56 protein-coding genes (2 of these 56 only partly in view) are annotated in these 55717 nt (G+C 68.3%); 28 read left to right on the top strand and 28 right to left on the bottom strand.

What is annotated here, in order from left to right:
• The 3 genes in view from SY26_RS05340 to SY26_RS05330 are tightly spaced (at most 45 nt apart) and all read left to right on the top strand, a layout consistent with a single transcriptional unit that may run on beyond the window.
• Window positions 1-356, top strand: the end of a protein-coding gene (locus SY26_RS05340; protein WP_157020402.1) for a thioredoxin family protein. It extends 622 nt beyond the left edge of the window; 356 of the gene's 978 nt are visible here — the last part of the coding sequence; its start codon lies off the left edge, out of view; it ends in the stop codon at window positions 354-356.
• Between the two features lie 45 nt (window positions 357-401).
• A complete protein-coding gene (locus SY26_RS05335) occupies window positions 402-1301 on the top strand; it encodes a DMT family transporter (protein ID WP_045999525.1) in 900 nt (299 codons plus the stop codon).
• 26 nt (window positions 1302-1327) lie between these two features.
• Window positions 1328-1933: an inner membrane-spanning protein YciB gene (locus SY26_RS05330; protein ID WP_045999524.1), complete on the top strand. Its 606-nt coding sequence runs from the start codon at window positions 1328-1330 to the stop codon at window positions 1931-1933.
• Here the strand turns inward: SY26_RS05330 and SY26_RS05325 are convergent.
• Entirely contained in the window at window positions 1930-2814 is an 885-nt protein-coding gene (locus SY26_RS05325; RefSeq protein WP_045999523.1) for an alpha/beta fold hydrolase, read from the bottom strand. The two genes, SY26_RS05330 and SY26_RS05325, sit on opposite strands and share 4 nt — an antisense overlap.
• 532 nt (window positions 2815-3346) lie before the next feature.
• Between SY26_RS05325 and SY26_RS05320 the strand changes: the two genes are divergently transcribed.
• From SY26_RS05320 to recN, 15 genes are all read left to right on the top strand, one after another.
• A complete protein-coding gene (locus tag SY26_RS05320) occupies window positions 3347-5743 on the top strand; it encodes a ribonuclease E/G (protein ID WP_045999522.1) in 2397 nt (798 codons plus the stop codon).
• Window positions 5744-5857: 114 nt separating this feature from the next.
• Window positions 5858-6601, top strand: a complete 744-nt coding sequence (locus SY26_RS05315; RefSeq protein WP_045999521.1) for a cytochrome c biogenesis CcdA family protein — start codon at window positions 5858-5860, stop codon at window positions 6599-6601.
• Between the two features lie 206 nt (window positions 6602-6807).
• Window positions 6808-7971, top strand: a complete 1164-nt coding sequence (gene ftsW / locus SY26_RS05310) for a putative lipid II flippase FtsW (RefSeq protein ID WP_045981139.1) — start codon at window positions 6808-6810, stop codon at window positions 7969-7971.
• Window positions 7971-9056, top strand: coding sequence for a glycosyltransferase (locus tag SY26_RS05305; RefSeq protein WP_045999520.1), 1086 nt, complete (start codon window positions 7971-7973; stop codon window positions 9054-9056). Before ftsW ends, SY26_RS05305 begins: the two co-directional genes overlap by 1 nt.
• Entirely contained in the window at window positions 9053-10474 is a 1422-nt protein-coding gene (gene murC, locus SY26_RS05300; protein WP_045999519.1) for a UDP-N-acetylmuramate--L-alanine ligase, read from the top strand. The genes SY26_RS05305 and murC overlap by 4 nt, the downstream gene beginning before the upstream one ends.
• Window positions 10471-10773: a DUF2484 family protein gene (locus SY26_RS05295; RefSeq protein WP_064503538.1), complete on the top strand. Its 303-nt coding sequence runs from the start codon at window positions 10471-10473 to the stop codon at window positions 10771-10773. The genes murC and SY26_RS05295 overlap by 4 nt, the downstream gene beginning before the upstream one ends.
• Window positions 10770-11117, top strand: a complete 348-nt coding sequence (locus SY26_RS05290) for a hypothetical protein (RefSeq protein ID WP_045999518.1) — start codon at window positions 10770-10772, stop codon at window positions 11115-11117. The genes SY26_RS05295 and SY26_RS05290 overlap by 4 nt, the downstream gene beginning before the upstream one ends.
• Before the next feature lie 45 nt (window positions 11118-11162).
• Window positions 11163-12098 carry a UDP-N-acetylmuramate dehydrogenase gene (murB, locus tag SY26_RS05285; RefSeq protein WP_045999517.1) on the top strand — a complete coding sequence of 312 codons (936 nt, stop codon included), beginning with the start codon at window positions 11163-11165 and terminating at the stop codon, window positions 12096-12098.
• A 147-nt stretch (window positions 12099-12245) separates the two neighbouring features.
• Window positions 12246-13181 (top strand): D-alanine--D-alanine ligase, encoded by a 936-nt coding sequence (locus SY26_RS05280; RefSeq protein WP_194885292.1) that lies wholly within the window; start codon window positions 12246-12248, stop codon window positions 13179-13181.
• Window positions 13169-14119, top strand: coding sequence for a cell division protein FtsQ/DivIB (locus SY26_RS05275; protein WP_045981145.1), 951 nt, complete (start codon window positions 13169-13171; stop codon window positions 14117-14119). The genes SY26_RS05280 and SY26_RS05275 overlap by 13 nt, the downstream gene beginning before the upstream one ends.
• 3 nt (window positions 14120-14122) lie before the next feature.
• Window positions 14123-15457 carry a cell division protein FtsA gene (ftsA, locus tag SY26_RS05270; protein ID WP_045981146.1) on the top strand — a complete coding sequence of 445 codons (1335 nt, stop codon included), beginning with the start codon at window positions 14123-14125 and terminating at the stop codon, window positions 15455-15457.
• A gap of 221 nt (window positions 15458-15678) precedes the next feature.
• Window positions 15679-17274: a cell division protein FtsZ gene (gene ftsZ, locus SY26_RS05265; protein WP_045999515.1), complete on the top strand. Its 1596-nt coding sequence runs from the start codon at window positions 15679-15681 to the stop codon at window positions 17272-17274.
• Window positions 17275-17501: 227 nt separating this feature from the next.
• Window positions 17502-18437, top strand: coding sequence for a UDP-3-O-acyl-N-acetylglucosamine deacetylase (gene lpxC / locus SY26_RS05260; protein ID WP_045999514.1), 936 nt, complete (start codon window positions 17502-17504; stop codon window positions 18435-18437).
• 135 nt (window positions 18438-18572) lie between these two features.
• A complete protein-coding gene (locus SY26_RS05255) occupies window positions 18573-19421 on the top strand; it encodes an outer membrane protein assembly factor BamD (RefSeq protein WP_045999513.1) in 849 nt (282 codons plus the stop codon).
• Window positions 19422-19449: 28 nt separating this feature from the next.
• Window positions 19450-21096, top strand: coding sequence for a DNA repair protein RecN (gene recN, locus SY26_RS05250; RefSeq protein ID WP_045981150.1), 1647 nt, complete (start codon window positions 19450-19452; stop codon window positions 21094-21096).
• Here recN and SY26_RS19805 read toward each other — a convergent pair.
• The 7 genes from SY26_RS19805 to SY26_RS05215 all read right to left on the bottom strand — a co-directional run bounded on the left by SY26_RS19805 (window position 21093) and on the right by SY26_RS05215 (window position 27714).
• On the bottom strand, window positions 21093-21428 hold the full coding sequence (locus SY26_RS19805; RefSeq protein WP_052715131.1) for a hypothetical protein: 336 nt from the start codon (window positions 21426-21428) through the stop codon (window positions 21093-21095). The genes recN and SY26_RS19805 overlap by 4 nt on opposite strands.
• A 95-nt stretch (window positions 21429-21523) precedes the next feature.
• A complete protein-coding gene (locus SY26_RS05240) occupies window positions 21524-21775 on the bottom strand; it encodes a hypothetical protein (protein WP_127898166.1) in 252 nt (83 codons plus the stop codon).
• 81 nt (window positions 21776-21856) lie between these two features.
• Window positions 21857-22726 carry a 3-hydroxyisobutyrate dehydrogenase gene (mmsB, locus tag SY26_RS05235; protein WP_045999511.1) on the bottom strand — a complete coding sequence of 290 codons (870 nt, stop codon included), beginning with the start codon at window positions 22724-22726 and terminating at the stop codon, window positions 21857-21859.
• Complete coding sequence (locus SY26_RS05230) at window positions 22723-23730, bottom strand: enoyl-CoA hydratase/isomerase family protein (protein WP_045999510.1); 1008 nt, start codon at window positions 23728-23730, stop codon at window positions 22723-22725. The genes mmsB and SY26_RS05230 overlap by 4 nt, the downstream gene beginning before the upstream one ends.
• 1 nt (window position 23731) lies before the next feature.
• Window positions 23732-24877 (bottom strand): acyl-CoA dehydrogenase family protein, encoded by a 1146-nt coding sequence (locus SY26_RS05225; RefSeq protein ID WP_045999509.1) that lies wholly within the window; start codon window positions 24875-24877, stop codon window positions 23732-23734.
• A 75-nt stretch (window positions 24878-24952) separates the two neighbouring features.
• The gene (locus SY26_RS05220) at window positions 24953-26095 is read right to left on the bottom strand and encodes a carboxylate-amine ligase (protein ID WP_045999508.1); all 1143 of its coding nucleotides are present in this window, start codon (window positions 26093-26095) and stop codon (window positions 24953-24955) included.
• Between the two features lie 119 nt (window positions 26096-26214).
• On the bottom strand, window positions 26215-27714 hold the full coding sequence (locus SY26_RS05215) for a CoA-acylating methylmalonate-semialdehyde dehydrogenase (protein WP_045999507.1): 1500 nt from the start codon (window positions 27712-27714) through the stop codon (window positions 26215-26217).
• Between the two features lie 100 nt (window positions 27715-27814).
• Here SY26_RS05215 and SY26_RS05210 point away from each other — a divergent pair, with 100 nt between their 5' ends.
• From SY26_RS05210 to coaD, 3 genes are all read left to right on the top strand, one after another.
• Window positions 27815-28726: a LysR family transcriptional regulator gene (locus SY26_RS05210; RefSeq protein ID WP_045999506.1), complete on the top strand. Its 912-nt coding sequence runs from the start codon at window positions 27815-27817 to the stop codon at window positions 28724-28726.
• Between the two features lie 55 nt (window positions 28727-28781).
• Window positions 28782-29243: a CBS domain-containing protein gene (locus tag SY26_RS05205; protein WP_045981159.1), complete on the top strand. Its 462-nt coding sequence runs from the start codon at window positions 28782-28784 to the stop codon at window positions 29241-29243.
• A gap of 91 nt (window positions 29244-29334) precedes the next feature.
• Entirely contained in the window at window positions 29335-29826 is a 492-nt protein-coding gene (gene coaD / locus SY26_RS05200) for a pantetheine-phosphate adenylyltransferase (RefSeq protein WP_045999505.1), read from the top strand.
• Here the strand turns inward: coaD and SY26_RS05195 are convergent.
• The 9 genes from SY26_RS05195 to pyrC all read right to left on the bottom strand — a co-directional run bounded on the left by SY26_RS05195 (window position 29823) and on the right by pyrC (window position 39134).
• Window positions 29823-30539 carry an SDR family oxidoreductase gene (locus SY26_RS05195; RefSeq protein ID WP_045999504.1) on the bottom strand — a complete coding sequence of 239 codons (717 nt, stop codon included), beginning with the start codon at window positions 30537-30539 and terminating at the stop codon, window positions 29823-29825. The genes coaD and SY26_RS05195 overlap by 4 nt on opposite strands.
• 162 nt (window positions 30540-30701) lie before the next feature.
• On the bottom strand, window positions 30702-31184 hold the full coding sequence (locus SY26_RS05190; RefSeq protein WP_045999503.1) for a polymer-forming cytoskeletal protein: 483 nt from the start codon (window positions 31182-31184) through the stop codon (window positions 30702-30704).
• Window positions 31174-32454, bottom strand: a complete 1281-nt coding sequence (locus tag SY26_RS05185; protein ID WP_045981163.1) for a DUF5930 domain-containing protein — start codon at window positions 32452-32454, stop codon at window positions 31174-31176. Before SY26_RS05185 ends, SY26_RS05190 begins: the two co-directional genes overlap by 11 nt.
• Window positions 32455-32648: 194 nt before the next feature.
• A complete protein-coding gene (locus SY26_RS05180; RefSeq protein WP_045999502.1) occupies window positions 32649-34046 on the bottom strand; it encodes a short-chain fatty acyl-CoA regulator family protein in 1398 nt (465 codons plus the stop codon).
• A gap of 60 nt (window positions 34047-34106) precedes the next feature.
• The gene (locus SY26_RS05175) at window positions 34107-35294 is read right to left on the bottom strand and encodes a multidrug effflux MFS transporter (RefSeq protein WP_045999501.1); all 1188 of its coding nucleotides are present in this window, start codon (window positions 35292-35294) and stop codon (window positions 34107-34109) included.
• A 174-nt stretch (window positions 35295-35468) separates the two neighbouring features.
• Window positions 35469-35819 (bottom strand): DMT family protein, encoded by a 351-nt coding sequence (locus SY26_RS05170; RefSeq protein ID WP_045981166.1) that lies wholly within the window; start codon window positions 35817-35819, stop codon window positions 35469-35471.
• A 4-nt stretch (window positions 35820-35823) separates the two neighbouring features.
• On the bottom strand, window positions 35824-37326 hold the full coding sequence (locus SY26_RS05165) for a replicative DNA helicase (RefSeq protein WP_084693681.1): 1503 nt from the start codon (window positions 37324-37326) through the stop codon (window positions 35824-35826).
• A 96-nt stretch (window positions 37327-37422) separates the two neighbouring features.
• Entirely contained in the window at window positions 37423-38094 is a 672-nt protein-coding gene (locus SY26_RS05160) for an orotate phosphoribosyltransferase (RefSeq protein WP_045981167.1), read from the bottom strand.
• Entirely contained in the window at window positions 38091-39134 is a 1044-nt protein-coding gene (pyrC, locus tag SY26_RS05155; protein ID WP_045999500.1) for a dihydroorotase, read from the bottom strand. The genes SY26_RS05160 and pyrC overlap by 4 nt, the downstream gene beginning before the upstream one ends.
• A gap of 157 nt (window positions 39135-39291) precedes the next feature.
• Here pyrC and SY26_RS05150 point away from each other — a divergent pair, with 157 nt between their 5' ends.
• Window positions 39292-39609, top strand: coding sequence for an antibiotic ABC transporter (locus tag SY26_RS05150; RefSeq protein ID WP_232303263.1), 318 nt, complete (start codon window positions 39292-39294; stop codon window positions 39607-39609).
• A 63-nt stretch (window positions 39610-39672) separates the two neighbouring features.
• Entirely contained in the window at window positions 39673-40425 is a 753-nt protein-coding gene (locus SY26_RS05145; protein ID WP_045999499.1) for an SDR family oxidoreductase, read from the top strand.
• Window positions 40426-40490: 65 nt separating this feature from the next.
• Here SY26_RS05145 and gap read toward each other — a convergent pair whose 3' ends face one another.
• From gap to purB, 4 genes are all read right to left on the bottom strand, one after another.
• The gene (gap, locus tag SY26_RS05140) at window positions 40491-41492 is read right to left on the bottom strand and encodes a type I glyceraldehyde-3-phosphate dehydrogenase (protein WP_045999498.1); all 1002 of its coding nucleotides are present in this window, start codon (window positions 41490-41492) and stop codon (window positions 40491-40493) included.
• A gap of 91 nt (window positions 41493-41583) precedes the next feature.
• On the bottom strand, window positions 41584-41727 hold the full coding sequence (locus SY26_RS21515) for a hypothetical protein (RefSeq protein WP_045981171.1): 144 nt from the start codon (window positions 41725-41727) through the stop codon (window positions 41584-41586).
• A gap of 53 nt (window positions 41728-41780) precedes the next feature.
• Window positions 41781-42791, bottom strand: a complete 1011-nt coding sequence (locus SY26_RS05130; protein WP_127898176.1) for a FliG C-terminal domain-containing protein — start codon at window positions 42789-42791, stop codon at window positions 41781-41783.
• Window positions 42792-42864: 73 nt separating this feature from the next.
• On the bottom strand, window positions 42865-44178 hold the full coding sequence (gene purB / locus SY26_RS05125) for an adenylosuccinate lyase (RefSeq protein ID WP_045999497.1): 1314 nt from the start codon (window positions 44176-44178) through the stop codon (window positions 42865-42867).
• A 144-nt stretch (window positions 44179-44322) separates the two neighbouring features.
• Between purB and SY26_RS05120 the strand changes: the two genes are divergently transcribed.
• The 3 genes from SY26_RS05120 to SY26_RS05110 are packed head-to-tail and all read left to right on the top strand — an operon-like array spanning window position 44323 to window position 46319.
• Window positions 44323-44958 carry a hypothetical protein gene (locus SY26_RS05120; protein WP_045999496.1) on the top strand — a complete coding sequence of 212 codons (636 nt, stop codon included), beginning with the start codon at window positions 44323-44325 and terminating at the stop codon, window positions 44956-44958.
• Window positions 44959-44979: 21 nt separating this feature from the next.
• On the top strand, window positions 44980-45984 hold the full coding sequence (locus SY26_RS05115) for a YihY/virulence factor BrkB family protein (protein WP_052715130.1): 1005 nt from the start codon (window positions 44980-44982) through the stop codon (window positions 45982-45984).
• Window positions 45981-46319: an SMR family transporter gene (locus tag SY26_RS05110; protein ID WP_045981174.1), complete on the top strand. Its 339-nt coding sequence runs from the start codon at window positions 45981-45983 to the stop codon at window positions 46317-46319. Before SY26_RS05115 ends, SY26_RS05110 begins: the two co-directional genes overlap by 4 nt.
• Here the strand turns inward: SY26_RS05110 and SY26_RS05105 are convergent.
• The 3 genes from SY26_RS05105 to SY26_RS05095 all read right to left on the bottom strand — a co-directional run bounded on the left by SY26_RS05105 (window position 46316) and on the right by SY26_RS05095 (window position 49925).
• On the bottom strand, window positions 46316-48004 hold the full coding sequence (locus tag SY26_RS05105) for a peptidoglycan -binding protein (protein WP_045999495.1): 1689 nt from the start codon (window positions 48002-48004) through the stop codon (window positions 46316-46318). The two genes, SY26_RS05110 and SY26_RS05105, sit on opposite strands and share 4 nt — an antisense overlap.
• A 4-nt stretch (window positions 48005-48008) precedes the next feature.
• The gene (locus SY26_RS05100; RefSeq protein WP_045999702.1) at window positions 48009-49157 is read right to left on the bottom strand and encodes a hypothetical protein; all 1149 of its coding nucleotides are present in this window, start codon (window positions 49155-49157) and stop codon (window positions 48009-48011) included.
• 222 nt (window positions 49158-49379) lie between these two features.
• Window positions 49380-49925, bottom strand: coding sequence for a gamma-glutamylcyclotransferase (locus tag SY26_RS05095; RefSeq protein ID WP_045999494.1), 546 nt, complete (start codon window positions 49923-49925; stop codon window positions 49380-49382).
• A 62-nt stretch (window positions 49926-49987) separates the two neighbouring features.
• Here SY26_RS05095 and SY26_RS05090 point away from each other — a divergent pair, with 62 nt between their 5' ends.
• Entirely contained in the window at window positions 49988-50995 is a 1008-nt protein-coding gene (locus SY26_RS05090) for a DUF2125 domain-containing protein (RefSeq protein WP_045999493.1), read from the top strand.
• Here the strand turns inward: SY26_RS05090 and SY26_RS05085 are convergent.
• From SY26_RS05085 to SY26_RS05070, 4 genes are all read right to left on the bottom strand, one after another.
• A complete protein-coding gene (locus tag SY26_RS05085; protein ID WP_045999492.1) occupies window positions 50992-51918 on the bottom strand; it encodes a prephenate/arogenate dehydrogenase family protein in 927 nt (308 codons plus the stop codon). The two genes, SY26_RS05090 and SY26_RS05085, sit on opposite strands and share 4 nt — an antisense overlap.
• Window positions 51915-53003, bottom strand: coding sequence for a histidinol-phosphate transaminase (hisC, locus tag SY26_RS05080; RefSeq protein ID WP_045999491.1), 1089 nt, complete (start codon window positions 53001-53003; stop codon window positions 51915-51917). The genes SY26_RS05085 and hisC overlap by 4 nt, the downstream gene beginning before the upstream one ends.
• Before the next feature lie 450 nt (window positions 53004-53453).
• Complete coding sequence (gene rpsD / locus SY26_RS05075) at window positions 53454-54074, bottom strand: 30S ribosomal protein S4 (protein WP_045999490.1); 621 nt, start codon at window positions 54072-54074, stop codon at window positions 53454-53456.
• Window positions 54075-54227: 153 nt separating this feature from the next.
• Window positions 54228-55352, bottom strand: a complete 1125-nt coding sequence (locus SY26_RS05070) for an ROK family transcriptional regulator (protein ID WP_052715129.1) — start codon at window positions 55350-55352, stop codon at window positions 54228-54230.
• A 125-nt stretch (window positions 55353-55477) separates the two neighbouring features.
• On the opposite strand from SY26_RS05070, the gene SY26_RS05065 reads away from it, so the two are divergent.
• On the top strand, window positions 55478-55717 hold the 5' end (the start) of the coding sequence (locus tag SY26_RS05065; protein WP_369799399.1) for a sugar ABC transporter substrate-binding protein. Its footprint extends 783 nt past the window's final position; 240 of the gene's 1023 nt are visible here — the first part of the coding sequence; the start codon lies at window positions 55478-55480; its stop codon lies beyond the right edge, outside the window.

Raw genomic sequence — 55717 nt, 5'->3', positions numbered from 1 at the left:
CCGAGGTCACCATGCAGCGAGAGCGCACCGACGCCGGAGAGACGATCGAGCTGCAGCCCCTGTCCGATCTGGGCGGCAAGGTCGACGTGCTGCTGGTGCGCTATGCCCCGGAACGCCCCGTCGACATGACCGCCGGAGAGAACCGCGGCAAGACCGTCATCTATACCAACGTCGTCCTGGGGATGCAGCATCTGACGCGGTGGGACGGGCTGCAGCCCCTGCGCCTGACGGTGCGCGCGGACCTGGTCGGCGATGCATCCTTTCCCGACGACACGCGCCATGCCCTGCTGGTCCAGCAGATGATGGGCAAGCGTGCCCTGCCGGGACCGATCGTGGCGGCGATCCGGCTGGACTGACCCGACGCGTCTTGCACATCCTGCAAATCGGGGCCATCAGGCGGCATGGGCGATTTCATCAACCAAATCGCCGGGACCGAACAGGGGGCGCGGCTTGCGTCCATCCTGGCGATCACGGCGGCCTTCCTGCACGCGGTCTTCGGCGCGCTGCAGAAGGGGCGGCACGATCCCTGGATCAGCCGCGCCGCGATCGACCTGTCCTATCTGGTGCTGGCCCTGCCGGTCGCGCTGTTCCTGGTGCCGTGGCCCGATCCGCACCTGTGGCCGGTGCTGGCGGGCGCGATGGGCATTCACATTGCCTACAAGATCGCGCAGGCCAAGACCTATCAGCGGGGGGCCTTCACGGTCGTCTATCCCGTGGTGCGCGGTTCCGCGCCGCTGGTCGTCGTCCTGGTCGCGATGATCGTCTTCGACGAACGCTTCAACGCGGTGCAGTGGGTGGGGCTGGGCCTGCTGGTCGGCGGCATCTTCGGGCTGGCGCTGAACAGCCTGCGCAAGCTGAAGGTCGGTCGCGACACGCTGGTCCCGGCGCTTGCCTGGGCGCTGATCACCGGCGTGACGGTCGCGGCCTATACGACCTATGACGCCTGGGGCATCCGGCTGGCGGCGAACCCGTTCACGTTTCTGGCATGGTTCTTCGTGCTGGACGGCCTGTTCATGCCGCTGCTGAGCTGGCGCCGGCTGGCCGCCCTGCCGCGGGTCGAGGTCGCGCCCCTGGCTGCGCGCGGCATGATCGGCGCTGTGGTGGCGTTTGCCAGCTTCGGGTCGGTGATGCTGGCCACGCGCATCGACGACGTGGGTCGCGCCGCGGTGCTGAGAGAGACCTCGACCGTGTTCGCCGCCCTTGTGGGCTGGGTCATCCTGGGCGAAAAGGTGGGGCCGCGGCGCGTCGCGCTGATGGCGCTGATCGCGCTTGGCGCGGTCATCGTGGAATTCGCCGCCTGACGGGCGGCCACAGGAAGGCAGTCGGGATGGAAAACACGAAACCCTGGGTCAAGCCGGCGCTGGAGTTCGGCCCCCTGATCCTGTTCTTTGCGGTGTTCATGCTGTATCGCAACGACACCGTGACCATCGCGGGGGAAAGCTATGGCGGGTTCATCCTGGCTACGCTGGCCTTCATTCCCGCGCTGATGCTGACGACCGCGATCCAGTGGCGCATCACCGGCAAGCTGGCACCGATGCAGGTGGCCACGCTGGTGCTGGTCATCGTCTTTGGCGGGCTGTCGGTCTGGCTGAACGATCCGCGCTTCTTCAAGCTGAAGCCCACGATCATCTACCTGCTGTTCGCGGCCATCCTGGGCGTCGGCCTGATGCTGCGCCGCAACTGGCTGGGCGCCGTCCTGTCCGAGGCGTTGCCGATGGATGCGGAAGGCTGGCGCAAGCTGACGCTGCGCATGGCGCTGTTCTTCGTGGCGCTGGCCATCGCGAACGAACTGGTCTGGCGCAACCTGTCGGACAGCACCTGGGTCTGGTTCAAGACCTTCGGCCTGCCGGTGCTGCTGTTCGCGTTCCTGCTGGGCAATGCGAAACTGTATCGCGATCATGCCTTGCCCACCAAGGACGACGCCCAGCCCTAGGCCCGCATTCCGCCCAGGGACACCGGCCTTGCCCGCAGCCGCGACCAGCGCGGCTGTGGCCGCAGCGGCAGGTGATGGCGCAGCAGCCCCAAGGGCAGGGCCCAGGGGTGGCACAGCGCCGCACGGTAGAAGGCGAACAGTCCCTGGCGCCGATAGGGCGTCCAATGCGACATCAGTCGGGCTCCGCGGGCGGTGGGAAAGCCCAAGGTCTCCAGCGCCTCGAGGGTGGCGGCATCGTCGATCTGCAGGTCGACCCAGTTGGCGCGGGCCTGCGCCAGTCCTGCACCAAGCGCCTGCCTGCGCCCGCGCGACAGCAGTTGTTCCAACGCGAAATCGAACAGGTCGTTTTCGCGGGCGGTGACGTTCAGCACCTCGGCCATGCGGCCCGCCGGACTGTCCAGCGCCGATTGGGCGGCGTCCTGGAATTCGGCGGCGTTCAGCAGAACGATCCGGCCGATGCTGCCGGGCGCGGCATGGGCCAGCGCCTGCAGCGCCACGCGGCCGCCAAGCGAATGCCCGATCAGCCCGATGGGCCGCCCCGCAAGCGTCGCCAGATCGTCGATCATCGCGCCCAGGTCCGCCCCGGCCCCGGCGGCGCGGTCATAGGCATAGCGCAGTCTGCCCCGCGCCTCCCACCCGCAGGCCAGGGCCAGGCCTTCGGACGGATCGCCCTGAAAGCCCAGCTGCTGCGGCCACGAGATGCCGCCGGGACCGGCTTGGGGCGACAGGATGTGTCGGTGCGGGTCATGCGCCGGATGGGCCGGGGAATAGCGATAGCCGTGCAGCATTACCAGGACCGGCGCCCCCGCGGGCAGGCGGCGCGCGGCGTCCCGCAGGGCAGGGGGCACAGGCTGGTCGGCATCCATCCGCATCACGGGCATCGCGGCCTCCGTTCCCGGTCGATCCCGGACTAGGGACAGGCTGCGACGGGCGCGTGAAAAATCTGTTAATGCTGCGTGACGTTGCGCGGCTGCCGCAAATTCGCCCATGCCGGGCCCGGATCGTTTTCGGCATTGAATTTTGATGGGTTCCACCGCTATGTTGGCCCCATGCGCAGGGCTGCCCGCAACCGGGGGTTGCCACGCGCCGAAAGTTTCGCAGCGCGGCACCTCTGATCCCGATACCGGGCAGCCATGTGTCCCGCGGAAAACCAAGCCTCCGTCGCGCCACCGCATTGCGGGGCGGCGCAGGAGGTCAGATGAACAGCGGCCCCGCCTTGCGGCATCGGGCCATCCTAGGGAACAGACGCGATGACGCGCGCTTTGGACGGCAGACTTCGGGACGGGCGGGCAGGATGCCCCGTCCGACCGGACGTCTTCGACGGTGACGCGCCCGTGTCCTCATCACACCGCAGACCGAACCGGGGGATGCCGATGGCGCCGCCCGGTCTTCGGCTGCGCGAAAGACATAACAATGGCAATGAAAATGCTGATCGACGCCACCCATGCCGAGGAAACTCGGGTGGTCGTGGTCGATGGAACCAAAGTCGAGGAATTTGATTTCGAGACGGCCAACCGGCGCCAGATCGCCGGGAACATCTACCTGGCCAAGATCACGCGGGTCGAGCCCTCGCTGCAGGCGGCCTTCGTGGATTACGGCGGGAACCGCCACGGCTTCCTGGCCTTCGCGGAAATCCATCCGGACTATTACCAGATTCCCGCGGCCGACCGCGAGGCGCTGAAGGCCGAGGAACGCGCCGATGCCGAGGCCCAGGAGGCCGAGGAGGAGCGTGGCCGTTCGCGCCGCAAGCCGCGCGCCGAGGCGGTCGATGCCTCGGACGAGACGACGACCGACGACGCGGGCCAGGACGCGACCGACAAGGACGACGAGATCGAATCGGTCGCCGACGAGGACGTGACCGAGGAGGTCCGCGCGCCCCGAAAGCCGCGTGCGCGCCGCTACAAGATCCAGGAGGTCGTCAAGGTCCGCCAGATCATGCTGGTGCAGGTCGTCAAGGAGGAGCGTGGCAACAAGGGTGCCGCGCTGACCACCTATCTGTCGCTGCCGGGCCGCTACTGCGTCCTGATGCCCAACACCGCGCGTGGCGGCGGCATCAGCCGCAAGATCACCAATGCCGCGGATCGCAAGAAACTCAAGGACATCGCGGGCGAACTTGATGTGCCCAAGGGCGCCGGCCTGATCATCCGCACCGCGGGCAGCGAGCGCACCCGGATGGAGATCCGCCGCGATTACGAATACCTGCTGCGCCTGTGGGAGCAGATCCGCGACCTGACCTTCAAGTCGATCGCACCGGCCGCCATCTATGAGGAAGGCGACCTGATCAAGCGCAACATCCGCGACCTGTATTCCAAGGACATCGACGAGGTGCTGGTCGAGGGCGAGCGCGGCTATCAGCAGGCGCGCGATTTCATGCAGATGATCATGCCGACGCATGCCGACAGCGTGAAGCATTACCAGGACCAGATGCCGCTGTTCGCGCGCTTCCAGGTCGAAAGCTATTTGGCGGGCATGTTCAACCCGGTCGTGCAGCTGAAATCGGGCGGCTACATCGTCATCGGCATCACCGAGGCGCTGGTCGCCATCGACGTGAACTCGGGACGGGCCACCAAGGAGGGCTCGATCGAGGAGACCGCGCTCAAGACCAACCTTGAGGCCGCAGACGAGGTCGCCCGCCAGCTGCGCCTGCGCGACCTGGCCGGGCTGATCGTCATCGACTTCATCGACATGGACGAGCGTCGCAACAACGCCGCCGTGGAAAAGCGCATCAAGGACAAGCTGAAATCCGACCGCGCCCGCATCCAGATCGGCCGCATCTCGGGGTTCGGCCTGATGGAGATGTCGCGCCAGCGCCTGCGCCCCGGCATGCTGGAATCGACCACGCAGCCCTGTGCGCATTGCCACGGCACCGGCCTGATCCGCAGCGATGACAGCCTGGCGCTGACCATCCTGCGCGCGATCGAGGACGAGGGCACCCGCAAACGTTCGCGCGAGGTTCTGGTCAAGGCGCCCGTCGCCGTCGCCAACTTCCTGATGAACGCCAAGCGCGAGCATGTCGCGGGCATCGAGGCGCGTTACGGCCTGTCCGTGCGCGTCGAGGCGGACCCAGCACTGGTGTCCCCGGACTTCGCGATCGAGAAGTTCAAGACCGCGACCCGCGTGCTGCCCGAGCCCAGCCACGTTCCCCTGGGCGTCAATGCCGACCTGATGGCCAGCATCGACGAGGAGGAGGACCTGGACGTCGTCGAGCCGCAGGAGGAGCCGGTGGCCGAGGTCGTCGAGGCGTCCGAACCCGCCGCCGAGCCGCGCGCCGAGCGTCCCGCCGATGCGGACGCGGATGGCGAGGGTCGGTCGCGTCGCCGCCGTCGTCGTCGTCGTCGGAAATCCGGCGAGCGTCCCGAGGGCGAGGATCAGCGCGCCGATGACGATCAGGACGACGAGGGCGAGGACCAGTCCGACGAGGACGTAGCAGCCCCCGCCGCCGCCGAACCGGTTGCCGCAGCTGCCCATGATCAGCCCGAGGCCGATGCGCCCCAGGCCGAGGAGGAGGCACCTGCCGGTCGCACCCGGACGCGTTCGCGCGGCCGGTCGCGGTCCAGAAAGCCGGTCAATGCGCAGCCCCTGGCCGAGGTCGTTGATCTGCAGGACAGCCAGGATGCCCGCGCCGATGCGCTGCCCGGCCTGAACGCCGCCCCCGTCGCCGCCGAAGCGGTGGCCGAGGCGCTGGTCGAGACCGCCGCGGCCCCGGTCGATGCGGCACCCGCGGAGCCCGAACCGCAGGCCGAGGCTCAGCCCGAACCCGTCGCCGAGGCCGCGCCCTCCAAGCGGCGCGGATGGTGGTCGGGCCGGTAAGGTTCGCTGAACCAGGGGCGCGGTGGCAACACCGCGCCCCTTTTGCCATCCGGCCCACGCATCCGTGACGCCATGGCCCCTGTCCTTTGCATCCCCACCCGCTAAGGTGTCGCGATGTTGGGAATCGAACTCGCCACCGCCGCCTTCCTGCCTGCCGCCTTCGTGGCGTTGCTGGCGGGTGTCCTGTCCTTCCTGTCGCCCTGCGTGCTGCCGATCGTGCCGCCCTATCTGGCCTACATGACCGGGGTGGGGGTGAACGGGCTGAAGACCCGCGAACGCAGCGCCGTCGTGCCCGCGCTGTTCTTCGTGCTGGGCCTGTCGACGGTCTTTCTGGTGATGGGCTTCGCCGCGTCGGCCTTCGGACGCGCCTTTCTGCAGTATCAGGACATCCTGGCCCGCGTCGCCGGTGTCATGGTGGTGGTGATGGGCCTGCATTTCCTGCACGTCATCCGCATCCCCCTTCTGGACCACGAGGCCCGGCTGCAATCGGGCCAGCAGGGCGGCGGCGCGTTGGGCGCCTATGTGCTGGGGCTGGCCTTCGCCTTTGGCTGGACGCCCTGCATCGGCCCGCAACTGGGCATGATCCTGTCGCTGGCGGCCACCGGGGGCGAACTGTCCCGCGGAACCGCACTGCTGGCGGTCTATGCCCTTGGGCTGGGGATCCCGTTCCTGCTGGCGGCGATCTTCATCAACCGGGCCATCGGCTTGATGAACCGCATCAAGCCGTACCTCAAGACCATCGAACGCGTCATGGGCGCGCTTCTGGTCGTCGTGGGTGTCATGCTGCTGACCGGCGCCTTCTCTGCCTTCAGCTTCTGGCTGCTGGAGACGTTCCCCGCCCTGGCCACCCTGGGCTGAACCGCACGGCCGGCGCAGCCGGCACTGGGCCGGGCGGCAGCGCGCCGGAGGCCGCTTGCGGGCTCCGGCCCCGTTGCGCGATCACGTTGCGGCGCGCGCCCCGCCCCGCGGACAATCTCTGGTAGCGCGCCTGCGACAATCGCGCTATCCTTGTGCCCAGATCCGGGCAAACCGGACAGGACAGAGGCAGTGACGGCGGTATTCCCATGACCGAGATGGTCTTCGGCACGACGCCCGTTCGGGCGGGCGACCCGATTCTTCCACGCTGGTGGCGAACCCTGGACAAATGGTCGTTGACCTGCGTCCTTGGCCTGTTCGCCATCGGTCTTCTGCTGGGGCTGGCCGCATCGGTGCCCCTAGCAGAAAAGAACAACCTGCCGCGGTTCTACTATGTCCAGCGGCAGATGGTGTTTGGGGGAATGGGCCTGTTCGTGATGCTGGTCATCTCGATGCTGACCCCGCGCCAGATCCGCCGCATCGGTGTTCTGGGCTTTGCCGTGTCCTTCATGCTGATCCTGGCCCTGCCGATCATCGGCACCGACTTCGGAAAGGGTGCGACGCGGTGGCTGTCGCTTGGCTTCGTGTCGGTGCAGCCGTCGGAATTCCTCAAGCCGGGCTTCGTGGCGCTTTGCGCTTGGTTCATGGCCTCGGCGCAGGAACCGGGCGGCCCTCCGGGGCGGATCTACTCCTTCGGCGCCGCGATGACGATCGTCATCCTGCTGGCCCTGCAGCCCGACTTCGGCCAGGCATCGCTGGTGCTGTTCTCGTGGCTGGTGATGTATTTCGTCGCCGGATCGCCGGTCATCCTGATCGTCTGCGTCGCGGGACTGGCCGGGATGGGCGGTCTGTTCGCCTATAACGCGTCCGAACACTTTGCCCGCCGGATCAACAGCTTCCTGTCATCGGAAATCGACGCGAACACCCAGATCTACTTTGCCACGAACGCCATCCAGGAGGGCCGCTTCTTCGGCGTCGGCGTGGGCGAGGGGACGGTGAAATGGTCGCTGCCCGATGCGCATACCGACTTCATCATCGCCGTCGCGGCCGAGGAATACGGCTTCATCATGGTCCTGGCGATCATCCTCCTCTACATGACCATCGTCATGCGCTCGCTGCTGCGGCTGGTACGGGAACGCGATCCGTTCGCCCGCATTGCCGGCACGGGCCTGGCCTGCGCCTTCGGCGTGCAGGCGCTGATCAACATGGGCGTCGCGGTGCGCCTGCTGCCCGCCAAGGGCATGACGTTGCCCTTCGTCAGCTATGGCGGCTCGTCCATGATCGCGTCCGGCATCGCGCTTGGCATGCTGCTGGCGCTGACCCGCACCCGTCCGCAGGGCGAGTTCGCCGAAATCCTGCGCCGGTCCCGCTGATGGCCGCCCCTCTTGCCCTGATCGCCGCCGGAGGCACCGGCGGCCACATGTTTCCGGCCCAGGCCCTGGCCGAGCTGCTGCTGGCGCAGGGCTGGCGCGTCAAGCTGTCAACCGATGACCGCGGTGCGCGCTATGCCGGCGGCTTCCCCGAGGCGGTCGAGCGCCAGGTCGTGAAATCCGCGACCACCGCGCGCGGCGGCCTGTCGGGCAAGCTGGCGGCACCGTTCAAGATCGCCGCCGGGGTGCTGGCCGCTCGCCGGGCCTTCCGGCGCGACCGCCCGGCGGTTGTGATCGGGTTCGGCGGCTATCCGACCATCCCGGCGCTGTCGGCGGCGCATCTGATGGGCCTGCCGCGGATGATCCACGAACAGAACGGCGTCATGGGTCGGGTGAACCGGATGTTCGCGGCGCGCGTGCACCGCGTGGCCTGCGGCACCTGGCCCACGATCCTGCCGCAGGGCATTTCGGGTCAGCACGTCGGCAACCCGGTCCGCGGCGCGGTCCTGGACCGGGCCGCCAGCCCCTATGTCGCGCCGGGCGAGGGGGCGCTGAACCTGCTCGTCATCGGCGGCAGCCAAGGGGCGCGCGTCCTGTCGCAGGTCGTGCCCGCCGCCATCGCCGGCCTGCCTGCGGACCTGCGCGCCCGTCTGCAGGTCAGCCACCAGGCCCGCCCCGAGGATGCCGATCAGGTCACGGCCGCTTATGCCGCAGCCGGCATCGCAGCCGAGGTTCAGCCCTTCTTCACCGACGTGCCGGACCGCATCGCGGCCGCGCATCTGGTGATCAGCCGGTCGGGCGCATCGTCGCTGGCCGACATCACCGTGATCGGCCGCCCGGCGATCCTGATCCCCTTTGCCGCCGCCACCGGCGATCACCAGACCGCGAATGCGCAGGCGCTGGCCGATGCGGGCGCGGCGCATGTCCATCCCGAATCCGTGCTTGACGCGGACAGCCTCACGCGCGACATCCGCGCGATCCTGACGGACCCCGCCCAGGCCACGGCCATGGCGCAGGCGGCCCTGACCCTGGCGCGCCCCGACGCGGCGCGCCGCCTGTACGACCTCGTCGAGGAGATCACGCGATGAACGCAGCGACAAAACTGCCCGGAGAGCTGGGCCCCATCCATTTCGTGGGCATCGGCGGCATCGGCATGTCGGGCATCGCCGAGGTGCTGCTGACCCTGGGCTATCGTGTCCAGGGCAGCGATTCCAAGAAATCCAAGATCACCGACCGGCTGGAGACCCTGGGCGCCACCGTCTTCGAGGGCCAGCGCGCCGAGAACGTGGCGGGCGCAGGCGTCATCGTCATCTCGACCGCAATCAAGAAGGGCAACCCCGAGTTGGAGGAGGCCCGCCTGCGCGGCCTGCCCATCGTGCGCCGGGCCGAGATGCTGGCCGAACTGATGCGGCTGAAATCGAACATCGCCATCGCCGGCACGCATGGCAAGACGACGACCACCACGATGGTCGCGACGCTGCTGGATGCGGGCGGGCTGGACCCCACGGTCATCAACGGCGGCGTGATCCACGCCTATGGCTCGAACGCGCGGGCCGGTGCGGGCGAGTGGATGGTGGTCGAGGCCGACGAATCCGACGGCAGCTTCAACCGCCTGCCCGCCGACATCGCGATCGTCACCAATATCGACCCCGAACACATGGAGCATTGGGGCAGCTTCGATGCGCTGCGCCAGGCCTTCACCAACTTCGCGTCATCGGTGCCGTTCTACGGCCTGGCCGTCTGCTGCACCGACCATCCCGAGGTGCAGGCGCTGGTGGGTCGGTTGACCGACCGCCGCGTGGTGACCTTCGGCTTCAACGCGCAGGCCGACGTGCGGGCGATGAACCTGACCTATGACAAGGGCATCGCGCATTTCGACATTGCCCTGCAGGGCGAGGCGACCGACGGTCCGATCCCGATGATCGAGGGCTGCACCCTGCCCATGCCGGGCGACCACAACGTCTCGAACTGCCTGGCGGCCGTGGCCGTCGCACGCCACCTGGGCATCAAGAAATCCGAGATCCGCACCGCGCTGGCGAAGTTCGGCGGCGTCGGCCGCCGCTTTACCCGCGTCGGAGAGATCAACGGCGTGACCATCATCGACGATTACGGCCACCACCCGGTGGAGATCGCCGCCGTCCTTAAGGCCGCGCGCCAGGCCAGCACTGGCCGCGTGATCGCGGTTCACCAGCCGCACCGCTATTCGCGCTTGTCGAACCTGTTCGAGGATTTCTGCACCTGCTTCAACGAGGCCGACGTGGTCGCCATCGCCGACGTCTATTCCGCCGGAGAAGAGCCCATTCCCGGCGCTTCGCGCGACGACCTGGTGGCGGGGCTGATCGCCCACGGCCACCGCCACGCCCGCGCCATCCTGTCCGAGGACGACCTGGAGCGACTGGTCCGCGAACAGGCGCGGCCCGGTGACATGGTTGTCTGCCTGGGGGCGGGCACGATCTCGACCTGGGCCAACGGGCTGCCCGCGCGGTTGCAGGGCCAGGCCGCGTGACGGCCACGCCCGATCTTGCGATCCTGCCGCTGCTGGCGCTGGCGGGGGCGGCGGTCTGGCTGACGCTGGCCTGCCTGACCCCGCGCCTGAACCGCCGCTGGCAGCGACGCGCCAGTTGGGTCCTGGTGCTGGCAGGCGTCCCGGTTCTGGGCTGGCTGACGCTGGAATGGGGACCGGGCCTGGGCGTTCTGGGCTTTGGACTGGGTCTGCTGATGCTGCTGGGCCGTCCGACCGCGCGGCGCCGCGCGGCGCGGCTGCCCACGCCCGCCCCGATGAACACCGCCGAAGGACAGCGATGAACCCCTGGATCATCGCGGGCCTGTGCCTGTCGGGCGCGGGCGTCATCGCCTGGGGCAGCGCGCGGCTGCAGCTGCGCTGGCCGCTGTTGATCCTGGCGGTGCTATTGGCGGCCATCGCGCTGCAGCTGTTTCGGGCGGCGCAGGGGCAGGGGGGCTTTCACGACCTGGCGGCCGTCGTCGCGCAAAGCTTTACCGTCCTGCCCGCACTGCTGGGCATGGTGACCGGGCTGGCACTGGCGCGGATCCGCGGCCACCGCCTGGCGTGGCGCAGCCCCCAGATCGTCCTGACGCTGGCGTCGATGCTGGTCGCGGGTCTGGCCGCCGCGGCGACGCTGGTCCTCTAGTCCCGCGGTTGACGGACGGGGCGCCGCTGGCTACCACCCAAGGCCATGAGCATCGACCTTCCCACCCCCCGCGGCAGCCTGATCCCTGACAGAACCCTTGACGGCCTGACCTGGCTGCGCGTCGGCGGCCCCGCCGACTGGCTCTTCCAGCCCGCGGACGAGGATGACCTGGCCGATTTCCTGGCCGCGCTGGACCCCGGTGTCCCGGTCTTTCCGATGGGCGTGGGCAGCAATCTGATCGTGCGCGACGGCGGCATCCGCGGCGTGGTCATCCGCCTTGGCCGCGCCTTCAACAGCGTCGAGATCGACGGCGACACCGTCACCGCGGGTGCCGCGGCGCTTGACGCACAGGTCGCGCGGCGGGCGGCGGAGGCGGGGCTGGACCTGACCTTCCTGCGCACGATCCCGGGCAGCATCGGCGGCGCGGTGCGGATGAACGCGGGCTGCTATGGCAGCTATGTGGCCGACCACCTGATCGACGCGCAGGCCGTCACGCGGCAGGGCGCACGCGTCACGCTGACGCCCGCCGATCTGCGTTTCGGCTATCGCGAGACGCATCTGCCGACCGATTGGGTGATCACCAGTGCCCGGCTGCGCGCCGCGCTGGGCGACCCCGACCGGCTGCACGCCAAGATGGCCGATCAGCTGGCACGGCGCGATGAAAGCCAGCCCACCCGCGAACGCAGCGCCGGTTCGACCTTTCGCAACCCGGCGGGGTTCAGCTCGACCGGGCAGGCGGATGACGTGCATGACCTGAAGGCATGGTCGCTGATCGACCGGGCGGGGCTGCGCGGGCACAGCTGGGGCGGCGCGCAGATGTCGGAAAAGCATCCGAACTTCCTGCTGAACACCGGCGGCGCGACCGCAGCCGAGCTGGAGGCCCTGGGCGAACTGGTCCGGCGCCGCGTGCTGGAGGAGAGCGGCCACGACCTGCAATGGGAGGTCATCCGCATCGGCGACCCCGGTCCCGACACGGACTGACGCCCGCTGCGCAACATTCTGCGCAGACAGCCGAAATTGAGCTTTTGCGGTTCGCGCTTTGCTTGTAACCTGATGCGACATGACGCCTTCGTTCAAGGGGGCGCGGACCAGATCAAGCCCGGATCAACCGGGCACGAAAGGCGAAAAGTGGCGGGCAGGTCGAGCAGGACAGCCCACTCGGTCGCTGTTCTGATGGGCGGACCCTCGGCTGAACGCCAGGTGTCGTTGTCGTCGGGACGCGAATGCGCAGATGCGCTGCGGGTGGCGGGATATCAGGTAACCGAAATCGATCTTGGCGCCGCGCGCGGGGACGAGATCGTCCGGCGTCTGGCCGATGCCGCACCCGACGTCGTCTTCAACGCCCTGCATGGCCGGTGGGGAGAGGACGGCTGCGTCCAGGGCCTGCTTGACTGGCTGGACCTGCCTTATACCCATTCGGGCGTGCTGGCCTCGGCGCTGGCGATGGACAAGACGCGCGCCAAGCAGGCGTTCCGCGCCGCCGGTCTGCCCGTGGTCGAGAGCGTCATCGCTGACGCCGCCGAGGTGCGCCTGCGCCACGTCATTCCGCCCCCCTATGTGGTCAAGCCCAATGACGAGGGATCGTCCGTCGGCGTCTATATCGTCCATGACGGCGCCAACCAGCCGCCCGCGCTGTCCGCCGATATGCCCGAGCGCGTGATGGTCGAGACCTATGCCCCCGGGCGGGAGCTGACGACCACGGTCATGGGCGACCGCGCGCTGGACGTGACCGAGATCCTGACCAGCGGCTGGTACGATTACGCCGCGAAATACACCGTCGGCGGGTCGCGCCACGTGATCCCCGCGGACATTCCCGACGATATCCGCGCTGCCTGCCTGGAGATGGCCGTGCGCGCGCACAAGGCGCTTGGCTGCACCGGCCTGACGCGCACCGATTTCCGCTGGGACGAGACGCGCGGCGTGGACGGGCTGATCATCCTGGAGCTGAACACCCAGCCCGGCATGACGCCGACCAGTCTTGCCCCCGAACAGGCGGCCCATGCGGGCATCGACTTTCCCGCGCTGATGCGCTGGATGGTGGAGGACGCGCTGTGCCGGTCGTGATCGATCACCGTCCCGGAAAGCAGATCACCCCGCCCGCCGCGCGGCAGCGCCGCGACCCCGCGCCGTCGCGCCTGAAGTACCGCCTGGAGCGGATGTGGCTGACGCCGCTGTACCGCCGGGTGTTGCGCGTGGGCCTTCCGGCCTTTGCCATCGCGATGATCGGGGGGCTGTGGCTGGCCGACGAGGACCGTCGCGCCGCGCTGAACGACACCGTCGCCAGCGTGGTGACCAAGGTCCAGAGCCGCGACGAATTCCAGGTCCGCATCATGACGATCGAGGGGGCGACCCCGGTGGTGGACCGGGCCCTGCGCGCGATGCTGCCGGTGGATCTGCCGGCCTCCAGCTTCGATATCGATCTGGCGGCGCTGCGCCTGCAGGTGCTGCAGCTGGACGCGGTCGAATCCATCGACTTGCGCATCAAGCCGGGCGGTATCCTGTCGGCGGTGGTCAAGGAACGCGAACCCGCGATCCTGTGGCGCCACGCGCGCGGCATCGACATGCTGGACGCCGGCGGCCATCGCGTGGCCAGCCTGACCTCGCGCGAGGTGCGCGCCGACCTGCCGCTGATCACCGGAGAGGGGGCGGATCTGGCCACGACCGAGGCGCTGGCCCTGTTCGACGCCGCGGGTCCGATCCTGCCCCGCGTGCGTGGCCTTGTGCGGCGCGGCGAACGGCGGTGGGACCTGGTGCTGGATCACGGCCAGCGCATCCTGCTGCCCGAGACCGGTGCGGTGATCGCGCTGGAGGCCGCGATCGCAATGGATCGGGCCGAGGACATGCTGGGCCGCGACATCACAATCGTCGATCTGCGCGACCCGACGCGGCCCGTCCTGCGGTTAGGGATCGACGCGCGCAACACGATACGCACCGCACGCGGGCTGCCGCTGCTGGGACCCGATGGCAGCGTGCTGCCCGATGACAAGAAGACGGAGGGCTGAGGAATGGTGGACCTGTATCAGACGCAACGCGCGATGCGTAACATCCGCCGGGCGGCCCTGCAGCGGGGCGTGATCGGCATCCTGGACATCGGCACGTCCAAGATCGCCTGCCTTGTCCTGCGCATCGACGGCAATGGCACCTTCCGGGAAACCGACGGCGTGGGCCCGATGGCGGGGCAGGTCAATTTCCGCGTGATCGGCGCGGCATCGACCCGGTCGCGCGGGATGCGCCGCGGCGAGATCGAGACCATGGCCGAGACCGAGCGCGCGATCCGCACGGTCGTCGCCGCCGCGCAGAAGGTCGCGGGCGTGCGTGTCGATCACGTCATCGCCTGCCTGTCGGGCGGCCGGCCGGCCTCGTATGGCCTGGCCGGAGAGATCGTGCTGGAATCCGGCAAGGTCGGCGAACATGACGTGGCTTCCGTGCTGGCCGCCTGCGACGCGCCCGATTTCGGCCGCGGCCGCGAGGTGCTGCACGCGCAGCCGGTGAATTTCGCGGTCGACAACCGCAGCAACCTGGCCGACCCGCGCGACCATCTGGGCAACAAGCTGTTCTGCGACATGCATGTGCTGACCGTGGACGGCGATTCCATCGGCAACCTGGTCCAGTGCATCCGCCGCTGTGATCTTGAACTGGCGGGGATCGCCTCGGCGCCCTATGCCTCGGCCCGCGCGTCGCTGGTCGAGGATGAGCAGGAGCTGGGCGCGGCCTGCGTCGATTTCGGCGGTGGCGGCACCGGCGTGTCGATCTTCGTCAAGAAGCACATGATCTTTTCCGATCACGTGCCCATCGGCGGCAACCTGATCACCCAGGACATCGCCCAGGGTCTGCGCGTCAGCCTGCCCGTGGCAGAGCGCCTGAAGACGCTGAACGGGGGCGTCGAGGCGACGGGCCGCGACGACCGCGACATGATCGAGGTCGGCGGAGAGACCGGGGACTGGGAGGCGGACCGCCGCCAGGTCAGCCGCGCCGACGTGATCGGCGTGATGCGCCCCCGCGTCGAGGAAATGCTGGAGCATGTCCGCGAGGTGCTGGATGCGGCCGGGTTCGACTGGATGCCCAGCCAGCAGATCGTGCTGACCGGGGGCGGCAGCCAGATCCCAGGCCTGGACGGTCTGGCGACGCGCATCCTGGGTCCGAACGTGCGCTGCGGGCGGCCGCTGCGCATCGACGGTCTGGCCCATCAGCTGACCGATCCCAGCTTTTCCAGCGCCGTCGGCCTGGCGCTGTTCGCAGCACATCCGCAGGATGAATGGTGGGATTTCGAGATGCCGGCCGACCGCTATCCCGCGCGCAGCCTGCGTCGCGCCTATCGCTGGTTCAAGAACAACTGGTGATTGCACCACCTTGGTTCTGGGGGGTGGCAAGGGTTTTCCCACCACATTCGGAAGACATGGCAAGATGCCGCCTATTTCAAGGGTAGCCCCTCCAGATTTTGCGAAACGCCCGGCTTTTTCGGGTGACGGAACTGGTGCCAATTGTTACGGTAACCATTAAGAAACGGGATTCGAGCGGTACACCCGCCTCCCCAATGCAGCAGCGGTAACAGGCGGACACCATGAACCTCAATCTGATGATGAATGACGAAGAAGAGCTGAAGCCGCGCATCACTGTCTTCGGTGTCGGTGGCGCAGGTGGCAACGCCGTCAACAACATGATTCAGAAGCAGCTCGACGGGGTCGAGTTCGTGGTCGCCAACACCGACGCGCAGGCGCTGCAGCAGTCGCGTGCGACCTCGCGCATCCAGATCGGGCCCAAGGTCACCGAGGGTCTGGGCGCGGGCGCCAAGCCCACGATCGGCGCCAAGGCCGCCGAGGAGACGATCGAGGACATCGTCGATCACCTGATGGGCGCGCATATGTGCTTCATCACCGCGGGCATGGGCGGCGGCACCGGCACCGGTGCGGCGCCGATCATCGCGCAGGCCGCGCGCGAGATGGGCATCCTGACCGTCGGCGTGGTGACCAAGCCCTTCCAGTTCGAGGGCACCAAGCGGATGCGCCAGGCCGAGGAGGGTGTCGAGGCCCTGCAGAAGGTCGTGGACACGCTGATCATCATTCCGAACCAGAACCTGTTCCGGCTGGCCAACGAAAAGACCACCTTCACTGACGCCTTCGCGCTGGCCGACGATGTGCTGTACCAAGGCGTCAAGGGCGTGACCGACCTGATGGTCAAGCCGGGCCTGATCAACCTGGACTTTGCCGACGTGCGGTCGGTGATGGACGAGATGGGCAAGGCCATGATGGGCACCGGCGAGGCCTCGGGCGAGAACCGCGCCCAGGAAGCCGCCGAGCGTGCCATCGCCAACCCGCTGCTGGACGAGATCAGCCTGAACGGCGCGCGCGGCGTGCTGATCAACATCACCGGCGGCTATGACATGACCCTGTTCGAACTGGACGAGGCGGCCAACGTCATCCGCGACAAGGTGGATGCCGATGCCAACATCATCGTCGGTTCGACTCTGGACCCCGACATGGACGGCACGATCCGCGTTTCGGTCGTGGCGACCGGCATCGACGCCGCCGTCGCGGTGGCCGAGGTTCCCTCGCCCCGCCGCGGCATGGCCGCGCCGCTGACCCAAAACCCGCAGGTCGGTGCCGCCGCCGAGGAGCAGCCGGCGATCCCGGCGCGCCGCGTGGCGCCCCCGATCGCATCCTCTGCCGAGACGGCCCGTGTCGAGGCCCCGCGCCACGACCCGCGCGCCGAGGACGACATGCCGCAGCCGGCCTATCAGCCGAAGGACAGCGCCCGCCAGAACGCCGTGCGCATCGACGACGACGCGTCGGCCTTTGTCGCGCCCCGTGCGCCGCAGTCCGCGCGTGCCGGCCAGCCCGCACCCGAGGTGATGGACCGCCTGCGCCGCGCCGTGGACAACCACGGCCGGGTCCCCGCACAGCCGCAGCAGCAGCCTGCACAGCCGGCCACCAGCCGGATGAGCGGTCTGGGCCGCATGCTGGAGCGCATGGCAGGCCATGGCAACGACCAGCCGGGCGGCGCCAAGCCGGCCGCATCCTCGATCGCCGAGCGTGTGAACGACCGCGTCGCCGTCCGCGCCCGTCAGCACGACACCGACTTCGACGATCTGGCCAGCCCCGACTCGAACGGCAAGGACAATGTCGAGATCCCGGCTTTCCTGCGCCGTCAGGCCAACTGACGGATCACGAAACCGGCACATCCACTGGTTGCAAGGGCCGCTGCAAGGCGGCCCTTTCCCTTTGCCGTTCAACCGCTTGGGCGAAAACGGCCATTGGGTTGCAGGGCAGGGCAGGGGAATGTTTCACCCCGTTACAAAACGTTAATTGAATGCGTTCACTGCCGGACCTAGCTGGAGTGACAGAAGGGGCAAGTGCGCCCCACGACGAATCCGAAGGCAGGCAGATCATGCAGGCGACGCTGAAAGACACAGTGACATTGCAGGGCGTCGGGCTCCACTCCGGTGCGCCCGCGCGTCTGGTCATGCATCCCGCACGGCCCGGCCACGGGATCGTCTTTCGCCGCACCGACCTGTCGCCTGCGGTCGACATTCCGGCATTGTGGGACCATGTGACGCCGTCCAAGCTGTGCACGCTGCTGGACAATGGCTTGGGTGTGACCCTCTCGACGGTCGAGCACGTGATGGCTGCGCTGGCCGGCACGGGTATCCACAACGCGCTGATCACCGTCGATGGGCCCGAAATTCCGATCCTGGACGGTTCGGCCGCGCCTTTCGTGGACGCGATCCTGGACACCGGCATCGCGCGTCAGGCCGCACCGCTGCGCGCGATCCGCGTCCTGCGCACGGTCGAGGTCCGCGAGGGCGAGGCCTTTGCCCGCCTGTCGCCCGCCGACCACCTGGAGATCGATTTCGAGATCGACTTTACCGACGCCGCGATCGGGCATCAGGAAAAGCGTCTGGACATGGCCAATGGCGCGTTCCTGCGCGAACTGGCCGACAGCCGCACTTTCTGCCGCGCGTCGGATGTCGAGGCGATGCGCCGTAACGGCCTTGCCCTGGGCGGGACCTATCTGAACGCGGTCGTGGTGGATGGCGGGCGCGTCCTGTCGCCGGGCGGTCTGCGTCACGCGGATGAGGCCGTGCGCCACAAGATGCTGGACGCCACCGGCGATCTGGCGCTGGCCGGTGCGCCGCTGCTGGCGCGCTATACCGGCCACCGCGCGGGCCACGCGATGACCAACCGCCTGCTGCGGGCGCTGTTCGCCGACCCCACCGCATGGACCTGGGAGCGGTGCACGCCCGAGCTGGAAGGCCGCCTGCCGGGTGCGGGTGTCGCCGACTATGCACGCCCCGAACTTGCCGCGGCCTTTGCGGCCGAGTGACGGCGCGGGGCGCCGGGACCTTGGCCGAATTCAACGGATTGCCATTTTGCGCCCCCTGATGTTCTGTGCTAGAGGATCCCGGCAGCGCCGCCCGCACGCGGGCAGCGCATCGGCAAATCGTAGGGCAGGATAAAGATGGCGGGCTCGAAAATCTCGGCTTCGGTGGTGGCTGCGGTGCTGGCGGGCGTTGTCCTGACTGGCTGCGGCGGCAACCAAGACGCGGCGCAAAAGCAGAATCTGGACCGCTTTACGGCCGAGGAAATCTACAAGCGGGGCGAGTTCGAGCTGGAGAACAGCGGCGACCCCGAGGATGCCGTCGTCTATTTTAGCGAGATCGAGCGGCTTTATCCCTATTCCGAATGGGCCAAGCGTGCGCTGATCATGCAGGCCTATGGCAACCACAAGGCGGGCAATTACGAAGAGGCCCGCGGCGCGGCGCAGCGGTTCCTGGACACCTATCCGACCGATGAGGATGCCGCCTATGCGCAGTATCTGCTGGCGCTGTCCTATTACGATCAGATCGACGACGTCGGGCGCGATCAGGGCCTGACCTTCCAGGCACTGCAGGGGCTGCGGACGGTGATCGAGCAGTATCCCGACAGCGAATATGCCCGTAGTTCGATCCTGAAGTTCGACTTGGCGTTCGATCATCTGGCCGCCAAGGAAATGGAGATCGGGCGTTATTACCTGAAGCAGGGGCATTACGCGGCGTCGGTGAACCGGTTCCGCGTGGTGGTCGAAGAGTTCCAGACGACCACCCAGACCCCCGAGGCGCTGCTGCGTCTGGTCGAGGCCTATCTGGCCCTTGGACTGCTGGACGAGGCGCAGACGGCGGGCGCCATCCTGGGACACAACTTCCAGTCCTCGCCCTTCTATGACGACGCGTTCCGGCAGCTGCGCGGCCGCGGCCTGTCGGCCGAGGTGCGCGGTGACAGCTGGCTGACCAACGTCTATCGCCAGACCATCCAGGGACGCTGGCTGTAATGCAGGCCGTGCGCAGGGGCCGTGGCCCATGCTGAGATCGCTGGACATCCGCGACATGCTGCTGATCGACCGGCTGGAGCTGTCGTTCGGCCCCGGCCTGAATGTGCTGACCGGAGAGACCGGCGCAGGCAAGTCGATCCTGCTGGATTGCCTGGGGTTCGTCCTGGGCTGGCGCAGCCGCGCCGAGCTGGTCCGCCAGGGGGCGGCGCAGGGCGAGGTTCAGGCGGTGTTCGACCTGCCGGAGGTTCATCCCGCCCGCGCCCTGCTGGCCGAGGCCGGGATCACGATCGATGACGACGAACTGATCCTGCGCCGCGTGAACACGCTGGATGGGCGCAAGACGGGCTGGGTCAATGACCGCCGGGTGTCGGGCGAGGTTCTGCGGCAGCTGTCCGAGGTCCTGGTCGAGCTGCACGGGCAGCATGACGACCGCGGGCTGTTGAATCCGCGCGGGCATCGCACCCTGCTGGACGCGTTCGGCGCGATGGACCTGTCGGCGGTCCGCCGCACCTGGGCCGCACGCCGCGATGCGGACCGGGCGCTGGCAGAGGCCGAGGCCGCGTTGGCCGCCGCCCGGCAGGAAGAAGAGTTTCTGCGCCACGCCGTGGCGGAACTGGACAAGCTGGCCCCCGAACCCGGCGAGGAACAGCGCCTGGATATCGCGCGCCGCGCCATGCAGGGCGCAGAGCGCATCCGGGATGACGTGGCGCGCGCTCTGCAGATGCTGGCGGGAGACGGTGCCGAAGGCGCGATGGTCGACGCCGCGCGCTGGTTGGAGGGCGCATCAGAGCAGGCCGAAGGTCGACTGGACGAGCCCCTGGCCGCCCTGTCACGCGCGCTGATCGAGCTGGGCGAGGCCACCCGCGGGGTCGAGGACACGCTGGCCGCGCTGGATTTCGATCCGCACGCGCTGGAATCGACCGAGGAGCGTCTGTTCGCGCTGCGTGCCTTGGCGCGAAAGCATGACATCCTGCCCGACGATCTGGCCGGGCTGGCGCAGCAGTTGCGCGACCGGCTGGAGCGTCTGGACGCCAGCGAGGCGCGGATGGGCGACTTGCGCCGTGCCGCGCGGGACGCTCAGGCGGACTATGATGCCGCGGCCGATGCGCTGACCGCCGCCCGCACTGAGGCCGCGACCCGGTTGGACCGGGCCGTGACCGCTGAACTGGTGCCGCTGAAGATGGAACGTGCGGTCTTTCGCACCGTCGTATCGCCCGCCGAACCTGGGCCGGACGGGCGCGATACCGTCGCGTTCACGGTGGCGACCAACCCGGGCGCGCCGTCGGGGCCGTTGGACAAGATCGCCTCCGGTGGCGAACTGTCCCGCTTTCTGCTGGCGCTGAAGGTCTGTCTGGCGCGGGGGAATGACGCGCTGGTCATGATCTTTGATGAGATCGATCGCGGGGTCGGCGGGGCCACCGCCGATGCCGTCGGTCGCCGTCTGCAAAATCTTGCGGATGGTGCGCAGGTGCTGGTCATCACCCATTCGCCGCAAGTCGCGGCCTTGGGCGCGGTGCATTTCCGTGTGTCAAAATCGGTGACGGACGGGATGACCACCTCCACCGTCACGCCGCTGCCCCAACCCGAGCGCGTGGCCGAGATCGCGCGCATGCTGTCGGGCGACCGTGTCACCGACGCTGCGACCGAGGCTGCGCGCGCCTTGTTGGACGGTTAGTCCAGGATCCGCGGTGCGGGTCGCAGCACCGACAGGATACGCCCGTCTTCGGCATCGATCCGTACCAGATGGCCACCGACCACGGCATAGGTGTCGCCATCGGGCGCCTGAGACAGGCCATAGCGGCCCGGTGCGCTGACACGATGCAGTTGGTCCTCCTGAACGCTGTCACCGACCATCGGCATGGTCGCATGCCCGCCCAGACATTCCGTCGTACATGCCGGCACAGCCTGCAGGCCGCGGGTCGGCGTGGTGTTGGGGGCGGTCAGGGCGGCGAGGCCGAGCATTGTCCCGGCCGCCACGGCGGCAAGGGGGTGCAGCGGCGTCATCATATCCTCGGATCAGTTACAACCGGTCAACCCGGGATTGCCTGACGGGTTCCGCTGCGACGCCGCATGGCAGGCATGCCGATGCGGAACTGCCACGTTCAGTCGGGCAGGGGCCGCAGGATCGACAGGATCTTGCCGCTGCCGATCTGGATGCGGACCAGATGGCCCGATACGACGGCATAGACGCTGCCCGGCAGCTGCGGCCCAAGGCCCACGGCGCCGGGCTTGTCGATCTGGCGAACCTGCTCGGGCGCCGGCACCTCACCGACAGTGGGGCGCTGCTGGGCAAAGCCGTCCTGAGGGACCAGCGCGCATGCGCCGATCAGCAGGGCGGTGGAGAGACGTCGCAAGATCCGGTCCATGATGGCTGCACCCCGTTCGCAGGCTCGCCACCGCATATCACCACGGCAGGGGTTAACAACCCGTTCCGATCAACCGTTCCGCGCCGTAAATCGGGGCAGCATGGCCGAAAAATCCTGTCCCCGGCCGTCTTCGCGGGTGACGAAGTCGTCATATTGTTGATGCGCCAACGCCCCCATCGGGGTCTGCGCGCCAACCGATTCGGCCGCCTGCTGGGACAGGCCAAGATCCTTGAGCATCAGTTCGGCGGCAAAGCCGGGCTTGTAGCCGTTGTCCGCGGGGCTGACAGGGCCCACGCCCGGCGCCGGGCAATAGGCGTTCATCGACCAGCTATAGCCCGAACTGGTCGACACGACGTCGAACATCTTCTGGCGGTCCAGCCCCAGCTTGTCGGCCAAGGCAAAGGCTTCGCAGGTGGCGATCATGGTGACGCCCAGGATCATGTTGTTGCAGATCTTGGCCGCCTGTCCGGCGCCGCTGTCGCCGCAATGGACGGCCTTCTGGCCCATGACCGCGAACAGCGGCTGGACGGTGGCGAAATCGGCTTCGGCGCCACCCACCATGAAGGTCAGCGTGCCGGCCTGTGCGCCGCCGGTGCCGCCCGAGACGGGCGCGTCCAGCGCCCCCAGCCCCGCCGCGCGGGCCGCCTGCGCCACGGCGCGCGCGCTGTCCACGTCGACGGTGGAGCAGTCGCACAGGACCGCGCCCTGCTGCATGGCGGGGATTATCTGGCCGGCCACGTCGCGCAGGATCTGGCCATTGGGCAGCATGGTGAAGACCACATCCGCGCCCGACACCGCCTCGGTCGCGCTGGCGGCGAGGGTCACGCCCGCAGGGGCGGGGGCTGCGGTGTCGAAACCCGTGACCTGATGGCCCGCGGCGGCCAGGTTGGCGGCCATGGGCGCGCCCATATTGCCCAGTCCGATGAAGCCGATCTTCATTCTGCAGTCTCCCATTGCAGTTCGTCATCCCCGAGCGGGGCCAGCATCGCGCGCAGCGTGTCATCGGACGCGTCCCGGCGCCAGACGGGCTTGCGATCCTTGTCGATGATCTGGGCGCGCACGCCCTCCAGGAAATCGCTTTCGGCCGTGGCGCGGGCGGTAAAGCGGTATTCGCGCGACAGCGACTGCTGCATGCAGTCGTCGCCGCGGGCCGCACGCACCATCGCCAGCCCCGCCGCCATCGACAGCGGCGAATTGCGCCGCAGCGCCTCCAGCGATTCGTCGTCGCCCGCCTCCTGCAACGCGGCGGTGATATCGGCCAGGGTGCGGCCACCAAAGGCGGACAGGTCGCGCCGGTCCAGCGTCGCCGCGGGGGCAGGGTGGCCGCGCAGGCCGGTCACGTCGCCGCTGTCCTCCAGCATGGCGATCAGGCCCGGCCAGTCCGCTTCGGGAATATACATGTCCGCAAAGCCGGCATGGATCGCGTCGCCTGCCGTCATCCGACCCCCGGTCATCGCCAGGTATTCACCGATCCGCCCCGGCGCGCGACCCAGCAGCCAGGTGCCGCCCACGTCGGGGATCAGGCCGATGCCGCTTTCGGGCATCGCGATGCGCGTCGTGTCGCCGACGATCCGGTGGCTGGCATGACCGCCCACCCCCACGCCGCCGCCCATGACGAACCCTTGCATGAAAGCCACGATGGGCTTGGGAAAATCGGCGATGGCCGCATTCATGCGGTATTCGTCGCGAAAGAAGTCGCGCCCGACCTGGTGATCGCCCGCGCGGGCCGCGTGATAGACGGCGGCGATGTCGCCCCCGGCGCAGAAGGCGCGGTCCCCTTCGGCATCGATGATGACCAGCGCGACAGCAGGATCGTCGCGCCAATTGTCCAAGGCGTCGTGGATGGCGCGGGCCATGGCATGGGTCAGGGCGTTCAGCGCCTTGGGCCGGGTGAAGGTGATGCGCCCGGCGCGCCCGGCGGTGTAGATGGTCAGGTCGTCCATGTCAGGCCCTTTCCGCCAAAAGGGCGCGGCTGATGATCAGGCGCATGATCTCGTTCGTGCCCTCCAGGATCTGGTGGACGCGCAGGTCGCGCACGATCTTCTCGATGCCGTAATCGGCCAGATAGCCGTATCCGCCGTGCAGCTGCAGGCATTGGTTGGCGACCTCGAAGGCGCGATCGGTGACGTGCAGCTTGGCCATGGCGCAGAACTTGGTCGCGTCCGGCGCGCCCTGATCCAGCATCCACGCCGCTTGGCGCAGGAAGATGCGGGCCGATTGCAGGGCGGTCTCCATCTCGGCCAGGCGGAACTGCAGGGCCTGGAACTGGTCCAGCGATTTGCCGAAGGCCTTGCGGTCCCCCATATAGGCCAGCGTCCGGTCCAGCGCCGATTGCGCGCCGCCCAGGGCGGCTGCGGCGATGTTCAGGCGCCCGCCGTCCAGCCCGGCCATGGCATAGCTGAAGCCGCGGCCTTCCTCGCCCAGCAGGTTGTCGGCGGGCAGGATGCAGTCATCGAACTGGACCTGGGTCGTGGGCTGGGACCGCCAGCCCATCTTGTCCTCAAGCCCCCCGAAGGAGAGGCCCGGCGTGCCGTTCTCCACGATGACGGTGCTGATGCCCTTGGGGCCGTCGCCGCCGCTGCGGACCATGGCGACATAGACGTCGCTATAGCCGCCGCCGCTGATGAAGGCCTTGGTCCCGTTCAGCCGCCAGCCCTGATCGTCGCGGTCGGCGCGGGTGCGCAGGGCGGCCGCGTCCGACCCGGAACCCGGTTCGGTCAGGCAATAGCTGAAGATGCGGGTCATCGAACACAGGTCGGGCAGCCAGCGGTCGCGGGCCTGATCGCTGCCGAATTTATCGATCATGCCGCCGCACATGTTGTGGATCGACAGGAAGGACGCGACCGAGGGGCAGGCCATCGACAGCGCCTCGAAGACCAGCGTGCCGTCCAGGCGCGACAGCCCCGTGCCGCCGTGATCCTCGGAGACGAAGATGCCGCCCAGGCCCAGGGCCGCCACGTCGGGCCAGAGGTCGCGCGGGATGGTGCCCTGACGTTCCCAGTCCTGCGCGTGGGGCGCGATGCGGTCGGCCCCGAAATCACGGGCCATGTCGAAGATGGCCTGCTGTTCCTCGGTCAGTGCGAAATCCATCGGCAGCCCCTCCCCGGACCGGTCTGAATTGAACATCTGTTTAATTGCCAGATGTTGCGACAGTGTTGCAAGCGGTTACAGGTCGCGGGTGAACTCCTGCACCAGATGGCGGGTGACGGCGCGCAGCGCGTCGTCGGGGTCGGCCCCGGCCTGACGCGCGCGGGCATGGACGGCGCGCTGCGCCTCGGCCGCGGTGCCATGCGCCACCATCTCGCGCAGGCGGGCCACATGGGGCTGACAGTCCAGCGCGTCGGCATCCTGCGCAATCAGGCCCAGCCAGTCGTCGGCGATCTGGTCGAACGGGATGATCCGCCCCGCGCCGAAATCGATCAGACCCTCGGTGGTGCCATAGCGCAGCGCGCGCCAGCGGTTCTCGGCCAGCAGGAAGGGCTCGTATTGCCGCCAGCGCTGATTGGCGCGCGACAGGCGCCACAACATGCGCAAGGTGGTCTGGATCAGGGCAGCCAGGGTCAGCGCATCCTCGATCCGCGGGCAGGCGTCGCAGATGCGGGTCTCCAGCGTGGGGTATTTGCTGCTGGGGCGCAGGTCCCACCAGATCTTGCTGCTGTCCTCGATGATGCCCAGGTCGGTCAGGGCCTGGACCGAGCGTTCGAACTCGTCCCAACTGCCCATCTGCGGCGGCAGGCCGGTGCGGGGCATGTCGCCGAAGACCGTGGTGCGGTACGAGGCAAGGCCCGAATCCTCGCCCATCCAGAAGGGGCTGGAGGCGGAGAGGGCCAGCAGATGCGGCAGGAAATAGGCTAGCTGGTTCATCAGGTCGATGCGCTGCGCGGGGTCGGGGATGCCCACATGGACATGCATGCCGCAGATCAGCATGCGCCGTGCCACGCCGCCCATGTCGCGCGACAGCTGGTTGTAGCGGTCCTTGTCGGTATGATCCTGTTCGCGCCAGTCGGCCTGCGGGTGACAGGATGCCGAGATGGGCGCCAGTCCATGTTCGGCAGCGCGCCGGGCAACGGTGCCGCGCAGATGGCGCAGATGATCGCCCGCGGCGCGGATGTCGGCGCTGACCGGGGTGCCGATCTCGACCTGGCAGCGCAGGAATTCGGGGCTGACCTGCTCGCCCAGATCGGCCTTGAGCGCCTGCATCAGCGCCTCGGGCGCCGCGGCCAGCTGAAGGGTTTCGGCATCGACGAGGAGATATTCCTCCTCGATGCCCAAGGTGAAGTCGGGGGTGAGGTCGCGATCGGTCGTCATGGGTCCGTCCTGGTTGCCATGGACGCGCCGGGCTTGCGTCCCGCGACGTGCCGGGGGGCTGGCTGCCCCCCCGGACCCCCCGCGCAGCGCCCCCCGCATCGGGAGGACTGGCTCCGGCGTCAGTCCATGGCCTTGAAGTTGAACTCTCCGCCTTCCTTGATCCCCGACGGCCAGCGCGCCGTCACGGTCTTGGTCCGCGTATAGAAGCGGAACGCATCGGGGCCGTGCTGGTTCAGGTCGCCGAAGCCCGATTTCTTCCAGCCGCCGAAGGTGTGATAGGCCAGCGGCACCGGGATCGGCACGTTGATGCCCACCATGCCGATGTTGATGCGGTTCGCGAAGTCGCGCGCCGTGTCGCCGTCGCGGGTATAGATCGCGGTGCCGTTGCCGTATTCGTGGTCCAGGGCCAGCTTGATCGCGTCCTCATAGGTTGCGGCGCGGACGGTGGAGAGGACCGGGCCGAAGATCTCGGTCTTGTAGATGTCCATGTCCGGGGTCACGCGGTCGAAGAGGTGGGGTCCGACGAAGAAGCCGTCCTCATAGCCCTGCAGGTTGAAGTCGCGGCCGTCGACGACCAGGTCGGCGCCCTGATCCACGCCCGACTGCACCAGGCGCAGGATGTTCTCCTTGGCGGCCTTGGTCACGACCGGGCCGTAGTCGATGTCGTTGCCGGCGGTCCAGGGACCGACCTTCAGCTTCTCGATCCGGGGGATCAGCTTCTCGATCAGCGCGTCGGCGGTCTTCTCGCCCACCGGCACCGCGACCGAGATCGCCATGCAGCGTTCGCCTGCCGCGCCGTAGCCCGCGCCGACCAGCGCATCCGCGGCCTGGTCCAAGTCGGCGTCGGGCATGATGATCATGTGGTTCTTGGCACCGCCGAAGCACTGCGCGCGCTTGCCGGTCGCGGCGGCGCGTTCATAGATGTACTGCGCGATCGGGGTCGAGCCGACAAAGCCCACGGCCTGGATGACCTCGCTGTCCAGGATCGCGTCGACCGATTCCTTGTCGCCGTTCACCACCTGCAGCACGCCGTCGGGCAGGCCCGCCTCCTGCAGCAGCTTGGCCAGCATCAGCGGCACCGAGGGGTCACGCTCGGAGGGTTTCAGGATCATCGCGTTGCCGGCGGAGAGCGCCGGGCCCATCTTCCACAGCGGGATCATGGCCGGAAAGTTGAAGGGCGTGATGCCCGCGACCACGCCCAGGGGCTGGCGCATGGAATACATGTCGATGCCGGGGCCGGCGCTGTCGGTGAACTCGCCCTTCAGCAGATGCGGCGCGCCGATGCAGAACTCGATCACCTCCAGCCCGCGCTGGATGTCGCCCTTGGCGTCGGGGAAGGTCTTGCCGTGTTCGCTGGACAGGGCCTCGGCCAGCTTGTCCATGTCGCGGTTGATCAGGCCGACAAAGGCCATCATCACGCGGGCGCGGCGCTGCGGATTGGTGGCGCCCCATGCGATCTGGGCCTTGGCGGCGCGGGCGATGGCGTCGTCCATCTCGGCCTTGGTGATCAGCGACAGGCGGGCCTGAACCTCGCCCGTGGCGGGGTTGTAGACGTCGGAAAACCGGCCAGAGGTGCCCTTGTATTCCTTGCCGTCGATCCAGTGATGTATCTCTTTCATCGCGTCCTCCTGCAACTGTTGGGCGCAGCCTAGTCTTGCGGATTTGCGGAAGAAAGGGGAATGCTGGCAAAAGGGTTTTGCGTTTTTGCAAAGGACGGCGATGGATTGGGATGATCTGCGCATCTTTCTGGCCGTCGCGCGGGCCGAGAGCCTGTCGGGCGCCGGGCGCAGGCTGGCGATGGACGCATCGACCGTCGGCCGCCGCATCGCGCGGCTGGAGGCGTCGGTCGGGGCGGCGCTGTTTCTCAAGACGCCCGGCGGCTATCAGCTGACCGCCGAAGGGTCGCGCCTGATGGCCCCGGCCGAGGCCGCCGAACGCGCCGCCACCGCCGCAGCCGAGGCCGTCAGCGGGGATGCGGGCCTGTCGGGACAGTTGCGCATCGGGGCGCCCGACGGCTGCGCGAACTATCTGCTGCCGCAGGTCGCGCGCGACCTGTGCGCCGCCCATCCGGGGCTGGAGATCCAGATCGTGGCCCTGCCGCGCGTCGTGAACCTGACCCGGCGCGAGGCCGACATGGCCATCGCCGTGTCGCCGCCCGACACGGGGCGGCTGATGGTCCAGCGGCTGGTCGACTATCATCTGCACCTGGCGGGGCATGACGACTACCTGTCGCGCCACCCGCCGCTGGACCGGCTGGAGGATCTGCGCGGACATCGGATGATCAGCTATATCCCCGACATGATCTTCGACCGCGAGCTGGACTATCTGTCCGCGACGGGGGTCGAGGCGGCCCAGATCAGCAGCAATTCCGTGGCGGTGCAGATGCAGGCCGTGCGCGCCGGGGCGGGCCTTGGCATCGTGCATGATTTCGCGATCCCCTTTGCCCCGGGGGTGCGCCGCGTGCTGACCGGACGCATCGCGCTGAAACGCAGCTTCTGGCTGATCCGGCATGCCGACGACCGCGCCTCGCGCCGGCTGACCCTGCTGGCCGAGGCGGTGGCCCAAGGCATCCGCACCGAGGTCGCCCGACTGGAGGGGCAGCTTTCCGCGGCCCCCGATGGTCGCACTTGACGCGAACCGATTTGGCGAAAATGATGAAGGGGAACAAGTCCGAGGGAGGCCCGTGATGCTGGTCAAACAGTTGCTGTCGATGAAGTCCGACAATGCCAAGCCGTGGATCGATTCCGCGACGATCGTGACCATCGCGCCGACCACCACCCTGGGCGAGGCCGCGACGCTGCTGGCCGAAAAGCGCATCGGCGCGGTGGTCGTGTCCACCGATGGCCGGAGGCCCGAAGGCATCCTGTCCGAACGCGACATCGTCCGTCAGCTGGGCAAACACGGACCTGACGTGCTGTCCCAACCCGTCAGCGGCGTGATGACCACCCAGGTCCAGACCTGCACCACCGGAGAGGACGCGCTGACCATCCTGGAGCGCATGACCCAGGGGCGGTTCCGCCACATGCCGGTGGTGGACGGTCAGGGCGACATGCTGGGCGTGATCTCGATCGGCGATGCGGTCAGCGGGCGCCTGAAGGAGCTGGCGGCCGAAAAGGAAGCCCTGACCGGGATGATCATGGGCAGCTGACGCATCGTCGCAGCCGTTCACGATCTTGCAATCCGGGGTCAAATGCGGTTTGCCTTGGGGTCAGGACCATGACCCCAAGGACGCGACATCCATGCGCATCGGCCTTTATCCCGGAACCTTCGATCCGATCACGCTTGGACATATCGACATCATCCAGCGGGCGATGGCGCTGGTCGACCGTCTGGTGATCGGCGTCGCGATCAACCGCGACAAGGGCCCGCTGTTCGACCTGGAGGCGCGCGTGGCCATGGTCCAGGCCGAATGCGACGCCATCGTCGCCAAGACCGGCGGAGAGATCGTCGTCCACCCGTTCGAGAACCTGCTGATCGACTGTGCCCGCGACGTGGGTGCCAGCATCATCGTGCGCGGCCTGCGCGCGGTGGCCGATTTCGAATACGAATTCCAGATGGTCGGCATGAACCGTGCCCTGGACAGCAGCATCGAGACCGTCTTCATGATGGCCGACGCCCGGCGCCAGGCCATCGCCTCCAAGCTGGTCAAGGAGATCGCGCGCCTGGGCGGGGACGTGTCGAAATTCGTCACCCCCCCGGTCGCGGACGCGCTGCTGCGCCGCTATGGCTAGCCGCGCCCGATGAAGGGCATGTTGGTCGCCATCAGCGTCATGAACTGAACATTCGCGCCCTGGGGCAGCGTTGCCATGTGCCAGACGGCATCGGCCACGGTGGCGACGTCGATCACCGGTTCGGCATCGGGATCGCGGGCGGCGGCCTCGCGCAGCAACTGCGTCGCGGCATTGCCCACGTCGATCTGGCCGCAGGCGATGTTCACCGCGCGCCCGTCCAGCGACAGGCTGCGCGTCAGGCCGGTCACGGCATGCTTGGACATCGTATAGGCGACCGACCCCGCCCGCGGCGCATGGGCCGCGACCGAGCCGTTGTTGATGATCCGCCCGCCCTGGGGCGACTGCGCCCGCATTGCCGCAAAGGCCGCGCGCGCGCAGAGGAACATGCCCGTCACATTGGTCGCAATCACGTCACGGAAATCGTCCGGCGACAGATGGTCGGGATCGGCCAGCGGGGCGGCGCGTCCGGCATTGTTGAACAGGACATCCAGGCGGCCCCAGCTGCGGACGGCCTGCGCGAATGCCGCCTCGACCGCGGCGTCGTCGGTGATGTCGCAGGGCAGGACCAGCGCGCCGTCATGCCCGTCGGCGGTCTGGTGCAGGGGTTCGGGCCTGCGCCCGACCAGCCCCACGCGCCAGCCGCGGTCCAGGAACAGCCGCGCCGTGGCCTGCCCGATGCCGCTGCCGGCGCCCGTGATCAGAATGCTTCTCATCATTTTCTCCCGTGATCGCCTATCCCGTGACGGGCCCGCCCGCATGGGCACCCGTCGCCGTTCCGCGGTTCGCGCGCATTGGACCCGCATCGCAGGGGGACCGCAATCCATGAAAAAGGCCCGCGAAACGCGGGCCTTGTCGAGACGGGTGGCAGGGGCCGATCACTCGGTCGGCGGGGCCAGCTTCTTGGTGCCGCCGTTGTTCAGCGGGTCTTCCTGGCGCTGGACCGAACCCTCGAAATGGGCGCCCGATTCGATGGCGATGGTCTTGTGGATGATGTCGCCCTCGACCCGCGCGGTGGCGGTCAGGCGGACCTTGAGGCCGCGCACGCGACCGATGACGCGACCGTTGACGATGACGTCGTCGCCGACGATCTCGCCCTTGATGGTGGCGGTTTCGCCGATGGTCAGCTGATGGGCGCGGATGTCGCCTTCGACCGTGCCCTCGATCTGGATGTCGCCCTGCGTCTTGATGTTGCCCGTCACCGTCAGGTCCGCCGACAGGACCGAGGGTGCCACGCGCGCACGGGGTGCGGAGGCCGGTGCCTGCGCCTCGGGGGTGCTGCGCTCGGGCGCGACGGGGGCCGCCTGCGGGGCTGCGTCGGGGGTCGGGCGGGTCTCGGTCACGCGGGTCTTACTGAACATTGTCTGCTGCCTTGATGAAGCTCATCGGGTCCACGGCCCGACCGTTCATGCGCACTTCGTAATGCAGATGCGGCCCGGTCGAGCGTCCGGTATTCCCCATATCACCGATCCGGTCGCCTTGCGACACCCGATCGCCAACTTTTACATGGATGCGGCTCAGGTGGGCATAGCGGGTCTCGGTGCCCAGCTCGTGGCGGATCTTGATCAGGTTGCCATAGGCGCCGCTGCGCCCGGCAAAGGTCACGACCCCGTCGCCCGTGACGTGGATCGGCGTGCCGACGGGACCGGCCATGTCGATGCCCTCGTGCATGCGACCCCACCGGCGGCCGAAGCCCGAGGTATAGCGGAAGTTGTCGGTGACCGGCATGGCCAGCGGCAGCTTCTCGATCGCGATGCGATAGGTGTTCATCTGGTCCAGCGTGACGATGATCTGGCGGGCCTTCAGTTCGGTGTCGGTCAGCGCCGCGTTGCCGCGGGTCGAATAGGACATCGGCGTCAGCGGTCCGCCCTGCCCGGAATAGCCGCTGCGGATGGTGCGCAGAACCTCGTCCGGGTTCATGCCGACATTGCGGAAGACCTCGTCCAGGGGGGCCACGGACACGGTCACGGCGTCCTCCAGCTGAGTCAGGATCTCGTCGTTGCGGGCCAGGATCTGGTCGCGCTCGACGGTCAGTTCCTGTGCGGTCAGCTTGGCGGCCTCGGCCTCCTCGACGGCTTCGGACCGCTGGTCGGCCGAACTGCGCAGCTCTCCCGACAGGATGTCCAGCGCGACCGAGAATTCCTCGGTCCGGTCGGGGGCGGGGGTCGTGCCCGCATCGGCGGCGGCGACGGCGGTGTCGCGATCGGCCAGCGTGTCGCGCAGCGTGGACTGGACGGCAGCCAGGCCGGTCTCCATCTCGCGGCGGCTCTCCTCGGAGGAGAGGAGCTGCGACTGCATCTGCGAGACCTGGTCCAGCGCCACGGCAAAGCGCGATTGCGCGGCCAGCGCCTCGGCGGCGCGGGCGTCGCGTTCGGCCTGCAGCTCGGCCAGGCGTTCCTCGAAGGCGGCCTGGCTGCGCTGGATCTGTTCGCGGGTGTTGCCCGAGCTGACGGCGTCGATGACCAGGAAGGAACTGGCCACCAGCGTCCAGCCGAAGACCAGCGTGATGCCGCTGATGCCGACCATCTGGGTCACGGGGCGCAGTCGGACAAAGCGTGTCGTATCATCCGAGCGGAGGAAAAGGCGTTGCTCCGGCAGCCACTTTTCCAGCGACGCGTTCAGTCGATCCATCACCGTCATTGTCAGATACTGTCCCTCGAAGGCACGCCGTTGTCAGCAGTTCGGCGGGTTGTTCCGTTCGGTCACGGGTAAACAGCAGCTGTGCCTTCTTGGCAACAAGACCCTACGGTCTGGTTCCCCGCATTGGCGGAACCCTGCCTTTATCGGCAAGGATCCGCCAATAGCGCAACCTGGGGGCGAGAAACCTAAGTGATTTCATAGGGCAGGGGGCCATCACGATCCGCGGGGATTCGCAGCGGTCGGTCGATCGGCGGGACCGACCGCTGATGGCAGTCCGGGCGCGGGCAGATCCGGCACGAGATCCCGATGGGCTGATAGGCGCGCGGCTTGGTCAGGTCCAGCCCGTCGGCATAGACCAGCCCGCCCGCATGCGCGACCTCGACCCCCAACCCGATAGCAAATCGGCGGACCGGCGCATTGAAGGCGCCCGCATGCTTCGAGACATCGCGTGCCAGCAGCAGGTAGCGGACCCCGTCCGGCGTCTCTGCCAGCTGGCGCAGGAAGCGGCCGGGCTGCTCGAACGCCTGATGGACGTTCCACAGCGGGCAGGCACCGCCAAAGCGGGCGAATTGCAGGCGGGTCGCGGAATGGCGCTTGGTGATCGTGCCCGCCTGATCGACGCGCACGAAGAAGAACGGCACCCCCTTGGCGCCCGGCCGCTGCAGCGTGGACAGCCGATGCGCGACCTGTTCCAGCGACGCGTCGAACAGGTGCGACAGCCGTTCCAGGTCGTGGCGTTCGGCCTGCGCCGCGGCCATGAACGCGCGATAGGGCATCAGCGCGGCGCCGGCAAAATAGTTGGCCATGCCAAGGCGGGCGATCTGGCGGGCGGTGGGGCTGCGAAAGCGTGCCAGGTCCAGGGTCGCCTCCAGCAGGTCGGACTGGCGTTCCAGGGCCACCAGATGCAGCAGCTGGAACAGGCGGGTCGGCGCCTCGGCCGCGGCATTGACCAGCAGCTGCTCGCCGTCGCGGCGGAAGACCGCGTTGGCAGGCAGCTCGGTCAGCTGGACACGGATGCCCTTGGCGGCCAGGGCTGCAACCGCCATCGCCCATAGGTCGCCCCGCCGCCCGTCGGGGCAGGCAAAGCGTTCGGCCGCACGGTCGACGGCGTCGATGTAGTTGTCGCAATAGTGGAAAAAGTCACGAACTTCTTCCCATGGGGTCGACAGGCTGTTCTGGCTGGCGGCGCCGATCGCCTCGTCCAAGGCGGCCAGGCGTTCCTGGCCTTCGCGATGGGCGCGGTACAGGTCCAGGAAGGCGCGGGCCAGCACCGGGGCATTGGTCGCGGCCAGGCGCAGGTCGGCCAAAGGGGGTGCTGCATCGAACAGCGGGTCGGCCAGGGCCTCCTGCATGTCGATGACCATCCGTTCGGCATCGCCTGCCGCTAGGGTGGTCAGGTCGACGCCGAATTCCTGCGCCAGGCGCAGCAGGACGCCCGCGCTGATGGGGCGGTGGTTGTTCTCCATCTGGGACAGATAGGGCAGGGACACGCCCAGCTTTTCGGCAAAGCGGCGTTGGGTTAGGGCGGCGCGGGCGCGGGTTTCGCGCAGCGCGCTGCCGGCATAGATCTTTTGTGTCGCCACGTCCCGTCCCCCGTTTGCAAAGCCGGTTCTAGCGGTTGCAAAGGCGGTCGGGCAAGGGGTTCAGCCCTGCAGGGCCAGCTGACGTTCGCGGCGCAGCACCCAGGTGATCGCCAGCAGCCCGCCCAGGGCGGAGGCACACATTATCGCCAGCAGGGGCGTGGCGCCGCTGCCCGGTTGCAGCAGCGCGCCCGCCAGCGCCGAAAGCGCTGCGCCGCCGGCCACGGCCAGGGCGCCGCCCAGGCCCGACGCGGTCCCGGCCAGTTCGGGGCGCACGCTCATCATGCCGGCATTGGCGTTGGGCAGGACCATGCCGTTGCCCAGCCCCATCAGCGCGATGGCGCCGAAGAAGACAAGCGGGTGCACCACGCCCGACAGGTCGACCAGCAGCGCGGCCGACAGCGCGACGAGGCAGATGACCGCGCCGATCAGGATCATCCGGTTCAGGCCCATCACCGGAGAGAAGCGCGCCGACAGGAAGTTGCCCAGCAGATACCCGATCGAGGGCGCCGCGAACCAGTAGCCCACCTGGGCGGGGGTCAGGCCGAAGACCTGTTCCCCGACGAAGGGCGCGCCTCCCAGATAGGCGAAGAACGCCCCCGACGACAGGGTCGCGGCCAGGCAATAGCCCCAGAACCGATGCGATCGGGCAAGGATCGGATAGTTGACCATCTGGGCGCGCAGGCTCATCCCGCCGCCGCGGACCGTCTCACCCATGTCGCGATAGGCCAGCGCCAGGACGGCGATGCCCAGAAGGCCCATGACGGCGAAGTTGGCCTGCCAGCCGAACAACTCGTCCAGGACGCCGCCGAAGACGGGGGCCATCATCGGCACGATGGCCATGCCCATCGTGACGTAGCCCAGCATCGAGGCGGCGCGATCGCCGTCATAGAGGTCGCGGATCACGGCGCGGGGGACCAGCATGCAGACGGTGATAACCGACTGCGCCAGCCGGAAGACCAGGAAGGTGGTGGCCGTGGTGGCCAGCAGCGTACCGACGGTGGCCAGCAGGAAGCCGATCAGCCCCCAAATGACCACGGGCCGGCGGCCAAAGCGGTCGCTGAGCGGGCCACCCAGCAGCTGAAGGACCGCGCTGGCCCCGATATAGGCCGAGACCGACAGCTGCATCACGCCGTAATCGACCTGGAAATCGCGCGCCATGCCGGGCAGCGAGGGCAGGAACACGTTCATCGACAGCGCGGACACCCCGGACAGGGCGACAAGGGTCAGAAGATGGGGGGGCGTGCGCATGGTCGGACCTTTCGAGGGGCGGAATGCACGATCTGCAAAACCTCCGCGCGAAATCAATAGCGCGGCTGCGGGGGGATGCGCCAGATGGATTGCGTCCCGCGCAGCGAGCCGGGGGGCCGGCCCCCCGGACCCCCCGCCGGCGGGGGCGGCGCCCCCTCCGGGCCACCCCCGCGATCAGCCGAAGTCGTGGAAGATGAACCAGGCGCCGAGGCAGATCAGGGAGAAGCCCACGCCGTGCTGCCAGCCGATCCGTTCGCCCAGATAGACCCAGGAGAAGATCGCGAAGACCGAGAGGCTGATGACCTCCTGGATGGTCTTGAGCTGAGCGGCGCTGAAATAGCCGTAGCCGATGCGGTTCGCGGGCACCTGCATCAGGTATTCGAAGAAGGCGATGCCCCAGCTGATGAAGATCACCGTCACCAGGGGGGCGGTCTTGAACTTGAGGTGACCGTACCACGCGACGGTCATGAAGATGTTCGAGGCCAGCAGCAGGCCGATCGTGGCGACGGGAACCGGCAGGGTCATCGGATCAGTCCCACTGGCTCTGGCGGTCGCGGGCAAGGTTGCCGAAGCGGGTGAACTGGCCCTCGAAGGCCAGCTCGACCGTGCCGATGGGGCCGTGGCGCTGCTTGCCCAGGATCACCTCGGCCTTGCCATGGACGTTCTCCATCACCTGCTGCCAGCGGGCCATCGCGTCCAGGTCGCTGTCCGAGGGCTTTTCGCGTTCCTTGTAGTATTCCTCGCGGAACACGAACATCACGATGTCGGCGTCCTGCTCGATCGAGCCGGATTCGCGCAGGTCCGACAGCTGCGGGCGCTTGTCCTCGCGGTTCTCGACCTGGCGCGACAGCTGGGACAGGGCGATGACGGGGATGTTCAGCTCCTTGGCCACGGCCTTGAGGCCCTGGGTGATCTCGGACACCTCGTTCACGCGGCTGTCCTTGGCGGTCGCGGCCTTCAAGAGCTGAAGGTAGTCCACGATCAGCACGTCCAGCCCATGCGTGCGCTTCAGCTTGCGGGCGCGGGCGGCCAGCTGGTTGATGGGCAGGGCGGGCGTGTCGTCGATGAACAGCGGGCAGTTCTGCAGCGCATGCGCGGCCTCGACGAAGCGGCGGAATTCACCCTCGTCCATGTTGCCGCTGCGGATGCGTTCGGACGGCACCTCGGCGGCCTCGGACAGGATGCGGGCGGCCAGCTGTTCGGCCGACATCTCGAGGCTGAAGAAGCCGACAACGCCGCCCTCGATCGAGCCCTGGGTGCCGTCAGGCTTTTCGCCCAGCTTGTGCGATTTGGCAATGTTGAAGGCGATGTTGGTCGCCAGCGCGGTCTTGCCCATCGACGGGCGGCCGGCCAGGATGATCAGGTCCGAATTATTCAGACCGCCCATCTTGCCGTCAAGGTCGATCAGCCCGGTGGAAATCCCCGACAGCTTGCCGTCGCGCTGATAGGCGGCGTTGGCCACCTGAACCGCGCCGGTCACGGCCTTGAGGAAGGACTGGAACCCGCGTTCGGCCACCCCGGCCTCGCCCAGCTTGTAGAGCGTCTGTTCCGCGGCCTTGATCTGCTCCTCGGCGTCGTCCCCGACCTCGACGGTGGCGGCGCGAGCGGCGATGTCCTGGCCCAGGGTCATCAACTCGCGCCGCAGGGCGAATTCGCGGATCATCTGGGCATAGTCGCGCGCGGCATAGGCGCTGATCGCCGCCGCTGCCATGCGCGCCAGATAGGCCGGGCCGCCCAGTTCCTTCAGGCCGTCGTCGTTCTCAAGGAAGGCCTTGATCGTGACGGGGCTGGCCAGCGCGTTGCGGCGGATGCGTTCGGCGCAGATGTCGAAGATGCGGGCATGGACCGGGTGATAGAAATGGTCCGACTTGATGATCTGGCTAACCCGGTCGAACACGTCGTTGTTGGTCAGCAGCGCGCCCAGCAACTGCTGCTCCGCCTCCAGCGAAAAGGGGATGGCCTGCTTGTCCTCGGGCCCGTCGGCCTGTCCGGGAACGATGAAATGCGCGCTGGTGACGGTGAGAGTGCTCATGGTCTGCCTGCCCCTTCGTTGGTTGCGGTCCAGATTAAACCGAAGCGGCCGGCCGCGTCATGGGGCCGGCCGCAGTTTGTTGGGGATAACCCCGGATCAGCCGTTTGCCGCCTGCCAGGCGCGGGGGTCGGTCAGGAAGGCCTCGACCTCGGTCAGGGTCGCGTCGTCGAAGGCCCCCTGGGCGCGGGCTTCGGCCAGGACGTCCCACCAGGTGCACAGGTGGTGCAGCGCCACGCCGTGATCGGCCAGCCGCTGCGTGGTCTCCGGAAAGATGCCATAGTAGAAGATCACCGCCGTATGCGCGCAGGTCGCGCCCGTCTCGCGGATCGCGTCGACAAAGGACAGCTTGCTGCCGCCGTCGGTGGTCAGATCCTCGACCAGCAGGACCCGCTGGCCCTCGGTCATCACGCCCTCGATCCGGGCGTTGCGGCCGTAACCTTTCGGTTTCTTGCGCACATAGGTCATCGGCAGGCCCAAGCGTTCGGCGACCAGCGCGCCGAAGGGGATCCCCGCGGTCTCACCGCCCGCGACGTTGTCGAAGGCCTCGAACCCCGCGTCGCGCATGACCGTCGCTGCCATGAAATCCATCAGCGTGGCGCGGACGCGCGGAAAGCTGATGATGCGGCGGCAATCGACATAGGTCGGCCCCTTGAGACCGGACGCATAGGTGAAAGGCTGGGCGGCGTTGAAGTCGACGGCCTTGATTTCCAGCAGCATCCGGGCGGTCAGGCGAGCGATCTCGTCGCGCGCGGGGAAGGTCAGGCTCATTGGTCCTCCAGATGCCAGAACAGCGGGAAACCGGGGTCGAACACGGTGACGGTCTCGTCGCCCGCGGTGATCTGCGCCGGATAGTCGACGGCCGTGTCGCGGCGCGTCAGGGTGATGCGGTCCTCGTTCGGCGCCATGCGATAGAAGGCCGCGCCGTTCAGGCTGGTAAAGGCCTCCAGCCGGTCCAGCGCACCGTCGTCCTGGAACACCTGCGCCAAGATCGACATGGTGTTCGGCGCCGTGAAGCAGCCCGCGCAGCCGCAGGGCTGAAGCTTCGCCGCGTCCGTGTGCGGCGCGCTGTCGGTGCCCAGGAAGAACCGCGCATCTCCGCTGGTCGCGGCCTCGCGCAGCGCCAGGCGGTGGGATTCGCGTTTCGCGACCGGCAGGCAGTAGTAATGCGGCCGGATGCCCCCCGCCAGGATGGCATTGCGGTTGATGACCAGGTGATGCGTGGTGATCGTCGCGCCCAGGTCGTCGCCGCCCGCGCGGGCGTAATCGACGCCCTGCGAGGTCGTGATATGCTCCATCACAACGCGCAGCCCAGGCGTGCGGCGGCGCAGCGGGTCCAGGACCGTGTCGATGAACACGGCCTCTCGGTCGAAGATATCGACGGACGGGTCGGTGACCTCTCCGTGCACGCACAGCGTCACGCCGGCCTCGGCCATCGCCTCCAGCACGGGCTGGACGCGGTCGAAATCGGTCACGCCCGATGCGCTGTTCGTGGTGGCACCCGCCGGATACAGCTTGACCGCGCGGATGATCCCGTCCCGGAACGCGCCCACGACATCGGCCGCGTCCGTCGCGTCGGTCAGGTACAGCACCATCTGCGGGTCCAGCGCGGCACCCTGGGGCAGGGCGGCGCGGATGCGGTCGCGATAGGCGGCGGCCTGGGCGCCGGTCGTGACCGGCGGCACCAGATTGGGCATGATGATCGCGCGGCCGAATTGCGCGGAATGCGGCGCGACCGCGGCCAGCATCGCGCCGTCGCGCAGATGCAGGTGCCAGTCGTCCGGGCGGCGAAGGGTCAGCGTCTGTGTCATGAGGCTGCCTCTAACCACGGCAGCACCGTCTTGCCAAGCAGCCGCGTTCAGATTTCGGGAACCCTGTCCGAAAGTCGCGGTTGAGTGTCTGCGCCATGGGGCGCAATGTGGCTTTGCCGGGCAGTTCCTGTGATGGCAGCCGAAAGGACCCTCGCCGATGAACCCGATGATGCCGATGATTCTTCCCGCAGCTCAGGCCCGGCTTGCGTCCCAGTTCGCGCGGATCGCGATCGAATCGAACATGGTGATCGGGCTGCGCATGGCGGGGATGATGGGCCTGATGGTCCAGGCCCCCGGAGAGCCGTTCCGCATGGTCGCCGAAAAGCAGGCTGCGGTATCGGAATCGCTGTTCGCGATGGCCAGCGCCGGGATGCGTGGGCACAGCGCCGAACGCATGCTGTCGGCCGGCATGCGTCCCTATGCCCGACGGACCCGCGCAAATTCCCGGCGCCTGTCCGCGGTCAAGGCCGGCTGAGGCGGAACAAGCCGTGCATCCGCCCCGTTGGTCCATGACGCAACATCGGGATGGAGCGGGCGGATGAAGACGGCACTGATCACCGGCGGCGCACAGGGCATCGGCAGGGGCATCGTGACCCGCCTGCGGTCAGACGGCTGGCGCGTCGCGGTTTTCGATCTGGATGCAGAGGCGCTGGATGAGATCGGCGCGGCCGATCCCGGCCTGTTGGCCCTGCCCATCGATGTCGGCGACGAACGGCAGGTGGCGCAGGGAATGCTGGCCCTACAGGGCTGGCTGAAGGGGGCAGGTCTGAACCTGGTGGTGTCGAATGCGGGCATCGCCGACCCGGTCAGCGGCCCCATCGAGGATCTGAGCCTTGAGGACTGGCAGCGGTGGCAGGACAGCCACGTGACCGGGGCGTTTCTGGTGATCCGCGCGACGGTGCCCCTGCTGCGTCAGGCGCGGGGCAGCATCGTCACGATGGCATCGACCCGTGCGCTGCAATCGGAACCCGACACCGAGGCCTATGCCGCGGCCAAGGGCGCGCTGGTCGCGATGACCCATGCGCTGGCGGTCAGCCTGGGGCCCAAGGTGCGCGCGAACTGCATCCTGCCCGGCTGGATCGACACAGGGCCGTGGCAGAAGACCGCGAACCGCAGCGATGCGGACCATTCCGACGCCGACCGCAATCAGCATCCCGTGGGCCGCGTCGGCCGGGTCGAAGATATCGCCGGGCTGGTCGCGTGGCTGGCCTCGGACGAGGCCGGGTTCGTGACGGGCCAGCGTTTTGTGGTCGATGGCGGCATGACGGTGCGGATGATTTATGCCGACTGAATGTGGCGTCTTGCCATGAAAAAGGGCCCCGCAACGGGGCCCTTTCCTTTGGTCCGGCGGGGGTGTCAGATCAGCTTGCCCATCGCCACGGCCGTGTCCGACATGCGGTTCGAAAAGCCCCATTCGTTGTCGTACCAGGTCAGGATGCGGACCATGCGGCCCTCCATGACCTTGGTCTGGTCCATGTGGAAGATCGACGAATGCGGGTCGTGGTTGAAGTCGGACGACACCAGCGATTCCTCGGTATAGCCCAGGACGCCCTTCAGCGGGCCGTCGGCGGCCGCCTTGATGGCGCCGTTGATCTCGGCGACCGAGGTGTCGCGGCTGGCCTCGAACACCAGGTCCACGACCGAGACGTTGGGCGTCGGCACGCGGATGGCCACGCCGTCCAGCTTGCCCTTCAGTTCCGGCAGGACCAGCCCCACGGCCTTGGCGGCCCCGGTCGAGGTCGGGATCATCGACAGCGCCGCGGCGCGGGCGCGGTACAGGTCCTTGTGCATCGTGTCCAGCGTCGGCTGATCGCCGGTATAGCTGTGGATCGTGGTCATGAACCCGCGGTCGATGCCGATCGTGTCGTTCAGGACCTTCGCCACCGGCGACAGGCAGTTCGTCGTGCAGCTGGCGTTCGAGACGACCAGGTCGTCCTTGGTCAGCGTGTCGTGGTTCACGCCATAGACGATGGTCTTGTCCGCGTTCTCGCCCGGGGCCGAGATCAGGACGCGCTTGGCACCGGTGGACAGATGCGCCTGCACCTTCTCCTTGGAGGTGAACAGGCCCGTGCATTCCATGATCACGTCGACATCGCCCCAGGGCAGTTCGGCCGGGTTGCGGATCGCGGTGACCTTGATCGGGCCGCGGCCCACGTCGATGCTGTCGTCCGACACCGTGACCTGTGCCGGAAAGCGTCCGTGGACGCTGTCATAGCGCAGCAGGTGGGCGTTGGTCTCGACCGGGCCAAGATCGTTGATGGCGACGACCTCGATATCGGTGCGGCCCGATTCGATGATTGCGCGCAGGACGTTGCGACCGATCCGGCCGAAGCCGTTGATGGCGACCTTGACTGCCATGGGTATCCCTCTCGAGCAGGTGATGGTTGCCCGTGGTGTAGCGTGGCGGCAGGGGCGATGCAAATGCCGAAACGGGCAGCAGCCCCGCCCGTCAGCGCCAGAAGCTGAGATACTCTATCAACCGATCCATTGCTCGCGCGGCCATCAGCGGCAGGTGTCCGTCCAGCCACACATGGTCCACGGCAAAGGCCGCGGCGATCAGCAGCAGCAGGGCAATCGCGATCTGGTTGGTCATCTGCGCCTCCGGTCGCCGGGGTTATCGCGCGGGGGCCTGCCCGCGCCAAGACCCTATTCGTCGTCCTGCGGCATCTTCAGGGTCAGCTGACCCGCCTCCTGCAGACGGCGGATCGCGCTGATGACCTCGGTCATTGCCTCCTCGACATCCTTGGGACGGGGTTTGCCCAAGGCCTCCCGCTCCTCTCGCAGGCCGTCGGACATGCGCTGCGACAGGTTCGACAGGATGAACTCCGCAGCCGCGGCATCGGCCTCGGCCGGTGCGGCCAGGGCGCGGACCAGCGTGGTCTGATCCAGTTCGCGGACGATCTTGGGCACCTCGCGGGGTTCGATCCGGGTGGGGATATGGGCAAAGATGAAGATCGCCTTGCGCACGCCATCCGCGAATTCCATGTCGCGTTCGTCCAGCGCGCCCAGCACGTCGTCACGCAGATCGGCGGTGGCAAAGTTCAGGATCGCGCCCATGCGGTCGCAGGCCGGCGTGGCGATGGCGGGCTTGGGCAGCGCCTCGGCCGCCTGCAGCAGCACCAGCCCGACCCGGCGCAGCGCCGCAGGCGTCACGCCCGAGGTCATCGACATCGCCTGCGCCACCACGCGCGCCCGGTCGCGGGGCAGGGCGATGAAGGTGGCCGAGGCCGCCTCGACCGGCAGCTTGGACAGCATCAGCGCCACCAGTTCGACGGATTCGGCATTCGCCAGCGCGATCAGGGATTCCTTGGGCAGGTTGCACAGGCGCACCCAGGGGTCGGACTGCCCGGTGATCGCCGCGGTGCGCCGCAGGGCGTCAGAACTGTCGTCCGACAGCCGTGCACCCAGCATGGCAAGCGTGCCGTCCAGATCGCCCGGAAAGGTCACGCCGACCGATTCCAGCCGGTCGCAGAATTCAGTGATGACGGCGTCGCGGGTGTTGCGGTCGATCAGCTCCATCCCCGCCATCTCCTGCGCCAGCAGGGTCTGGGCATTGGGGTTCAGGCGGTCCAGTCCCGCGACCTCGTCATCGTCCAGCAGAAGGCGCACGATCACCGCCGCCTTCTGCCGCTGGTTCAGCCCTGTCTGGCCCGTCATCGCCGCCTCCGTCATCGCATCCGACGGCAGATTGCCACGACAGCCTTAACGCAAGGTTGACGGCGACCCGAAATTAAAGCGGGTCGGCGCCGAAGACGCGGGCGAAGATCGTGTCGACATGCTTGGTGTGATAGCCCAGATCGAACTTCTCGTTGATCTCGTCCGGGGTCAGGGCGGCGGTCACCTCGGCATCGGCCAGCAGTTCGGTGCGGAAATCGGCGCCCTTTTCCCAGACCTTCATCGCGTTGCGCTGAACAAGGCGATAGCTGTCCTCGCGCGACACGCCGGCCTGCGTCAGGGCCAGCAGCACCCGTTGGGACATGACCAGACCCTTGAACTGGTTCATGTTGCGCAGCATGTTTTCTGGATAGATCACCAGCTTCTCGACCACGCCCGCCAGGCGGTGCAGCGCGAAATCCAGCGTGATGGTCGTGTCCGGTCCGATCGCGCGCTCGACCGAGGAATGGCTGATGTCGCGCTCGTGCCACAGGGCGACGTTCTCCATCGCGGGGATGACCGACATGCGCACCAGCCGCGCCAGACCGGTCAGGTTCTCGGTCAGGACGGGGTTGCGCTTGTGGGGCATCGCTGACGAGCCCTTCTGACCGGGGCTGAAGAACTCCTCGGCCTCCAGGACCTCGGTGCGCTGCATGTGGCGGATCTCGATGGCGATGTTCTCGATGCTGGAGGCGATCACACCCAGGGTGGCAAAGAACATCGCATGGCGGTCGCGCGGGATGACCTGGGTGCTGATCGGTTCGGGGCGCAGGCCCAGCTTCGCACAGACATGCTCCTCGACGGCGGGGTCGATATTGGCAAAGGTGCCCACCGCGCCGCTGATCGCGCCGGTGGCGATCTCCTCGCGCGCGGCCTGCAGGCGCGCGCGACCGCGGGCCATCTCGGCATAGAAGCGGGCGAAGGTCAGGCCCATTGTGGTCGGTTCGGCGTGGATGCCGTGGCTGCGGCCGATGCGGACGGTGTCCTTGTGTTCATGCGCGCGGGCCTTTAGCGCGGCCAAAACCCGGTCCATGCCCGCCAGCAGCAGGTCGCTGGCACGGACCAGCTGCACGTTCAGCGTGGTGTCCAGCACGTCGCTGCTGGTCATGCCCTGGTGGACGAAACGCGCCTGGTCGGCGCCCACATGCTCGGCCAGATGCGTCAGGAAGGCGATGACGTCATGCTTGGTGACGGCCTCGATCTCGTCGATGCGGGCCACGTCGAACTGGACGTCGCGGGCCTTCCAGACGGCCTCGGCATTCTCGCGCGGGATCACGCCCAGATCGGCCTGCGCGTCGCAGGCATGGGCCTCGATCTCGTACCAGATGCGGAACTTGGTCTCGGGGGACCAGATGGCGACCATTTCGGGGCGGCTGTAACGCGGGATCATGGCGGGCTCCTTTTGCTGGGTCGGGGCATAGCGGGGCAGGGGGGCGGGGGCAAGTTTTCATGCGCCCCGGCTGGCTTTGCGGGAACATTCCCCGCGCAAGGGGGGTTCGGTGGCAACAGACGCGACAACCGACCGGAGATTGCCATGCGCCGCCCCCAGACCCCCTGCCCGCCCCTGACCGAGGCCGACCGCACCAGCCAGACCCGCTTTGGCCCGCGCCCCGTGCCTGCCGGCCATCGTGGCCCGCAGTCGCGCCGCACGGACGACACCTCGACCGTCGCCAAGGCCGTGGTCTGGGCCGGCGTCGCGCTGGGCATGGCAGGGGTAACGGCCGCCGCGGCCATCGCTGCGCGCAAGCTGGCCGGAACGGACGATGCGCCCCGCCCGGCCTATCGCCCGGCAGCCGCCCCCCGGTTCGCCCATCTGGAAGAGGACGAGCGCGAGGCGATGCGCCGCCGCGTCCGTGCCCAGGCCCGCGAGGACAACGCCCATGCCGCCCGTCTGCGCGCCAAGGCGTCGCGCGGCCGCAGCGGCAATTTCGCCAAGGACCTGACGCGCACCGCGACCGACCTGTCGGACGGTCTGAACGGCGTCGCGCAGTCGCTGGCAGGGGCGTTCCAGTCGTTCCGCGGCGTTTCCAGCCAGGCGACGACCATCGTGGGCGATTTCGTGGCTGCGGCCGATCAGCTGCGTGCCATCCTGAATGGTGCGCCCGGTCCCAATCCGGGTCCCGTCCAGCAGCGTGCCCCGCGCCCGCAATCCGACGACACCCGGATCTGATCCGCCCATCAGGGACGACGCATGACCCAAGGGACCGGCAATCGCGACGCCTTGTTCGGCCCGCTGGATGACGACACGAAACGACGTTTCGGCCTGATGGCCGATGACCCCGCCCCGGTGCCCGCCAAGCGGATGCCGGGGCTTCGCGACATGACGCGGGCCGACCTGCTGGCGGTCGCGAAGTCGACGTTTCGCCAGATCGGCGACGATCGCGTCACGTCGGTGTCCGGGGGCGTCACCTTTTTTGGCCTGCTGTCGCTGTTCCCGGCGATCACCGCCTTCGTGTCGCTGTACGGGTTGTGGGCGGACCCCTCGACCATCCAGAGCCATCTGGAACTGATCGAACCGCTGCTGCCCGAAAGCTCGCTGGAGATCATCCGCGCGCAGGTCGTGTCCATTGCCTCGGCCTCGACGGGCGCGCTGTCCCTGGCCGGGGTCGTCGCGCTGCTGGTCGCGTTCTATTCGGCGAATGGCGGGATGAAGGCGCTGCTGTCGGCGCTGAACGTCGCATTCTTTCAGCGCGAGACGCGCGGCATCGTGCGCCTGAACCTGGTGGCGATGTGCTTCACCATCGGCGGGTTGGCGATGATCGCGCTGATGCTGGCGGTGATCGCGGTCGTGCCCATGCTGCTGCGGCTGTTGCCCATCGGCTGGGGGGCCGAGACGATCCTGGCCGTGATCCGGTGGCCGCTGATGCTGGGCCTGCTGATCGCGGCGCTGGCGGCGGTCTATCGCTGGGGGCCCGCGGCGCCCAAGTCACGCTGGCGCTGGATCTCTCCGGGCGCGGTCTTTGCCGGGCTGGCGCTTGTCGCGACCTCTATGCTGTTTTCCTGGTACGCGGTGAATTTCGGCAATTACAACGAGACCTACGGATCGCTGGGTGCGGTGGTCGCACTGATGACTTGGCTGTGGCTGAACGCGACGATCGTGCTGGTCGGGGCCGAGATCAATTCCGAACTGGAACGCCACCTGAAACATATGGCAGGCTTGCCCGACGATCGTCCCCTGAAGCGCGAGGCCCGATGACCCTGTCCCCTTACATCCCCTTGGGGTTCGCCATCGCGCTGGAGGTTCTGGGCACGACGCTGTTGCAGCGCTCGGAACAGTTCACGCGCCTGGCGCCCACGGTGGGGATGGCCGTCTGCTATCTGGCCAGCTTCTACCTGCTGTCGGTCAGTCTCAAGGTGCTGCCCCTCGGCGTGGCCTATGCCATCTGGAGCGCGTTCGGCGTGGCCTTGGTCGCGATGATCGGGCTGGTCGTGTTCGGTCAGCGGCTGGACCTGCCGGCGGTGATCGGGCTGTGCCTGATCGTCGCCGGGGTCGTCGTCATCAACGTGTTCTCCCGTACCGTCGGGCACTAACGCTCGGTCAGCTTCAGTTCGATCCGGCGGTTCAGGGCGCGGGCTTCGGGCGTGTCCTGGGTCGCGATGGGGCGGGTGTCGGCAAAGCCCGTCGGCGCCAGGCGCGCGGCCGGAAAGTCCAGATCGTCTGACAGATAGCGTACCACGGCCAGGGCGCGGGCCTGGCTCAGTTCCCAGTTGTCGGCATAGCGGCCGGTCCCCGACAGGGGCAGGTTGTCGGTATGCCCGTCGACGCGGATGATCCAGTCGATCTCGGGCGGGATCTCGTCGGCGATGTCGCGCAGCAGGGTGGCAAGCCCGGCGACCTGTTCACGGCCAGCCTGGGACAGGGTGGCCTCTCCGGGGGCGAACAGCACCTCGGACTGGAACACGAAGCGGTCGCCCACGACCTGCACGCCCTCGCGCCCCGATAGGATCTGCGACAGCCGGCCAAAGAATTCGGACCGATAGCGGGCCAGGTCCTGGGCCTCGGCCTCGGCCGCAAGGCGGGCCTCCTCTTCCAGCGCCAGGCGGGCGCGGGTTTCCTCGGCGGCGCGGACAAGGGCGGCGTTCAACTGCTGGCCCAGGTCGGACACGCGCAGCTCTGCGTCGGCCTGCTCCTGCCCCGCCGCATCCAGCAGCGCCTGCAACGACCCCAGCTGAGAGCGCAGCTGCGCCACCTGTTCGTTCAGCGCCGCCACCCGGCGCTGGCTGTCCTGCGACAGGTCCTCCTGATCGGCCAGCTCCGCCCGCGCGGTGGCCAGCAGGGCGGCCTGACGCTCGGCCTCGGTCAACTGGGCCTGGGCCTGCGTCTCCGCCGCGTCGCGGGCGGCATTCGCGGCGGCCAGCAGGGTCAGGGTCTCCTCCGCCTCGCGGCGACGCTCCTCCAGGGCCAGTGTCATGGCGGTCAGTTCGGCATCCGCCCCCTCCAGCCGCTCGCGCAGCAGGGCTGCGGCCTCGGCCTCGGCCAGCCGGGTCTGTTCGGCCTCGGTCAGGCTGGCCTGGGTCCGGTCCAGCTGCGCCTGCTGCTGGCCGACCTGAGCGCGCAGGTCCGCGGCCAGCGCCTCCAGCGCGTCGCGGCGGGCGGCGGCAAGGCGCGCGGCCTCGGCCTGCGCGTCGGTCTCGGACCGGGCGGCCGCGACGGCCAGTTCCGCGGCCGATGCGCGGTCCTCTGCCTGATCCAGCTGCGTCTCCAACGTTTCCAGCCGCGCCTGGCTCTGCGCGCGTTCGGCCAGCAGGGTGGCGACCTCGGCCTCGAAGTCGGTCAGGCGGGTGCGCGCCTCGGCCAGCTGGGTCTCTCCGGTGGCCAACTGGCTGGACAGGCGGGCGATGCGGGCGGCACGGTCGCGGGCCTCGGCCTCGGCCCGGGCGGCACGCTCGGCCTCGGTCTCCAGCGACCGGGTCAGGTCGGCCTCGCGATCCTGGGACGCGTTCAGCGCCTGGCCCAGGGACGCGACCTGCGCGCCCAGTTCGTTCAGCTGGCGTTCCTGGCGCGAGATGACCTGACCCTGATCGGTGATTGTCTCGTCCTGGGTGCTGATCGTGTCGTCCTGGGTGGTGATCTGTTCGCGCAGCACCCCCTGGACCACGGTAAAGATCGTCAGCACGAACATCAGCACCAGAAGCAGCGCCGTCATCGCGTCGACGAAGCCCGGCCAGATCGTGGACGAGAAACGCTGCGCCGATGATCCGCGGGACAGGCGCATCGGTCTAGCCCTCGCCACGGGCGGGGTCGCGGCCCAGCAGGTCGTCGCGGAACGGGTCGCCAAAGCGCGCGGCGCGGACCGCGCGGGTCAGCACCAGGATGTCGGCGCGCAGATCGGCCACCGCCTCGTTCCGGCCATTGGTCAGTTCGGTGGTCAGGCGGTCCAGCGCGGCCTCCAGCCGCGTCAGGTCGGGGGCGGGCGGCTGGTGATCGGCCAGCCGCGTCAGGGCCTGGGTCAGGCGTTCGGACTGGCCATCGGGCGCGTCGCGCTCGGCCTGCGCCTGCTGGACCAGCGCGTCGATCGCCTGTGCCATGACCACGACGCGTTCGTCAGCCATCAGCGCGGCCTCGTCCCGCATGGCGTCGCGTTCGGCGTGATAGGCCTGCAGGCGGTCCATCTGTCCCGCCATCTGGTCCAGGAACCCGGCCAGTGCCGCCTGATCGACACCGTCCCCATCACCCGAGGCGATGCTGATCCGGGTAAAGCCCGACATCCACTCCTCCAGCTCGCGATAGAACCGGTTCTGGCCGTGCGTCACGAACAGCTCCAGAAGGCCCACCACCAGCGACCCCGCCAGACCCAACAACGACGAGGAGAATGCCGTGGCCATCCCGCCCAGCTGCGATTCAAGGCCCGTCATCAGGTTCTGGAACAGGTCCAGCCCCGACTGTCCGTTTTCAGGCGACAGTGCCCGGATGGTCGCCACGACCGCCGGGATGGTTGTCGCAAGACCGTAGAATGTGCCCAGAAGCCCCAGAAAGATCAGCAGATTTGCCAGATAGCGGGTGATGTCGCGCGCCTCGTCGATGCGCGTCGCGACCGAATCCAGGATCGAGCTTGCGGCGCTGGCGCTGATCGCCTCTCCTCCGGGCCCGCGCGATCCCAGCAGAGCCGCCAAGGGGGCCAGCAGGCGGGGCGCCTCGTCCTGGGTGGTGCCGTTGCGGTCGGTGTCGCGGCGCCGGGCGGCGAACCGTTCGATCCAGCTGACCGACCGGGTCAGCTGCCCCACCTGCCAGAAGCAGGCCAGCACGCCCAGGGCAAAGACCGTCAGGATCAGTCCGTTCAGCCAGCGGTTCGCGTCGAAGATGGACAGGATCCGCCCATAGGCGAACCAGCCCCCCGCCAGGACCAGCCCCAGCACGATCAGCATCATCAGAATCTGCCGCACCGGTTGGGAGAAGCGCGGCGCGCCCGCCGCCCCGATCAGGGCCTTGTCCCGCGTGGCCGAGATGCGGCGGTTCGTCAGGGTCAGCCGCGAGGGCGCCCTGGGGTCGCCATGTGTCGGATCGCTCACCGGTAAATCCCCGTCCCATCGATGCTTTTGCTCGACTGTAGGACGGGGCGCCTCACTTGCCAAGCATTCCGACGGCGCCGGTCAGCCGGGCGGCGGCAACAGCGCCCGGACGGCATCGGACAGCGCGTCCAGATGGTCGTCGGGCATGCCGATCTGCGCCAGATGGGCGGCGGTGTTGAACAGGTATTCGGCATTCGGCCCGCGCCCGCCATGCGCCTGCGCGATGATGCGGGCCTGTTCGTCGGCGGGCAGGCCGCCGGCATATTGCCAGTGGTCGCGCCGCATCACATAGGCCAGCGCCTGCACCCGCCGACCGTCCTGCAGATCGACAGGCAGGATCGCCTCGCGATAGGCGTCGGTCACCAGTTCACGCGCGCGCAGGTCGGCCAGGACGCGGTCGTGATCGCGGGGGCGGATGCGCAGGGCCACGCCCTGGCAGCTGGCGCCGTCCTGCGGATCAAGACCCAGCACCAGGCCGGGCACGGCCTCGGTCCCGCGATGCTGGATCGACCGCAGGCAGAAGCTGCGGGCATATCCGGCCAGGCGCGCATGCACGGCCTCGGCCGGATCGAAACCGGGGTTCCAGATCAGCGAGCCATAGCCGAAGACCCAATCGATGCGTTCCATTGTCCGTCCTTTCGGGGCACAAGGTAGGGCAGGACGGGGCGGGAAAAAAGGGCAGGGCGGGCATGCGCGGGATGGTGATCGGGACGGGACTGGTGCTGGCGCTGCTGGCGGGCGGCTGGCTGGGCGCCGAGACGCTGGCCAGCAACCGCGTGGCCGCACTGATCGCGCAGGACCCGGCGCTGCAGGCCGCATCGGTTTCGCCCCTGCGCGATCCGCGCCGGATCGGCGTCGCGCTGTCCGAACCGTCCTGGTCGGACCCGGCGCTTTCCATCAGCCTGCCTTGGGCGCGGCTGTTCCTGTCGCCGGCATCGCCGCTGACCGCGCGGCTGGACCTGCCCGACGGTGCGGCGGTGACCCAAGGCGGGCAGGTGATGCAGCTGGGCCTGTCGGTGCCCGTGGCCAGCATGGCCCTGTCGCCCCTGAACGGCATGGCGCCCAACCGGCTGGACGTGCAGGCCCGCGACCTGACGCTGGACGGCCAGCCCCTGGCGCAGGGCCTGTCGCTGCAGGCGCGGTTGGCGGGGCTGGGATCGGATGCCCCGCGCCCCGCGCGCGCCGCCTATGACCTCGATCTGGGGCTGGCCGACCTGCACGTCGGTGGACTGGCGCAGCTGGGGCTGGACCCCGGTCCGATCCCCGGACCGCTGTCGGTCTCGGGGCCGCTGCGGATCTGGCTGGACGGCACGCCCACGGTCAGCGGCGACGCCGCGCCGCAGATCGTCGGCTGGCAGACCGCCGGTCTGGACCTGCGCGCCGACACGATCGGCCTGCGCATCGTGGGTCGCCTGTCGCGCGACGACCAGGGCTTGGCCGAAGGGCAGGTGGCGCTGTATTCCGCAGACGCGGATGCGATGATCGGGATGGCCACCGAGCTGGGGCTGATCCCGGCGCAGGCCGCGATGCTGCTGCGGGCAGGCCTGTCGCAGCTGTCGCGGGCGGATCTGGACGACGCGCTGCCCGGCCCCGACTTTCCCGCAGCGGCCGAGGGCGAGCTGCGCGTGGCCGTCATCATGCGCGATGGCCAGCTGATCCTGGGCGGTGTGCCGATCGGCCCCGCCCCGGCGATCTAGCCCGCGGGTCGGGCGCCGGGGGTGCGGCCGAAATCGGGCGCCTCGGTGTCCTGTCCGGCCTCGATGATGCCGCGGCGGATCGCCCGCGTGCGGGTGAAGTAGTCGTGCAGCTGCTGGCCGTCGCCCATGCGGATCGCGCGCTGCAGGACGAACAGCTCCTCGGTGAAGCGGCCCAGGATGTCCAGCGTCGCCTCCTTGTTGTGCAGGAACACGTCGCGCCACATCGTCGGGTCGCTGGCCGCGATCCGGGTAAAGTCGCGGAAACCGGCGGCGGAATACTGGATCACCTCCTCGCCGGACACGCGGCGCAGGTGGTCGGCCACCCCCACCATCGTATAGGCGATCAGGTGCGGCGCATGGCTGGTCACGGCCAGGACCAGGTCGTGATGGGGGGCGTCCATCCGGTCGGTCTTGGCGCCCATCGCGGTGATCAGCCGGTCCAGCCGCACAAGCGCCTCCGGGTCGGTGTCGGCCAGCGGCGTCAGCAGCCACCAGCGGTTGCGGAACAGGCTGGCAAAGCCCGCGCGGGGCCCTGAATGTTCGGTGCCGGCCAGCGGGTGGCCGGGGATGAAATGCACGCCTGCCGGCAGGCAGGGGGCGACCGCGTCGATGACCGACTGCTTGACCGAACCGACATCGGTGATCGTGGCACCGGGGGCCAGATGGGGCGCGATTTCGGCCATGACCTCGGCCATGGCGCCGACGGGGACGGCCAGCACCACCAGATCGGCGCCGGCCACCGCCAGGGCGGCGGTGTCGCAGACCTCGCACAGGCCGATCTCGCGTGCGGTGTCGCGCGTCGCCTGGCTGCGGGCATAGCCGGTGACGCGGCCCGCCAGGCCGCCGTCGCGAATGGCATGCGCCATCGATCCCGCGATCAGGCCCAGCCCGATCAGCGCCACCTTGTCATAGACCTGCGTCATTGCGCGCGCTCCTGCATGAACCGGCCCAGGCAGTCCAGGACGCGGGTCACCGCATCCTCGTCGCCCACGGTGATGCGCAGGGCGTCCGGCAGGCCGTATCCGCCCACGCGCCGCACCAGGATGCCCTCCGCGCGCAGCGCCGCATCAGCGGCGGCGGCGGTGTCGGGGCTGTCGAAGCGCGCCAGCACGAAATTGGCGAAGCTTTCGTCGCAGCCGATGCCCATCTGGATCAGCGATTGCCGCATCCGGTCGCGCATCCGCGCGTTCAGCGCGATGCAGCGGTCGGTGAAGTCGCGGTCCAGGACGGCGGCACGTGCGGCCTCCATCTGGGCGTTGGAGAGGTTGAAGGGTTGGCGGATGCGGTTCAGCACGTCGATCACCGCGCGCGCGGCATAGCCCCATCCGATGCGCAGCCCGCCCAGGCCATAGGCCTTGGAGAAGGTCCGCGTCATGATCACGTTCGGATGCCGGTCGACCAGCGACGCGCCGCCGTCGAACCCGTCGGCGAATTCCGTATAGGCGCCGTCATGGACGAACAACACCTGCGGCGGCAGGCCGTCGACCAGGCGCTGCAACTCGTCCGCGCCCAGCATCGTGCCGGTCGGATTGGCCGGGTTCGCGATGAAGACGACGCGTGTGCGCTCGGTCACCGCGGCCAGGATCGCGTCCACATCGACCCGGCGCGTGTCCTCCGGCACGGTCACCGGGATCGCGCCGACCATGCGTGCCAGGATGGGATACATCGAAAAGCCGTGCTCGGTCGTGATGACCTCGTCGTCCGGACCGGCAAAGGCCTGAACCACGAATTGCAGCACCTCGTCCGAGCCCACGCCGCAGATAATGCGGTCCGGATCCAGCCCGTGCACCTGCCCGATGGCCGCGCGCAGCCCCGCGTGATCGGTCGCTGGATAGCGGTGCAGATCGCCCGCCGCCTTGCGGAACGCGTCCTGGGCCGCGGGGCTGGGGCCAAGCGGGTTCTCGTTCGACGACAGCTTGAGCACGTCGTCGCGGCCCGCCAGCGTGCTTTCGCCGCTGACGTAAAGCGCGATATCCATGATGCCGGGCTGCACGGGGGTCTGGGTCATGGGGGTCCATCCTTGTGTCCGGCCCCGTTTAGTGCCGTGCCGATGCCAAGGAAAGCCCCCAAACCGTCGCGTGCCGCATGCTTGGGCAAGGGCGAAATCCGCTGCGTTGATTGGCGGGACGTCGACATGGCGCAGCACGATGCCATCGCCGCCACAGCGGATGACCGTGTCCCGATCAATGATGCGCAGATCCGCAATCCGATTTGACCCGATGGCCGCTGGGATGCGCGATCCAAGCCCCGTTTCCGCTCAAGCGGCCAGAACCGGGATTGGTCGGGGCGGTCAGTTCAAAGGGTCCGCGCTGGATGCGGGCCATCACGGCAGTCCGAAGGGGACGAACGCCGCCCCGCCAGCCGATCCTGATCGAACGGCAATTGGGAAAATGAGTGCAATGCCATGCAAAAGGCCGCATCCGAAGATGCGGCCCAAAGACGGTCGTTCTGGCGAAGATCAGTTCTTCGCGTAGAATTCGACGACCAGGTTCGGTTCCATCTGCACGGCATAGGGGATGTCGCCCAAGGCCGGGGTGCGCACGAAGGTCGCGGTCATTTTGTTGTGGTCGACTTCCAGATAGTCCGGGACGTCACGCTCGGTCAGGGCGACGGCTTCCAGCACGATGGCCAGCTGGCGCGAACGCTCGCGGATCGAGATGACATCGCCTTCCTTGACGCGGTAGGACGCGATGTTCACGCGCTGACCGTTGACCTGGATGTGGCCGTGGTTCACGAACTGGCGGGCGGCCCAGATGGTCGCCACGAACTTCGAGCGATAGACGACGGCGTCCAGGCGACGCTCCAGCAGGCCGACCAGGTTCTCGCCGGTGTCGCCACGGATCCGCTCGGCTTCGGCATAGATGCGGCGGAACTGCTTTTCGGTCAGGTCGCCGTAGTAGCCCTTGAGCTTCTGCTTGGCACGCAGCTGGGTGCCGAAGTCCGACAGCTTGTTCTTGCGGCGCTGGCCGTGCTGGCCGGGGCCGTACTCGCGACGGTTGACGGGCGACTTGGCGCGGCCCCAGATGTTCTCGCCCATGCGGCGATCGAGTTTGTACTTGGCAGACGTGCGTTTGGTCACGGCTGATCTCCTTCAACAGGTTGCGAAGGGCGTTGTCCTTTGGCCCAGGGTTCTTGCGATCCGGGGCCTGACAGGGTTCCCCTTGCGGGGTCCACCAACACCAACGAAGCGTGCCGTATAGACGCGCAGGCCCCGGTGTCAACCGCAATCGCCCTAGTCCAGCGCTCCGTCCGGCTGAAAGAAATGCGCCAGCGGCAGCCCCGCGGCCCCCAGGATGCGCGCGCTGCGGCCAAGCGATCCCTCGATCACCTGGGGACGGTCGATGCCGGCGGTCGGCATCCCCTCCAGCGCCGCGCGGGTCGCCTGGGCCAACCGCGCGCGCGTCGCGGGCGGCACCGCCCCGTCGATCACCACCAGCGGCAGATCGACCAGAGCCACCGCCGACAGCGCGACGAAGGCCAGTGCCCGGCCCGCCTGGTCGGCCCATTCTGCCTCTATCCCGGCGGGAACGTCCCAGCCCGAATCGTCGGGCGGCAGGGACCGCCCGATCAGGGCCTCCAGCGCCGAAACCGAGGCCTTTTCCAGCAGCTGGCCGCCCTGTGCGCCCACGACCGGGATGGGCATCGACCCCAGGGCGCCCGCGTTGCGGGTCGGGCCGTGGCGCAGCACGCCGTCCAGGACGATCCCGCCGCCCGCGAAATGGGCGATGTAGATGTGGATGAAGTCCCGCGGCAGGTCGGTCTTGCCGAAGATCAGCTCTGCCCCGCAGGCGGTGGTGGCGTCGTTTTCCACGAAGATCGGGACGGGCAGGCTGCGCGACAGTTCGGCCTGCAGGTCGTGGTCCAGCCAGTCGGCCATCTCCTGGCCCCAGTCCCACAGCCGATAGGGGGTCGCGACACCCAGGCCCATCAGACGTGCACGCTGGCCGGGGTCCAGCGATGCGGTCATCGTGTCCAGCCCCTGACGTGCGAATGCCAGCACGCGGTCGGGGGTGGGGTGTGCATAGACCTCCTGGCGGTGCATGCGCACGCGGCCTGCGAAATCGACCAGCGCCAGTTCGACCAGCCGGCGTCCGATCTTGAGCCCCAGGAACCACGCCCCGTCCGGGGCCAGCGCCAGCGGGGTCGAGGGTTGGCCGACCTTCCCCCGCACCACCGCACCGGCGTCCAGATAGCCCGCCATCATCAGCTTGCGCGTCAGGTTGGTGATGGACTGTGCCGACAGCCCCGTCAGCTGCGCCAGCGCCGCGCGCGGCATCGGTCCCCGCCGTCGGATCAGCGACAGGATCAGCCGTTCGTTCCGGCTGAGCGCGCCGGGGCCGTCACGATCTAGGGGCATGGGTTCCGTCCTCCTGAATCGCATTAATCAACATGATTGATTTATTGACAAGCGCAATCTTCTGGTGCTTTGTAACATCAAGACGGCCGAGGAACCGTCGTGCTGGAGGAGTTAGTCAAGTGACCATCAAAACCGTTATCCGCGCATCCGTCGCGGTGTCCGCGCTTGCCCTGTCGGCAGGCTTTGCCCAAGCGCAAGAGGCCACCAAGGCCTGCCTGATCACCAAGACGGACATCAACCCGTTCTTCGTGAAGATGAAGGAAGGCGCCACCGCCAAGGCCGCGGAGCTGGGCATCGAGCTGATGACCTTTGCCGGCAAGATCGACGGCGACCACGAGACCCAGCAGCAGGCCGTCGAAAGCTGC

Origin of the sequence: Paracoccus sp. 228, from assembly GCF_000967825.1 — a bacterium.
Lineage (GTDB): Bacteria > Pseudomonadota > Alphaproteobacteria > Rhodobacterales > Rhodobacteraceae > Paracoccus > Paracoccus marcusii.
The sequence above is the reverse complement of the archived record's forward strand: the minus strand, read 5'-3'. Positions and strand labels throughout refer to the sequence as shown.

Excerpts from the sequence above, each read along its gene's own strand:
- SY26_RS05335 (WP_045999525.1), top strand. The coding sequence starts at position 402 with ATGGGCGATTTCATCAACCAAATCGCCGGGACCGAACAGGGGGCGCGG.
- SY26_RS05330 (WP_045999524.1), top strand. The coding sequence starts at position 1,328 with ATGGAAAACACGAAACCCTGGGTCAAGCCGGCGCTGGAGTTCGGCCCC.
- SY26_RS05325 (WP_045999523.1), bottom strand. The coding sequence starts at position 2,814 with ATGCCCGTGATGCGGATGGATGCCGACCAGCCTGTGCCCCCTGCCCTG.
- SY26_RS05320 (WP_045999522.1), top strand. The coding sequence starts at position 3,347 with ATGGCAATGAAAATGCTGATCGACGCCACCCATGCCGAGGAAACTCGG.
- SY26_RS05315 (WP_045999521.1), top strand. The coding sequence starts at position 5,858 with ATGTTGGGAATCGAACTCGCCACCGCCGCCTTCCTGCCTGCCGCCTTC.
- ftsW (WP_045981139.1), top strand. The coding sequence starts at position 6,808 with ATGACCGAGATGGTCTTCGGCACGACGCCCGTTCGGGCGGGCGACCCG.
- SY26_RS05305 (WP_045999520.1), top strand. The coding sequence starts at position 7,971 with ATGGCCGCCCCTCTTGCCCTGATCGCCGCCGGAGGCACCGGCGGCCAC.
- murC (WP_045999519.1), top strand. The coding sequence starts at position 9,053 with ATGAACGCAGCGACAAAACTGCCCGGAGAGCTGGGCCCCATCCATTTC.
- SY26_RS05290 (WP_045999518.1), top strand. The coding sequence starts at position 10,770 with ATGAACCCCTGGATCATCGCGGGCCTGTGCCTGTCGGGCGCGGGCGTC.
- murB (WP_045999517.1), top strand. The coding sequence starts at position 11,163 with ATGAGCATCGACCTTCCCACCCCCCGCGGCAGCCTGATCCCTGACAGA.
- ftsA (WP_045981146.1), top strand. The coding sequence starts at position 14,123 with ATGGTGGACCTGTATCAGACGCAACGCGCGATGCGTAACATCCGCCGG.
- ftsZ (WP_045999515.1), top strand. The coding sequence starts at position 15,679 with ATGAACCTCAATCTGATGATGAATGACGAAGAAGAGCTGAAGCCGCGC.
- lpxC (WP_045999514.1), top strand. The coding sequence starts at position 17,502 with ATGCAGGCGACGCTGAAAGACACAGTGACATTGCAGGGCGTCGGGCTC.
- SY26_RS05255 (WP_045999513.1), top strand. The coding sequence starts at position 18,573 with ATGGCGGGCTCGAAAATCTCGGCTTCGGTGGTGGCTGCGGTGCTGGCG.
- recN (WP_045981150.1), top strand. The coding sequence starts at position 19,450 with ATGCTGAGATCGCTGGACATCCGCGACATGCTGCTGATCGACCGGCTG.
- SY26_RS19805 (WP_052715131.1), bottom strand. The coding sequence starts at position 21,428 with ATGATGACGCCGCTGCACCCCCTTGCCGCCGTGGCGGCCGGGACAATG.
- mmsB (WP_045999511.1), bottom strand. The coding sequence starts at position 22,726 with ATGAAGATCGGCTTCATCGGACTGGGCAATATGGGCGCGCCCATGGCC.
- SY26_RS05230 (WP_045999510.1), bottom strand. The coding sequence starts at position 23,730 with ATGGACGACCTGACCATCTACACCGCCGGGCGCGCCGGGCGCATCACC.
- SY26_RS05225 (WP_045999509.1), bottom strand. The coding sequence starts at position 24,877 with ATGGATTTCGCACTGACCGAGGAACAGCAGGCCATCTTCGACATGGCC.
- SY26_RS05220 (WP_045999508.1), bottom strand. The coding sequence starts at position 26,095 with ATGACGACCGATCGCGACCTCACCCCCGACTTCACCTTGGGCATCGAG.
- SY26_RS05215 (WP_045999507.1), bottom strand. The coding sequence starts at position 27,714 with ATGAAAGAGATACATCACTGGATCGACGGCAAGGAATACAAGGGCACC.
- SY26_RS05210 (WP_045999506.1), top strand. The coding sequence starts at position 27,815 with ATGGATTGGGATGATCTGCGCATCTTTCTGGCCGTCGCGCGGGCCGAG.
- SY26_RS05205 (WP_045981159.1), top strand. The coding sequence starts at position 28,782 with ATGCTGGTCAAACAGTTGCTGTCGATGAAGTCCGACAATGCCAAGCCG.
- coaD (WP_045999505.1), top strand. The coding sequence starts at position 29,335 with ATGCGCATCGGCCTTTATCCCGGAACCTTCGATCCGATCACGCTTGGA.
- SY26_RS05195 (WP_045999504.1), bottom strand. The coding sequence starts at position 30,539 with ATGAGAAGCATTCTGATCACGGGCGCCGGCAGCGGCATCGGGCAGGCC.
- SY26_RS05190 (WP_045999503.1), bottom strand. The coding sequence starts at position 31,184 with ATGTTCAGTAAGACCCGCGTGACCGAGACCCGCCCGACCCCCGACGCA.
- SY26_RS05185 (WP_045981163.1), bottom strand. The coding sequence starts at position 32,454 with ATGGATCGACTGAACGCGTCGCTGGAAAAGTGGCTGCCGGAGCAACGC.
- SY26_RS05175 (WP_045999501.1), bottom strand. The coding sequence starts at position 35,294 with ATGCGCACGCCCCCCCATCTTCTGACCCTTGTCGCCCTGTCCGGGGTG.
- SY26_RS05170 (WP_045981166.1), bottom strand. The coding sequence starts at position 35,819 with ATGACCCTGCCGGTTCCCGTCGCCACGATCGGCCTGCTGCTGGCCTCG.
- SY26_RS05165 (WP_084693681.1), bottom strand. The coding sequence starts at position 37,326 with ATGAGCACTCTCACCGTCACCAGCGCGCATTTCATCGTTCCCGGACAG.
- SY26_RS05160 (WP_045981167.1), bottom strand. The coding sequence starts at position 38,094 with ATGAGCCTGACCTTCCCCGCGCGCGACGAGATCGCTCGCCTGACCGCC.
- pyrC (WP_045999500.1), bottom strand. The coding sequence starts at position 39,134 with ATGACACAGACGCTGACCCTTCGCCGCCCGGACGACTGGCACCTGCAT.
- SY26_RS05150 (WP_232303263.1), top strand. The coding sequence starts at position 39,292 with ATGAACCCGATGATGCCGATGATTCTTCCCGCAGCTCAGGCCCGGCTT.
- SY26_RS05145 (WP_045999499.1), top strand. The coding sequence starts at position 39,673 with ATGAAGACGGCACTGATCACCGGCGGCGCACAGGGCATCGGCAGGGGC.
- gap (WP_045999498.1), bottom strand. The coding sequence starts at position 41,492 with ATGGCAGTCAAGGTCGCCATCAACGGCTTCGGCCGGATCGGTCGCAAC.
- SY26_RS21515 (WP_045981171.1), bottom strand. The coding sequence starts at position 41,727 with ATGACCAACCAGATCGCGATTGCCCTGCTGCTGCTGATCGCCGCGGCC.
- SY26_RS05130 (WP_127898176.1), bottom strand. The coding sequence starts at position 42,791 with ATGACGGGCCAGACAGGGCTGAACCAGCGGCAGAAGGCGGCGGTGATC.
- purB (WP_045999497.1), bottom strand. The coding sequence starts at position 44,178 with ATGATCCCGCGTTACAGCCGCCCCGAAATGGTCGCCATCTGGTCCCCC.
- SY26_RS05120 (WP_045999496.1), top strand. The coding sequence starts at position 44,323 with ATGCGCCGCCCCCAGACCCCCTGCCCGCCCCTGACCGAGGCCGACCGC.
- SY26_RS05115 (WP_052715130.1), top strand. The coding sequence starts at position 44,980 with ATGACCCAAGGGACCGGCAATCGCGACGCCTTGTTCGGCCCGCTGGAT.
- SY26_RS05110 (WP_045981174.1), top strand. The coding sequence starts at position 45,981 with ATGACCCTGTCCCCTTACATCCCCTTGGGGTTCGCCATCGCGCTGGAG.
- SY26_RS05105 (WP_045999495.1), bottom strand. The coding sequence starts at position 48,004 with ATGCGCCTGTCCCGCGGATCATCGGCGCAGCGTTTCTCGTCCACGATC.
- SY26_RS05100 (WP_045999702.1), bottom strand. The coding sequence starts at position 49,157 with ATGATGCTGATCGTGCTGGGGCTGGTCCTGGCGGGGGGCTGGTTCGCC.
- SY26_RS05095 (WP_045999494.1), bottom strand. The coding sequence starts at position 49,925 with ATGGAACGCATCGATTGGGTCTTCGGCTATGGCTCGCTGATCTGGAAC.
- SY26_RS05090 (WP_045999493.1), top strand. The coding sequence starts at position 49,988 with ATGCGCGGGATGGTGATCGGGACGGGACTGGTGCTGGCGCTGCTGGCG.
- SY26_RS05085 (WP_045999492.1), bottom strand. The coding sequence starts at position 51,918 with ATGACGCAGGTCTATGACAAGGTGGCGCTGATCGGGCTGGGCCTGATC.
- hisC (WP_045999491.1), bottom strand. The coding sequence starts at position 53,003 with ATGACCCAGACCCCCGTGCAGCCCGGCATCATGGATATCGCGCTTTAC.
- SY26_RS05070 (WP_052715129.1), bottom strand. The coding sequence starts at position 55,352 with ATGCCCCTAGATCGTGACGGCCCCGGCGCGCTCAGCCGGAACGAACGG.